Raw genomic sequence first — 55478 nt, 5'->3', positions numbered from 1 at the left:
GAGTAGATAAACGCCACGCGACCAACCTCATCAGCTTTAAGCGTGTGCTGAATTGCTGGCAGAATGCGGCTGACGCCGGTAAGCGAAATATCTTCCTGATTTGCCGGCGCGACCGGCGTCTTGCCCATAAAGGCGATATTAGCGGCTACGCGCAGATAGAAATCTTCCGCCCGGTTCAGTGGAAAAGCATTGCCCTGCGGATCGGTTATCGCCCGGTCGCCAAAGCCGGGCAGATGGAGCCGTTTTGCTACCGCAATACAAAATGCTTCCATTGAGACAGGTTGCCCGTCCGCCGTTCGGTGAGTGGCGGGGGCGACAACTGGCCAGCGGGCGGTAGTGGCTTTACTGGCTACGCCGCCCCAGGGCGCCGTAAAGCCCCAGCTCTCAAAATTGTGCGTATCCGGCACAATGTAATCCGCCAGCGCCGTCGTTTCATTCATAAAGGCGTCAATCGCGATAAAGAGCGGCAGTCGGCGAGGGTCTTTTAGCTTTTCTTCCGCCACGGCGTGTAGACCGGGAACACCGTAAAACGGGTTGCTCATATTGGAAATCCAGGCTTTAAGCGGATAAGGATAGCCTTCGAGCGCGGAGGTCAACAGTTCGGTAAGCTGGCCTGCCACAAAGGGATACCACGGCGCTTTGGCTGGATAAGGGGATTGCCCGCCGGCAATTTTGTCGCGGTATTCTTCCGATGCTTCATAAGCGGTTTTGCTACGGGCAATACTTAACCCTGACGGTTTCACTTTTCCGGCAAAACTGTTCATGTTGTAGCGGGGGCCGTCGCTAACGCCGTTGAATTTGCCGCCGCCGACAAAGACGCCGCCGGACAAGCTGAGGTTGCCGATCAGCGCGTTAAGCATCATGACCGACCAGGCGTTATAAAACCCATTGCCGGCCATCATGCCGCCGTGACTGATGACCGCAGCTTTACGTCCGTGACTGGTAAAGGTTTCCGCCAGCGCGATAATTTGCGCTTCCGGTACGCCGCACTGTTCGCTGTATTGCGCCAACGAGAGCTTTTCTGCCGCCTCTTTCAGGCGTTGCAACCCGCTCTTCACCGTGACCCGTTGGCCGTCGGCGAGCGTAACGTACTGCGTCACGAAAAGCCGTGCCTGTCGGCAAGTGGACGCATCGACCAACTCGCCGTCGGTATTCAGCACGACAGGAGTCTCTTCGGCATCGGGCGTAAGATGGCGCAGCGTCAGGTGCTGTCCGGCAAGCGTCGGCAGTTCATCCGCAATGACCAGGTGCGTGGCGTTGGTCCAACTTTGCTCGCCGGCCTGCTGCATCGCCTGTATGCCGGGAATCGCCAGATAATCAGCATTATAACGTTGATTATCCATGATCCAGCGGATCATCCCCATTGCCAGCGCCGAATCGCTGCCGGGCATGACCGGTTGCCAGCGACCGCGAGGATCGGCGAGCACCGTTGATAAGGGGAGGGCGGGGGCGACCACGACGTATTGAAAATTCTCACGCAGCCGGGCGCTCGCCAACTGACGCGCCTGGCGTTTAAAGGGATTACCGGACTGTGCCGGGGAGGTGCCCATAAAGAGCGCAAACTCCACGTTTTCCCAGTCGGGTTTGACATGCGGGTTTTTATCCAGATCGCCCATCAGCGCCCCGGAGCCGGCCCGGTAAGCCAGTCCACAGTAGGCGCCATGCGCGCCGAAATTCTTGCTGCCGAAGCTATTTAGCGCAAAACGACGCAGAAACGCATCGCGGCCTTCATCGCTGGTATTCGTGACCAGTAACTGATTGGTTTTGGGCCCGAAACTGGGATGCTTTGCGTCAATTGGCGTATCCGGCGCATGAATCGCGCGCAGTCCGTCCACATGACCTTCGCCAAACAGATCGCCGCCTTCCACGACTTCTTCAATAAGCTGCTCAAAGCTGATGCGCTGCCATTTCCCTTCGCCGCGTTTACCCACGCGTTTCATTGGTTCAAGCAGCCGCAGCGGACTGTACAGGCTTTCCAGCAGCGTGGCGCCGCGCGCGCAGGCGGTTGAGCGGGCGTCAAGACCGCTTTCTCCCGCCAGTTGCTCCATGGCTTCGCTAAAAGGCACGGACGAGTCAATCGGGTGTTCCTGCGACAAGGGGTGATAGGGATTGCCGGCGATGCGTATCACTTTGCCATCGGCATTTACCCGGGCGCGGATACCGCACTGTGTCCAACAGCCGAAGCATTGCGTCATGGCGATGGTTTGTTGTGGATTTTGCTGCCAGTGCGTTTGCGCCTGCGCCTCCGGAATTAACGCATTGCCAAAGATGCGGTCGCGCGTTACCTTGCCGGATGTCCCGTTTAACAGGCCATCAATTGCGCGTTTCGCCACATCACGGTAGCTCAGACCAAAAGTGACCATCCCACCGACGGCGAGACCGACTTTTAGCCACTGACGACGGGTTAAATTAGCCATGTTGTAATCTCCTGGTGAGTCCGTTCAGCGTTTCACGAATAATAATCAGTAGCGCTATCCACAGGCCGAAGGTGCCGAGAATAGCCAGCCAGCCATCCGTTCCGCCTGGTAACGAGTAAGGGTTAAATTGCGCGTTGAACTTGGGTACGGTTTGTACCTGAATCAACAATGTCCAGCGCATCAGCCAACATAGCGCCAGCGCGCTCAGAACCAGCAGGACGCGTCTTAGCTGTGATAACGGATGGCGTAGCGCCAGGCTACAGAACAGCAGTGTGCATACCCACAGCGCTAGCCAGCCGACAGCGTAATATTTGGCTGACAGGGCGACGGTAATCCACTGACGGATTGCCGTGCCGGAAAGCGTATCGCCGCTAACCCATATGGCCACCACCAGTCCCAGCGCCGCCAGCGTCCAGAGTTGTCCCCATAATATTTTTGGCAGCCTTACCGAGTCGCGTCGGGCGGCGACAATCATCAGCGCGAAGAACGCCTGTAAGGCGCTAAGAAACATCGCCACGGGGAAGGCGTAGCTAAACCAGATTGGGCGCGCCAGCACAACGGAGACTTCGCGGCCGGTATAAATCAACAGGCCCACCGCGCAAAGCGCGCTGGCTAACGCCAACCATTTAGTGACGTTGTAACTTTTATTGAATAATCGTTTTATCTGCTGCGCCAGGAACCACAGAGCGAGAAATCCGGTAAACAGCGGCAGGAACAACGCTCCCCAGGGCATCCACGACCAGGGCGTCGGCCAGGCATAGAAATGCCAGACGCGGGCGGTCTGGTGCAGATCCGCCGTCAGCGCCAGCGGTGCGGTAATCGCACAGGTAATGGCAATCAGTAATGCCCGATTTTCTTCTGTTGCGGCGTCTTTTTTCCGCCAGTGAAGATAACAGGCAAACAGTGCGGCGCAGGCGGCAATGCCAATAAAAAAGAAATATTGTACCGCCCACGGCAGCCAGCTAATGTCCTGCGGGTGAGCCAGCACTTCTTCAATGATGAGTGAATGCGTCATTCAGACCTCCTGCCAAAGCGCGGGCTGCGCACGGCCCATTAATGGGGTGACAAAGGCGTCGTCCAGACCCAGGTAGAAAACATGGGGCGACGTGCCGTTTTCCGGCTTTAATACCTTGATAGTGTCGCGATGTTGATGAAGCAGGGTGGAGATGCGGCTATGGGGATCTTTGATATCGCCAATAATACGCGCACCGCCGACGCAGGACTCTACGCAAGCGGGTAACAGTCCGGCTTCCAGACGATGAACGCAAAACGTGCATTTATCGGCAGTTTGCGTTTCATGATTGATAAATCGGGCGTCGTAAGGACACGCCTGGACACAATAGGCGCAGCCGACGCAGCGTTTGTTATCCACCACCACAATGCCGTCTTCCCGCTGAAAGGTGGCTTGTACCGGGCAGACCGGCACGCAGGGGGGGGTATCGCAATGGTTGCACAGACGCGGCAATAGCACATTCGTGACTTCCTGACTACCTTCACGCTGGACCTGGTATTGGTTCACGGTCGTACGAAATGCGCCCTGCGGCGTTTGGTTTTCAATAGTGCAACTTACGGTACAGGACTGACAGCCGATACAACGCCGCAGGTCGATAAGCATGGCGTAGCGGTGTCGGGGAGAGCCTTCATGCCGCTCCGGCGAAAAAGGAAATTTCGCTTCAGCCAGCGGAACCAGCGAGGCGCCAGCGGTCAGGACGCCGAGCTGCTGGAGAAATTGCCGTTTACTGCTGTCCATATTGACTCCCGTCCACATTGCCAACAATGAAACATTTGTCACGATGTTGGTTCATGTGTAATGAATAAAAAATGTTGATGATTTACAGTGTAAAAATCGAGACGGGGTGCGCTCTATTGTGGTTAACCACATACCCGGCTTGTTGTTGATCTAAAACAACATAATTGACAGGGATATTGGGGTGAGAGGTAAAACCGTAAGGCGCCTGGCGGTGTTGGCGGCAGTAGGGCTACTTTGTCATGGCGCGTGGGCAGGGACGTGGAATATCGGTATTCTGGCCATGCGCGGCGAGGCGTCTACGCGTAGCCACTGGCAACCGTTGGCAAAGACATTAAGCCAACAGCTTCCAGGCGAAACCTTTCACATCCAGCCGCTGGATCTGCATCAAATGCAGGAGGCCGTTAACCAGGGAACCGTGCAGTTTGTGATAACCAACCCGGCGCAATTTGTCCAACTGAACAGCCATGCGCCGCTCCGCTGGTTAGCTTCCCTGCGTTCCACGCGCGATGGGAAAGCGGTGAGTAATGTTATTGGCAGCGTGATTTTGACCCGGCGCGATAGCGGCATCACCACGGCGCATGATCTCATCGGTAAGACAGTCGGCGCGATTGATGCTCAGGCGTTTGGCGGCTATTTATTAGGCTATAAAGCGCTCAGCGACGCGGGCTTACGCCCGGAGCGCGATTTTCATCTTCGTTTTACCGGATTTCCTGGCGATGCCTTAGTCTATATGCTGCGCGAAAAAGCGGTGCAGGCGGCAATTGTGCCAGTGTGTCTGTTAGAAAATATGGATCAGGAAGGATTGATTAATAAAAAGGACTTTATCGCGCTGCTTTCCCGACCGACGCCCCTGCCTTGCTTAACCAGTACGCCGTTATATCCTGACTGGTCGTTCGCGGCGCTACCTGCGGTAAGCGATGCGCTGGCGGATCGCGTAACGCGAGCGCTATTCAACGCGCCCGCCGCCGCGTCATTTCACTGGGGCGCGCCAGCGTCGACCAGTCAGGTGGAAGCGTTGCTGCGTGATGTTCGTCAGCACCCTCAGCAGCGTCGACTGTGGCTGGATGTCAAAAGTTGGTTAATCCAGCACCAGCTAATGGTCGGCGGCGTGATTCTGGCGTTCCTGTTGCTCACGCTCAATTATATTTGGGTCATGCTGCTGGTGCGTCGACGCGGAAAGCAACTGGAACGTAATAGCGTAGTTCTTCATCAGCATGAGCGGGCGCTGGAAACCGCCCGGCAAATGAGCGTGTTGGGTGAAATGACCTCCGGGTTTGCCCATGAGCTTAATCAGCCGCTTTCCGCGATTCGACATTATGCCCAGGGGTGCCTGATTCGACTGCGCGCTGCAGATGAACAGCATCCCTTGCTGCCGGCGCTGGAGCAGATTGACCAGCAGGCGCAACGCGGTGCGGATACTCTGCGTAACCTGCGTCACTGGGTTAGCCAGGCGCAGGGCAACCCGGTGCTAACCGAAGCGTGGAAGGCCATAGCCATTCGCGAGGCGATTGATCATGTCTGGCAATTGTTGCGTATGGCGCAACAGTTTCCGACAGTGACTCTGCATACCGAGGTTAGCGCTGCGCTGCGCGTAACGCTGCCGTCAATGCTGCTGGAACAGGTGCTGGCGAATATCATTCTTAATGCGGCTCAGGCGGGCGCCACCCATTTATGGGTCGTTGCTGAACATACTGAAAACGGCATCAGCATCGTTTTACAGGATAACGCCGGGGGAATCGATGAGGCGCTATTACGTCAGGCGTTTCAGCCGTTTATGACCACCCGCAAAGAGGGGATGGGCTTAGGGCTGGCGATTTGCCAGCGGCTGGTGCGGTATGGGCGGGGCGATATCAGCATCAGGAACCAGACCGCGCCGGACGGTCTGTCGGGAACGGTGGTCACGATACATTTCTTACATGAACATGGGGGCAGGGATGGCGACAATTCATCTACTGGATGATGATACGGCGGTCACTAACGCGTGCGCGTTTTTACTGGAAAGTCTGGGATATGACGTAAAATGCTGGACGCAGGGGGCGGATTTTTTGGCGCAGGCCAGTCTGTATCAGGCCGGAGTCGTATTACTGGATATGCGAATGCCGGTACTGGATGGGCAGGGCGTTCATGATGCGTTGCGCCAGTGCGGAAGTACCCTGGCGGTTGTTTTTCTTACCGGGCATGGCGATGTACCGATGGCCGTGGAGCAGATGAAACGCGGCGCCGTCGATTTTCTGCAAAAACCGGTATCGGTAAAACCGCTACAGGCGGCGCTGGAGCGTGCGCTGACGGTTTCATCGGCAGCGGTGGCGCGTCGTGAGATTATACTGTGTTACCAGCAGTTGACGCCGAAAGAGCGTGAGCTGGCCAGCCTGGTGGCAAAAGGATTTATGAACCGTGAAATTGCGGAAGCGATGAATATCGCGGTGCGTACCGTAGAGGTGCACCGCGCCAGAGTCATGGAAAAAATGCAGGCCGGTAGCCTGGCGGAACTGATTAGGCGTTTCGAAAAAATGGCCTCGCCAGAGACCAGAATACGAACAACGTATGAGCCATGAATAATAAACTGCGTTATTTCTTTGATTTGCATCAAATTTTGTTTAATAGAGAAGACTGTTATATTCTGTTGGTTTGATCTGGCGACGAGTAAAACGTATGACAAAACCGACAAAAGATGACGAACTGTACCGCGAGATGTGCCGGGTGGTGGGCAAGGTCGTGCTGGAAATGCGCGATCTGGGGCAGGAGCCTAAATATATTGTTATTGCGGGCGTGTTAAGAACCGCGTTGGCGAATCAACGCATCCAACGTAGCGCGTTAGAAAAACAGGCTATGGAAACCGTGATTAACGCTCTGGCGCGGTCATAGCCGGTATCATGGTGGAAACGGCCTGTTGGCAATGACGAAATGCTAGTGGGCATCGCCTTTGAATCGTCGCGATTGTCACCATGGCGGGCTGGTTGCCCGCCGTTAGCGATGCGCAGGGTTATCAGGTGATGGCTAAGCGCAGCCCTAACGTATCAGGGTACGGCTCAAAATAATTCTGGCTGCGTAGATAGTCATCCGGATGTTCCGCCAGATAGTGCTTCAGCAGCGTTAACGGTGCCAGGATAGGTAGTCGGCCCGCCCGGTAGCCGAGAATCACCTCGCGTAATTCCGCGCGTTGCCTGCTGTTCAACGCGCGGTGAAAATAGCCCTGGATATGCATCAGCACATTGGTGTGATTTTTACGTGAAGCGGGGTGGCGCAGGATAGCCATCAGTTTTTCTCTGTATCGGACAAAGAAGGCATCCAGATCGTCCCACTCATGCAGACGCGCGACGAAAGGGCCAATTTCGCGGTAGCCGGCCTGGTGATGGGCGAGAAGCTGAAGTTTGTATCGGCTATGAAACGCGAGCAAACTGTGACGACTCAAGCCCTGCGCGCGTAGCGCATTTAATTCATGTAGCGCGAAGATACGTGCGATAAAATTCTCGCGTAGTACCGGATCGTGCAGGCGACCATCTTCCTCTATCGGCAGCCAGGGATATTTGTCCATCATCGCGGCGGTAAACAGCCCCGTGCCAGCTTTGCGGCCCCTGTTACCCTTTTCATCATACAGGCGAACGCGCTCCATTCCGCAACTGGGCGATTTTGCACACACAATAAACCCCGCCAGTTCGCCTATTGTTGGCAGAAACCGATCGGCAAGGGCATTCATTCGCTCGGTAACGTCATCGTGCGGGGCATGGCTATAGCGCATCCGAATGTCGCCACAGGTCGTCTGGATAAGACGCAGCGCAGGGCGAGGAACGGGCAGGCCGATCGCCACCTCCGGACAGATCGGTTTGTAGGTCACCCACGGCGCCAGAGAGTTCATGACAAAATCCATACGCTTATGTCCGCCATCAAAGCGTACCGCGGCGCCAGTCAGACATCCGCTAATGCCGACTACGGGTTTGTTATTCATGATTCCCCCTTATTGAAAGTACGACGACTGACGCCAATGGCGCAAAATATTATCTCACGCTGATTTAAAACTTACACAACTTTGTTTTTTTGTCTAAGTTTTCGCGGAGATTTTTTTGACGTAGTTAAATATCAATAAGATAGAATGAGGGGAAGAAATCTATTCCAGCGCTTATAGTGTGATAACCTCCAGCGAAGCGACCACGTTGCGCCACTGGGCAAGCTGTTTTTTCTGCCCGGCAGTGAGCTTGCCGGTGGTCACCAGGAACCATTTTCTCTGGGCGAACAGCTCGGGCGCCAGAACGGCTGGTGGAGAGGGAAGCACATTGAGCCGCAGCTCTTGTCCGGTACGAGTCAACGCTTCCAGCCAGATTTCACAGTGATCCGAGAGATGCCATCCGCTAATAAAGGCATTGTTGCCAGGCGCTTTTCTGTCGCCTTCAAGGCAAAAAGAGGTGTAGGCAATAATGATGCCATCCAGTATTTCGCGCAGCGTCATCACGGCGGGAAGATGCGCGGACACTTTGCTGCGCAACGGACGCAATAAATGGGTCACCAGTTCTGCGCGGGGATATTCCCGGCCACAGTCATAAATCAACTGCCGCAGCGCGTCAATTCGCCCTTCGTGGAGATGTTGAAGCATCGTCTCCTGAATCGTTATCCAGTTATCGCCCAGGCGAATGACCGGACGCGACAGTAAGGGTTTGACCTGACTTATCGGTACGCCTTTTCTCACCCAGTCGAGGATGCTAAGCGCTTGTCGAATATCGTCATCGCTGTATAAGCGATGCCCGCCATCAGTACGCTGCGGTTTCAATAAACCATAGCGTCGCTGCCATGCCCTTAGCGTGGCGGCATTGATACCGCATAGTCTGGCAAATTCGCCGATAGAATACGACATGGTAAAGCCCGTTAAATAAGGGGATTCTACTATATCATGATTAAATGAAGACTAAGGTAGTGATAAATGGTGCGGCATACCAGGGCATCCGTATGGATTTTGTCGATGATGAGCAATACTGCGTGGCGTAAGGCTCATCAAAATATGACCAATGCTTAATACCATCGGATGCCCCTGGTTAATACTCTATTAACCTCATTCTTCGGGCGCAGTTAAGTAACTCTGTCACTTTATGAACCTGTAGCTTTCTCATCATATTCATCCGATGTGTTTCGACGGTTTTTATACTGATATGTAGTTTTTCGCTGATCCCATGATTGGTATACCCCTCGTCAATAAGTTTAAGAACCTGACGCTCGCGCAAAGTAAGCAGTTGATGATTGGTCGTGTCAGCCTTTAATTCAGCCAGGATAGCTTCCCGATTCAACGTCGGGTCAATGTAACGCTTGTTTACTGCTACTGTTTGCAATGCCGCTAACAGAACTTGCTGACTACTGCTTTTTAAAACATAGCCATTAGCACCTGCGGCTAAAGTTTTAATGGTCATATACTCTTGTTGGTATGCTGTGTAAACCAGAATATTCATTGCTGGCCAACGCTGATGTAATTGAGGAATGATATCCAGGCCATTGATGCCAGGTAAGCTAAGATCAAGGATAAGTATGTCAGGCTCGTATGCGCAACAGGCATTATAAACCTCAAGACCATTTTTAACATGCTCTACAATTTTAAAATGAGGCCAGGGTAATAAGGCATTCATAATGCCGTTAATGATGATTTCATGATCGTCTACTAATAAGATCTTATATTCTTTCATTTTGCTGCCCTCGCGAAAATTAAGATAATATTAAGTAATGGTGTAGTTTTTGAAGATCATACGTATTTTCTGGCGTAAGTCGGTTAGTTCCTCCAGCGCGATGATTTTCCCCATTTTTACGCGATTCTCAATGTCTATGACATAGCATACCAATTCAGTCTGCCCTATTTGACCTAAACAGCCTTTTAATGTGTGAATTAACTGATCGATTTTTTGTCCAGCCGATACGGCATTTTCAATATCAGCCAGCAAGAGGTCCAGTGATTGGAAAATCTTGCTATTAATGACCATATCATCTGTCGCCAGTAGCGCTGAGCAGCGACTTGGATCCTGCTCCTGTAGCTCTATATTTCGTAAAAGTTGGTATTCTGCGGCAATACTGATATAGCGAGCTAAGGTAGCCAATGTCACTGGTTTGGTAATGTAATGATGAATCCCATTTTTTTTACAACGATGAATATCTTCTGTCGCTACGCTAGCGGATAGCGCCACAAACATGCAGTCAGGATCTAAATTATTCGGCTCATCGTGCCATAATTGTACACATTCAATACCATCTATTTCTGGCATTCTAATGTCAATCAGTACTAAATCGAATCGCTGCTGTTGTGATAAAGTCAGAGCCTCGTTACTACTGGCGGCAATAGTGACGTGTTGGCCCAGGCTGACAAGCATTTTGCCGATGATATCCCGATTAATATCGGCATCATCAACCAAAAGAATCTGCAACTGCCAGGGAGGTAACAAATTATTTATTACTGGTATATTTGGTGTACACAATATTAACTGTTGCGCCAGGTCGTAGAGTTTTCCGGGGAAATACAAAAGCTCAGCGTTGAGAAGCGCATTTTGCTGGTGGGGTGGTTCACCGCGTATTCCCCAGCAAGCCAGTTGCCGATGCAGGCAGAAAGGCGCTGACAGCGTCCCTTTAATTGGTTGAGGCGGCTGGTATTCTTGTAAGGGTAATACTAGCGAGACACAGGTTCCAACCCCGGGGACACTTTTTAGTGTCAGATTACCGCCCATCATTTTAGCCAGGCTTGACGCAATAGTCAGTCCAATTCCTGTACCTTGCGAATTTGTGTCTGCTTGATAAAAAGCAGTAAAGATTTGAGACTGCTGCTGTATTTCAATCCCTTTACCGCTATCGCTAACCAGAAATATTAATTGTTCCTCATGACGCTTGACCGTCAGACGTATCCCTCCGGTTTCGGTAAATTTTACCGCGTTCCCGAGTAAATTAACCAAAATTTGCCGTAAACGGATACTGTCGGTATGAAAATAGAGAGGGACATGTTGACCGACAAAAGTACGTAATGACAGTTTTTTGCTTTGCGCCGGCCCCTGGATGGTTTGCATAGCCTGGTCCAGTAACGGCAGTAACGCTGTTTCTTCCATATGTAATGTGAAATGACCAGACTCGATGCGTGAAAAATCCAGCAGATTATTAATAATAGCTAACAAAGACAGTGTACAATTCCTGGCGGTATCAGCTAATCCTTGCTGCTCTATGTTTAAAGGGGTGGTTTGTAATAATTCAATCGCACCGAGTACGCCATTCATCGGAGTACGTAACTCATGACTTATTACCGTAAGATGAATGCTTTTACGTTTGTTAGCTTGCTCAGCGCGTTTTTTTGCTTCATTTAGCGCCTGGGTGCGCTCTGCGACTTTGTTTTCCAGATTGTCGTATTGGACTTGTAGAGTATCAAGCAGTTGGTTAAAAGCACCGGCAATACTATCTAATTCATCCAGTCGTTGTGCTGGTAAACGTGTGCTCAGCGGTGAAGTTGCGGTTTTATTAATGACATCGACAAAACGCCATAACGGTTTGGCCAGTGAGCGATGTAGTAACCAGCAAAAAGCCGACGTCATCAACACCAATGCTGTTAATGTAAAGGGGATTTGTTGAAGGATAATTTTTAAGATGCGATTATGTAGATTACCGTATGGGTACAGCGTAACCAGACTCCATCCGGGGCCATGCAAGGTTGTGCGTAATATCAGAAATCCGGGAATTTGCTGCCATCCATCATGCAGCGTTACATTTTCTAACTGTGTACGTATTTTTTGCGGGATGTATGAAAACGGCAATAAGTGGTTGTTTTGATCCAGCCATACTCGAATACTATCATCTAATGGTAGGTGGCTCTTGGTAATGAGATCGGGAAGTTTAACCGTCACCCCAAAAAATACGCCTTGCTGATCGGCAACCACAACGGAAGCGTGCCATCCTTTGCCGTTTATGTATTCTGGTTCACTCCAGTAAAACCCGGCATGGGTTGGGTATAAAGGAAAGCTTTTTCGCGTTAAAGGCTGTAGAGTTGAATAATCTGAAGGGTTATCAGTAGATAATAACGAAATCTCATTTTTATGGTTAAGAATAAAACTATCGCGACGAAAGCTTTTTTCATCGATATCAGAGGACTGCAGAAAGAGACGGTGCTTCTCTCCGTTTAGCGTCGGCGTGCAATTTGAAGGACCGACAGAAAGATGCCGGCTCACCTCAGGGAAAATATCGTTATGATGAATCTCAGTCGCTAATGAGCATTGATACATTAAATTTTTAGCGTCACGTTCAGCCTCTTCAAACCGTTGATTGCTTAGTACAATATTCATCTCGGATAGAACGGATAAGTCCTCTATTATATGCTGCCGTTTCTGAACCATTGATATATAAGCTGCGGTAAGCACAGATAGCAGCCAAATAATTATTGTTGTTAATAAAAATAAAAAAGTTAGCCTGATTACTAAAGATGTTTGCAGCGTATTCTTGAGATTGAGCAAATTCATAATGCTTTCCTCCAGTTGCCTGTTGCAAAATCTTTGGCACTTGATCACTATCGCAGTACATATAGTTTCATCAGAAGATTAATCGATGGTGTTATCATTAGGAAGATAAATTTCTTCATATATAACCCAGTCGATGACTACAATTACTTTTTAATAAGGTGGCGATGTAAAAACATCGTAACAGTTTATTTAATAAATAATTTTTCAAATTGTAATTTTTTATGTCAATGCTGAAAGTGTAATTGTGAATTTATCGGAAAATCCGAATGATAGAATCGCCTGTGACAAGGTATATGTAGACAGCATCCTGATATTGTACAAGAAGAGTATAGTCGAAATAAATGTGAATCAGGCTTTTTACGGATGTGGTTGTGAGCGAATTTGATAGAAACTCCCATTTATGTCTGAGGAGGGATTCATGCTGGCAGTTTTAAAAGGCATTCCATTAATTCAGGATATCAAGGCCGAAGGTAATAGCCGATCCTGGATAATGACTATTGATGGGCATCCTGCCAGAGGAGAAATTTTCTCAGAAGCATTTTCTATTTCTTTGTTCTTAAATGACCTGGAAAGCTTACCTAAGCCTTGTCTTGCCTATGTGACACTACTGCTTGCAGCACACCCGGACGTCCATGATTATGCTATACAGCTCACAGCGGATGGGGGATGGTTAAACGGTTATTATACCACAAGTAGTAGCTCTGAGCTTATTGCTATTGAGATAGAAAAACACCTGGCTTTAACTTGCATTTTAAAAAATGTAATACGCAATCACCATAAACTTTATTCGGGTGGGGTATAAAATGGTAGTAAATAAACGTTTAATCTTAATTTTACTATTTATACTCAATACAGCAAAGAGTGATGAGTTATCATGGAAAGGTAATGACTTCACCCTTTATGCCAGACAAATGCCATTAGCAGAGGTTTTACATCTGCTCTCAGAGAACTATGATACGGCTATTACTATTAGCCCATTGATAACAGCTACATTTAGTGGAAAAATTCCGCCTGGACCACCGGTCGATATTTTGAATAACCTGGCAGCACAATATGATTTGCTTACCTGGTTTGATGGCAGCATGTTATATGTATATCCTGCATCGTTATTAAAACATCAGGTTATCACTTTCAATATTTTATCTACTGGGCGGTTCATTCATTACTTACGCAGCCAGAATATCCTTTCATCACCGGGATGCGAGGTTAAAGAAATTACCGGTACCAGAGCTGTGGAGGTGAGCGGTGTTCCCAGCTGTCTGACTCGTATTAGTCAATTAGCTTCAGTGCTGGATAATGCGTTAATCAAACGAAAAGACAGTGCGGTGAGTGTAAGTATATACACGCTTAAGTATGCCACTGCGATGGATACCCAATACCAATATCGCGATCAGTCCGTCGTGGTTCCTGGGGTCGTGAGTGTATTGCGTGAGATGAGTAAAACCAGCGTCCCGGCGTCATCGACGAACAATGGTTCACCCGCTACACAGGCATTGCCCATGTTTGCTGCCGACCCACGCCAGAATGCAGTGATCGTTCGTGATTATGCGGCCAATATGGCCGGGTATCGGAAACTCATCACAGAATTAGATCAACGCCAGCAGATGATAGAGATTTCGGTGAAAATTATCGATGTTAATGCTGGAGATATTAACCAGTTAGGCATCGACTGGGGAACGGCAGTGTCGCTGGGTGGCAAGAAAATTGCGTTCAATACAGGTTTGAATGACGGCGGTGCTAGCGGTTTTTCAACGGTAATCAGCGATACCTCAAACTTTATGGTGCGTTTGAATGCCCTGGAAAAAAGCTCTCAGGCTTATGTACTTTCCCAGCCATCTGTGGTGACTTTAAATAATATCCAGGCTGTGCTGGATAAAAATATTACTTTCTATACCAAACTGCAGGGAGAAAAAGTGGCTAAACTTGAATCCATCACTACGGGTTCTTTGTTGCGCGTTACACCTCGCTTGTTAAATGACAATGGCACGCAAAAAATAATGCTTAATCTTAATATTCAGGATGGACAACAAAGTGATACGCAAAGCGAAACAGATCCGCTACCCGAAGTGCAAAATTCTGAAATTGCTTCGCAAGCCACATTATTAGCCGGACAGAGTCTATTGCTGGGAGGATTTAAACAAGGTAAACAAATCCACTCGCAAAACAAAATCCCTTTATTGGGCGATATTCCTGTCGTAGGCCATTTGTTTCGCAATGATACGACTCAAGTACATAGTGTAATCAGGCTGTTTTTGATTAAAGCCTCAGTAGTAAATAATGGCATATCTCATGGTTAATCCAAAGAGCTCCTGGAAAATACGTTTTTTAGGTCACGTTTTACAAGGCCGGGAAGTATGGCTGAATGAAGGTAACCTGTCACTGGGGGAGAAAGGATGCGATATTTGTATTCCGCTTACTATAAATGAAAAAATTATTCTGAGAGAACAGGCAGATAGTTTATTTGTTGATGCCGGGAAAGCCAGAGTTAGAGTTAATGGCCGCAGATTTAATCCAAATAAGCCGCTACCATCCAGTGGGGTTTTGCAGGTTGCGGGAGTGGCTATCGCGTTTGGTAAACAGGATTGTGAACTTGCTGATTATCAAATACCCGTTTCCAGATCAGGGTACTGGTGGTTGGCTGGCGTATTCTTGATTTTCATCGGTGGAATGGGTGTCCTGTTAAGTATTGGCGGTCAGCCTGAAACGGTAAATGATTTACCTTTGCGGGTTAAGTTTTTATTAGACAAAAGCAATATTCATTATGTGCGGGCGCAATGGAAAGAAGATGGAAGCCTGCAGTTGTCCGGTTATTGCGCGTCAAGCGAACAGATGCAAAAGGTGAGAGCGACTCTCGAATCATGGGGGGTCATGTATCGGGATGGTGTAATCTGTGATGACTTATTGATACGAGAAGTGCAGGATGTTTTGATAAAAATGGGTTACCCGCATGCTGAAGTATCCAGCGAAGGGCCGGGAAGCGTGTTAATTCATGATGATATACAAATGGATCAGCAATGGCGTAAGGTTCAACCATTACTTGCAGATATTCCCGGGTTATTGCACTGGCAGATTAGTCATTCTCATCAGTCTCAGGGGGATGATATTATTTCTGCGATAATAGAGAACGGTTTAGTGGGCCTTGTCAATGTTACGCCAATGCGGCGCTCTTTTGTTATCAGTGGTGTACTGGATGAATCTCATCAACGCATTTTGCAAGAAACGTTAGCAGCATTAAAGAAAAAGGACCCCGCTCTTTCTTTAATTTATCAGGATATTGCGCCTTCTCATGATGAAAGCAAGTATCTGCCTGCGCCAGTGGCTGGCTTTGTACAGAGTCGCCATGGTAATTACTTATTACTGACGAATAAAGAGCGTTTACGTGTAGGGGCATTGTTACCCAATGGGGGAGAAATTGTCCATCTGAGTGCCGATGTGGTAACGATTAAACATTATGATACTTTGATTAACTATCCATTAGATTTTAAGTGAGTGGAAAATGACAACTCTGACCCGGTTAGAAGATTTGCTGCTTCATTCGCGTGAAGAGGCCAAAGGCATAATTTTACAATTAAGGGCTGCCCGGAAACAGTTAGAAGAGAACAACGGTAGGTTACAGGATCCGCAGCAATATCAGCAAAACACCTTATTGCTTGAAGCGATCGAGCAGGCCGAAAATATCATCAACATTATTTATTATCGTTACCATAACAGCGCACTTGTAGTGAGTGAGCAAGAGTAAAGTAAAAATATCTTAGAGCCTATCCCACCAGGCGTTATTGGCGCAGCCAGCCTGGACACGGACAGCGCGCAAAAACCGGAGCGTACACGTAGCACGTGAGGTTTGACTCGCTACGCTCGCCCTTCGGGCCGCCGCTAGCGGCGTTCAAAACGCTAACGCGTTTTGGCGAGCACTGCCCAGGACCAAAATGGCAAGTAAAATAGCCCTAATGGGATAGGCTCTTAGTTAGCACGTTAATTATCTATCGTGTATATGGAGGGGAATGATGATAAAGAAAAAGGCTGCGTTTAGTGAATATCGTGATTTAGAGCAAAGTTACATGCAGCTAAATCACTGTCTTAAAAAATTTCACCAAATCCGGGCTAAGGTGAGTCAACAGCTTGCTGAAAGGGCAGAGAGCCCCAAAAAGAGCAGAGAGACAGAGAGTATTCTTCATAACCTATTTCCACAAGGCGTTGCCGGGGTTAACCAGGAGGCCGAGAAGGATTTAAAGAAAATAGTAAGTTTGTTTAAACAACTTGAAGTACGACTGAAACAACTTAATGCTCAAGCCCCGGTGGAGATACCTTCAGGAAAAACAAAAAGGTAAAGCATAATGTCTTCAGGAAACATCTTATGGGGAAATCAAAACCCTATTGTGTTTAAAAATAGCTTCGGCGTCAGTAACACTGATACCGGGGGGCAGGATGACTTATCCCAGCAAAATCCGTTTGCCGAAGGGTATGGTGTTTTGCTTATTCTCCTTATGGTTATTCAGGCTATTGCAAACGATAAATTTATTGAAGTCCAGAAGAACGCTGAACGTGCCAGAAATACCCAGGAAAAGTCAAATGAGATGGATGAGGTGATTGCTAAAGCAGCCAAAGGGGATGCTAAAACCAAAGAGGAGGTACCTGAGGATGTAATTAAATACATGCGTGATAATGGTATTCTCATCGATGGTCTGACCATTGATGAATATATGGCTAAATATGGCGATCATGGGAAGCTGGATAAAGGTGGTCTACAGGCGGTCAAAGCGGCTTTGGATAACGATGCCAACCGGAATACCGATCTTATGAGTCAGGGGCAGATAATAATTCAAAAAATGTCTCAGGAGCTTAACGCTGTCCTTACCCAACTGACGGGGCTTATCAGTAAGTGGGGGGAGATTTCCAGTATGATAGCGCAGAAAACGTACTCATGAAAAAAGACCCGACCCTACAACAGGCACATGACACGATGCGGTTTTTCCGGCGTGGCGGCTCGCTGCGTATGTTGTTGGATGACGATGTTACACAGCCGCTTAATACTCTGTATCGCTATGCCATGCAGCTTATGGAGGTAAAAGAGTTCGCCGGCGCAGCGCGACTTTTTCAATTGTTGACGATATATGATGCCTGGTCATTTGACTATTGGTTTCGGTTAGGGGAATGCTGCCAGGCTCAAAAACATTGGGGGGAAGCGATATACGCTTATGGACGCGCGGCACAAATTAAGATTGATGCGCCGCAGGCGCCATGGGCCGCAGCGGAATGCTACCTCGCGTGTGATAACGTTTGTTATGCAATAAAAGCGTTAAAGGCCGTGGTGCGTATTTGCGGCGAGGTCAGTGAACATCAAATCCTCCGATTGCGTGCAGAAAAGATGTTACAGCAACTTTCTGACAGGAGCTAAAAATGAATCGAATTCACAGTAATAGCGATAGCGCCGCAGGAGTAACCGCCTTAACACATCATCACTTAAGCAATGTCAGTTGCGTTTCCTCGGGTTCGCTGGGAAAGCGCCAGCATCGTGTGAATTCTACTTTTGGCGATGGCAACGCCACGTCTCTGCTATCAGGGAAAATTAGTCTTCAGGAGGCAAGCAATGCGTTGAAGCAACTGCTTGATGCCGTACCCGGAAATCATAAGCGTCCATCATTGCCTGACTTTTTGCATATCAATCCCACTGTTTTATCAATGATGATTACGACATTAATACTCAACGTCTTTGGTAATAACGCTCAATCGTTATGCCAACAGCTTGAGCGGGCAACTGAGGTGCAAAATGCATTACGTAATAAGCAGGTAAAGGAGTATCAGGAGCAGATCCAGAAAGCGATAGAGCAGGAGGATAAAGCGCGTAAAGCGGGCATTTTTGGCGCTATTTTTGACTGGATTACCGGCATATTTGAAACCGTGATTGGCGCCTTAAAAGTTGTGGAGGGTTTTCTGTCCGGTAATCCCGCAGAAATGGCTAGCGGCGTAGCTTATATGGCCGCAGGTTGTGCAGGAATGGTTAAAGCCGGAGCCGAAACGGCAATGATGTGCGGTGCTGACCACGATACCTGTCAGGCGATTATTGACGTGGCAAGTAAAATTCAAGTTGGTTGTGAAGTCGTCGCGATGGCACTGGATGTTTTCCAGATTGGTCGTGCTTTTATGGCGACGAGAGGCTTATCTGGCGCAGCTGAAAAAGTGCTTGGCTCCAGTTTAGGCGAAGAAATGGTTGAGCGTATGGTTGGTGCAGGGGAAGCAGAAATAGAGGAGTTGGCTGAAAAATTTGGCGAAGAGGTGAGCGAAAATTTTTCCAAACAATTTGAGGCGATTGAGCGTGAAATGGTTTCGCCGGGCGAGATGGAAGAGGAGTCTGCTGAGTTTTCTCGTAAGGTAGAAAATAATATGACGCGAAGCGCGGGAAAAAGCTTTACGAAAGAGGGGGTGAAAGCCATGGCAAAAGAAGCGGCAAAAGAAGCCCTGGAAAAATATGCGCAAGAAGGGGGAAAGTTTCTGTTAAAAAATTTTCGTAATAAAGTTCTCTGGAATATGTTCAAAAAAATCCTGTATGCCTTACTGAGGGATTGTTCATTTAAAGGCTTACAGGCTATCAGATGTGCAACCGAGGGCGCCAATCAGATGAATACTGGCATGGTTAACGCAGATAAAGCGAAGCTCGAAAAGAAAATAGAGCAATTAATAACTCAGCAACGGTTTCTGGATTTCATAATGCAACAAACGGAAGACCAAAAAAAGATAGAACAAAAACGCTTAGAGGAGCTTTATAAGAGTAGTGGTGCCGCGCTTAGAGATGCATTAGATACCATTGATCACTATAGTAGCGTTCAGGCGAGAATAGCTGGCTGTCGCGCTTAATCTGAGGATAAAAATATGGAAGCGAGTAACGTAGCACTGGTATTACCAGCGCCTTCCTTGTTAACGCCTTCTTCCACTCCATCTCCCTACGGGGAGGGAATGGGTACTGAATCAATGCTTCTGTTATTTGATAATATCTGGATGAAGCTAATGGAGCTTGCCAAAAAGCTGCGCAATATCATGCGCGACTATAACGTAGAAAAACAACGACTGTCCTGGGAACTGCAAGTCAATGTTTTACAGACGCAAATGAAAACAATTGATGAAGCGTTTAGAGCATCAATGATTACTGCGGGTGGCGCAATATTGTCGGGAGTGCTGACGATAGGATTAGGGGCCGTAGGCGGGGAAAGCGGTCTTATAGCGGGTCAAGCCGTAGGACACACTGCTGGGGGAGTCATGGGCCTGGGGGCCGGTGTAGCGCAACGTCAAAGTGATCAAGATAAAGCGACTGCCGACCTGCAACAAAATGGGGCCCAATCTTATAATAAATCCCTGACGGAAATTATGGAGAAAGCAGGTGAAATTATGCAGCAAATCATCGGTGTGGGGTCGTCACTGGTCGCGGTTCTTGCTGAAATGCTCCGGGCATTAACGAGGTAAATATGGTGCAAGAAATAGAGCAATGGTTGCGTCGGCATCAGGTGTTTACTGAGCCTGCATATTTAGGGGAGACCGCCATATTACTTGGGCAACAGTTTATATTATCGCCTTACCTGGTGATCTATCGTATTGAGGCAAAAGAAATGATTATTTGTGAGTTCAGGCGCCTGACGCCCGGGCAACCTCGACCACAGCAATTGTTTCACTTACTGAGACTTTTACGCGGGATATTTGTGCATCACCCGCAGTTAACATGTTTAAAGATGTTGATAATCACCGACGTTCTGGATGAAAAAAAAGCCATGCTACGCAGGAAATTATTGCGCATCCTGACAGTAATGGGCGCGACCTTTACACAGCTTGATGGTGATAACTGGACAATTTTATCCGCCGAGCATCTTATCCAGCGACGTTTTTAAATGACCTTCCTGACGTAAATCATTATCACGTGAAAATAACAATCAATAGGTATGATGATGAAAGAAGATCAGAAAAATAAAATACCCGAAGACATTCTGAAACAGCTATTATCCGTTGATCCGGAAACCGTTTATGCCAGTGGTTACGCCTCATGGCAGGAGGGGGATTATTCGCGCGCCGTAATCGATTTTAGTTGGCTGGTGATGGCCCAGCCATGGAGTTGGCGTGCCCATATTGCATTGGCTGGCACCTGGATGATGCTTAAAGAATACACGACAGCCATTAATTTCTATGGACATGCCTTGATGCTGGATGCCAGCCATCCAGAACCGGTTTACCAAACGGGCGTCTGTCTCAAAATGATGGGGGAACCCGGGTTGGCGAGAGAGGCTTTTCAAACCGCAATCAAGATGAGTTATGCGGATGCCTCATGGAGTGAGATTCGCCAGAATGCGCAAATAATGGTTGATACTCTTATTGCTTAAATAACAGAACGAAATATGAAAATTCATATTCCGTCAGCGGCAAGCAATATAGTCGATGGTAATAGTCCTCCTTCCGATATACAAGCGAAGGAGGCATCGTTTCCTCCCCCTGAAATTCCAGCCCCTGGCACCCCCGCAGCCCCTGTGCTGCTTACGCCTGAACAAATAAGGCAGCAGAGGGATTATGCTATACATTTTATGCAATACACTATTCGTGCGCTGGGCGCGACAGTCGTGTTTGGATTATCGGTTGCTGCAGCGGTAATTTCTGGCGGGGCAGGATTACCCATTGCTATTCTTGCGGGGGCGGCGCTCGTGATTGCTATTGGGGATGCTTGCTGTGCGTATCATAATTATCAATTGATATGTCAGCAAAAGGAGCCGTTACAAACCGCCAGTGATAGCGTTGCTCTTGTGGTCAGTGCGCTGGCCTTAAAATGTGGGGCAAGTCTTAACTGCGCTAACACCCTTGCTAATTGTCTTTCTTTATTAATACGTTCAGGAATCGCTATTTCTTCGTTGGTTATACAACTACAGTTTCCACTGCCCGCCGCTGAAAATATAGCGGCCTCTTTGGACATGGGGAGTGTAATTACCTCCGTTAGCCTGACGGCGATAGGTGCGGTACTGGATTATTGCCTTGCCCGCCCCTCTGGCGACGATCAGGAAAATTCTGTTGATGAACTTTATGCCGATCCCAGTGCGTTATTGGCGGAACAAATGGCATCGCTCTGCCAATCTGCTACTACACCTGCATTAATAGACAGTTCTGGTCATACATCTCAGGGAGAACCATGAAACCTGTTAGCCCAAATGCTCAGGTAGCAGGGCAACGTCCTGTTAACGCGCCTGAGGAATCACCTCCATGTCCCTCATTGCCACATCCGGAAACCAATATGGAGAGTGGTAGAATAGGTCCTCAACAAGGAAATGAGCGGTTATTGGCCGGACTTGCGAAACGAGTGATAGAGTGTTTTCCAAAAGAAATTTTTAGTTGGCAAACGGTCATTTTGGGCGGACAGATTTTATGCTGTTCCGCTGGAATAGCATTAACAGTGCTAAGTGGTGGAGGCGCACCGCTCTTAGCCCTGGCGGGAATTGGCCTTGCTATTGCCATCGCGGATGTCGCCTGTCTTATCTACCATCATAAACATCATTTACCTATGGCTCACGACAGTATAGGCAATGCCGTTTTTTATATTGCTAATTGTTTCGCCAATCAACGCAAAAGTATGGCGATTGCTAAAGCCGTCTCCCTGGGCGGTAGATTAGTCTTAACCGCGACGGTAATGACGCATTCATACTGGAGTGGTAGTTTGGGACTACAGCCTCATTTATTAGAGCGTCTTAATGATATTACCTACGGACTAATGGGTTTTACTCGCTTCGGTATGGATGGGATGGCAATGACCGGTATGCAGGTCAGCAGCCCATTATATCGTTTGCTGGCTCAGGTGACGCCAGAACAACGTGCGCCGGAGTAATCGTTTCAGGTATATACCGGATGTTCATTGCTTTCTAAATTTTGCTATGTTGCCAGTATCCTTACGATGTATTTATTTTAAGGAAAAGCATTATGGATATTGCACAATTAGTGGATATGCTCTCCCACATGGCGCACCAGGCAGGGCAGGCTATTAATGACAAAATGAATGGTAATGATTTGCTCAACCCAGAATCGATGATTAAAGCGCAATTTGCCTTACAGCAGTATTCTACATTTATTAATTACGAAAGTTCACTGATCAAAATGATCAAGGATATGCTTAGTGGAATCATTGCTAAAATCTGAAGTTATTAGCGACGATGTTCGACGGTTGTTGCTGGAAATCATGTTTGCGGGCGTTAACCATAGCCTGATTTCCCAGGTACATGCGATGTTACCAGCGCTAACGGTTATTGTTCCGGATAAAAAATTACAGTTGGTATGTCTGGCATTATTATTGGCGGGTTTAAATGAGCCGCTAAAAGCCGCAAAAATTTTATCGGATATTGATTTGCCAGAGGCTATGGCGCTGCGCCTGTTATTTCCTGCACCAAATGAGGGATTTGAAAATTGAATATTTCTGATATGAGCGTAGTGCCTGTAAGCACTCAATCTTATGTAAAGTCCTCTGCAGAACCGAGCCAGGAGCAAATTAATTTTTTTGAACAATTGCTGAAAGATGATGCATCCACCAGTAACGCCAGTGCTTTATTACCGCAGGTTATGTTGACCAGTCAAATGGATTATATGCAGTTAACGGTAGGCGTCGATTATCTTGCCAGAATATCAGGCGCAGCATCGCAAGCGCTTAATAAGCTGGATAGCATGACATGAAGGTTCAGCGTATAGTATTTCTTACTGTCCTTACGTTCTTTCTTACGGCATGTGATGTGGATCTTTATCGCTCATTGCCAGAAGATGAGGCGAATCAAATGCTGGCATTACTTATGCAGCATCATATCGATGCGGAAAAAAAACAGGAAGAGGACGGTGTTACCTTACGTGTCGAGCAGTCGCAGTTTATTAACGCGGTTGAGCTACTTAGACTTAACGGTTATCCGCATCGGCAGTTTACAACGGCGGATAAGATGTTTCCGGCTAATCAGTTAGTGGTATCACCCCAGGAAGAACAGCAGAAGATTAATTTTTTAAAAGAACAAAGAATTGAAGGAATGCTGAGTCAGATGGAGGGCGTAATTAATGCAAAAGTGACCATTGCGCTACCGACTTATGATGAGGGAAGTAACGCTTCTCCGAGCTCAGTTGCCGTATTTATAAAATATTCACCTCAGGTCAATATGGAGGCCTTTCGGGTAAAAATTAAAGATTTAATAGAGATGTCAATCCCTGGGTTGCAATACAGTAAGATTAGTATCTTGATGCAGCCTGCTGAATTCAGAATGGTACCTGACGTACCCGCGAGACAAACATTCTGGATTATGGACGTGATCAACGCCAATAAAGGGAAGGTGGTGAAGTGGTTGATGAAATACCCTTATCAGTTGATGTTATCGTTGACAGGACTGTTATTAGGAGTGGGCATCCTGATCGGCTATTTTTGCCTGAGACGCCGTTTTTGAGTCGACCTGATCCCGAGGTGTTGCAACTTTATCGTTATTTCTGGCAACCTGCTCGTTACGCTGTACCGGAATGGCTGGATAAGCTGGGTTTTCATCCTTCAAACTGCTGGCGTTATGGCGATCGGCCCGAGTTGGATCGTCTTCTTGACAGAGCGTTAAATAGACTAAGGGGAAGCTCTGTTATTCCAGCCTGTTTAAATGACAGGCAAAAACGGCAGGTTCGTCTTGCGCCGCGTATATCGGCATTTGCCTTTGGGCTGGGATTATTCAAACTCAGGTGTAGTGACTATTTTATGCTACCAGAGTATCGGCAATTGCTTCTACAGTGGTTTAGCGAGGATGAGATCTGGCAGCTATATGGTTGGTTGGGGCAAAAAGATGGCAAATTACTTCCTCCGCAAGTGATGCAACAAACTGCATTGCAGATCGGTACCGCCATTCTTAATCGGGAAGCGCATGATGATGCGGTTTTACATGCGCTATTAGTATTATTACCCCCTCCGCAGCGTATACTTTGGCCGAAGACTTCTCTTACCGAGATTATCTTCATGGAGCATTTGCTATGAGTTTTACTTCACTTCCTCTGACGGAAATTAACCATAAGCTACCCGCTCGAAATATTATTGAGTCACCGTGGATAACATTACAATTAACTTTATTTGCACAAGAGCAACAAGCTAAGAGAGTTTCACATGCTATTGTGAGCTCCGCTTACCGTAAGGCTGAAAAAATCATCCGAGACGCCTATCGTTATCAGCGTGAACAGAAAGTTGAGCAGCAACAAGAACTAGCGTGGTTGCGTAAAAATACGCTGGAAAAAATGGAAGTGGAATGGCTGGAACAGCATGTAAAACATTTACAAGAAGATGAAAATCAATTTCGTTCATTGGTCGATCAAGCAGCGCATCATATTAAAAATAGTATAGAACAGGTTCTGTTGGCCTGGTTCGACCAACAGTCGGTAGACAGTGTTATGTGCCATCGTCTGGCACGCCAGGCCACGGCTATGGCGGAAGAGGGAGCGCTTTATTTGCGTATTCATCCTGAAAAAGAGGCATTGATGCGTGAAACTTTTGGCAAGCGGTTTACGTTGATTATCGAGCCTGGTTTCTCTCCCGATCAGGCTGAACTTTCCTCAACACGGTATGCCGTTGAGTTTTCACTTTCTCGTCATTTCAACGCGTTACTGAAATGGTTACGTAATGGTGAAGATAAAAGAGGTAGCGATGAATATTAAAATTAATGAGATAAAAATGACGCCCCCTACAGCATTTACCCCTGGTCAGGTTATAGAGGAACAAGAGGTTATTTCGCCTTCAATGTTAGCTCTCCAGGAGTTACAGGAAACGACGGGGGCAGCGCTCTATGAGACGATGGAAGAAATAGGAATGGCGCTGAGTGGTAAACTGCGCGAAAGTTATAAATTCACGGATGCTGAGAAACTGGAGCGCAGACAGCAGGCTTTGCTGCGTTTGATAAAACAAATACAGGAGGATAATGGGGCAACGTTGCGTCCGCTTACCGAAGAGAATAGTGATCCTGATTTACAGAATGCGTATCAAATTATCGCTCTTGCAATGGCGCTTACTGCCGACGGGTTGTCAAAAAAGAAAAAACGCGATTTGCAATCGCAACTGGATACGCTTACAGCGGAGGAGGGATGGGAACTTGCCGTTTTTAGTTTACTGGAACTTGGCGAAGTGGATACCGCTACGCTGTCCTCGCTGAAGCGTTTTATGCAACAGGCGATAGACAACGATGAAATGCCCTTATCGCAGTGGTTCAGACGCGTGGCAGACTGGCCGGATCGCTGTGAACGGGTCCGTATTTTGCTAAGAGCAATAGCCTTTGAACTTAGCATATGCATCGAACCCTCGGAGCAAAGTCGTTTGGCCGCAGCATTAGTACGTTTGCGTCGTTTGTTGTTATTCCTTGGCCTTGAAAAAGAGTGCCAGCGTGAGGAGTGGATTTGCCAGTTGCCGCCTAATACATTACTGCCGCTACTACTCGATATCATTTGTGAGCGTTGGCTTTTCAGTGATTGGTTGCTTGATAGACTTACCGCTATAGTTTCTTCATCGAAGATGTTCAATCGGTTACTCCAACAACTTGATGCGCAGTTTATGCTGATACCCGATAACTGTTTTAACGACGAAGATCAACGTGAACAAATTCTCGAAACGCTTCGTGAAGTAAAGGTAAATCAGGTTTTATTCTGATACCTGGCTTTCAATATTTAGGTAAATTGGCGTTCTGGCTCATCATGAGGCGGCAGGATGGATTGGGATCTCATTACTGAACGTAATATTCAGCTTTTTATTCAATTAGCAGGATTAGCTGAACGGCCTTTAGCAACCAATATGTTCTGGCGGCAAGGACAATATGAAACCTATCTAAACTATCATAACGGTCGTATTCACTTATGTCAGATACTCAAGCAAACCTTCTTAGACGAAGATCTGCTTTTTAAAGCCTTAACTCACTGGAAACCTGCAGCGTTCCAGGGTATTCCTCAGCGATTATTTTTGTTGCGCGATGGGCTTGCAATGAGCTGTTCTCCTCCTCTTTCCAGCTCCGCCGAGCTCTGGTTACGATTACATCATCGACAAATAAAATTTCTGGAGTCGCAATGCGTTCATGGTTAGGTGAGGGAATCAGGGCGCAACAGTGGCTCAGTGTATGCGCGGGTCGGCAGGATATGGTTCTGGCGACGGTGTTATTAATCGCTATTGTGATGATGCTGTTACCTTTACCGACCTGGATGGTTGATATCCTGATTACTATCAACCTTATGTTTTCAGTGATCCTGCTCTTAATTGCTATTTATCTTAGTGACCCTCTCGATTTATCGGTATTTCCGTCTTTATTACTTATTACTACATTATATCGTTTGTCACTCACAATCAGCACATCACGGCTGGTACTGTTACAACATAATGCCGGTAATATTGTGGATGCTTTCGGTAAGTTTGTCGTAGGAGGAAATCTCACCGTTGGGCTGGTCGTATTTACCATCATTACTATCGTGCAGTTTATTGTCATTACAAAAGGTATCGAGAGGGTGGCGGAAGTTAGCGCGCGTTTCTCGCTTGATGGGATGCCAGGCAAACAAATGAGTATCGATGGCGATTTGCGTGCCGGAGTTATCGATGCAGACCATGCCCGTACATTAAGACAGCACGTCCAGCAGGAAAGCCGCTTTCTCGGTGCGATGGACGGTGCGATGAAATTTGTTAAAGGCGATACGATTGCCGGTATTATTGTTGTTCTGGTGAACATTATCGGCGGTATCATTATCGCTATCGTGCAATATGATATGTCGATGAGTGAGGCTGTTCACACTTATAGCGTACTGTCAATCGGAGATGGTTTGTGTGGGCAAATTCCATCGCTGCTGATTTCCCTTAGCGCGGGAATTATTGTCACCCGTGTTCCGGGTGAGAAACGCCAGAACCTGGCGACAGAGTTGAGTTCTCAAATTGCCAGACAACCTCAGTCGCTCATATTAACCGCTGTGGTTTTAATGCTCCTCGCTTTAATTCCTGGCTTTCCTTTTATCACTCTCGCTTTCTTTTCAGCGTTGTTAGCATTGCCAATTATCCTCATTCGCCGCAAAAAGTCTGTGGTTTCCGCAAATGGCGTCGAAGCACCGGAAAAAGATAGTATGGTTCCCGGCGCATGTCCTCTAATCTTACGTCTTAGCCCGACGTTACATTCTGCCGACCTGATTCGTGATATTGACGCCATGAGATGGTTTTTATTTGAGGATACCGGCGTCCCTCTCCCTGAGGTGAATATTGAGGTTTTGCCTGAGCCCACCGAAAAATTGACGGTACTGCTATATCAGGAACCCGTATTTAGTTTATCTATTCCCGCTCAGGCGGATTATTTATTGATAGGCGCGGACGCTAGTGTGGTGGGTGACAGCCAGACGTTACCGAACGGGATGGGGCAGATCTGTTGGCTTACAAAAGAGATGGCCCATAAGGCGCAAGGTTTTGGACTGGACGTTTTCGCGGGCAGCCAACGTATCTCTGCCTTATTAAAATGTGTCCTGCTTCGGCATATGGGAGAGTTTATTGGTGTTCAGGAAACGCGTTATCTAATGAATGCGATGGAAAAAAACTACTCTGAGCTGGTGAAAGAGCTTCAACGCCAGTTACCCATTAATAAAATCGCTGAAACTTTGCAACGGCTTGTATCAGAACGGGTTTCTATTAGAGATTTACGTCTTATTTTCGGCACCTTAATTGACTGGGCGCCACGTGAAAAAGATGTCCTGATGTTGACAGAATATGTCCGTATCGCGCTTCGCCGTCATATTCTGCGTCGTCTTAATCCGGAAGGAAAACCGCTGCCGATTTTGCGGATCGGCGAAGGTATTGAGAACCTCGTGCGTGAATCCATTCGCCAGACGGCAATGGGGACCTATACTGCGCTGTCGTCTCGTCATAAGACGCAGATCCTGCAACTTATCGAGCAGGCGCTGAAGCAGTCAACCAAATTATTCATTGTCACTTCTGTCGACACCCGACGTTTCTTGCGAAAAATTACAGAAGCCACCTTGTTCGACGTACCGATTTTGTCATGGCAGGAATTAGGAGAGGAGAGCCTTATACAAGTGGTAGAAAGTATTGACCTTAGCGAAGAGGAGTTGGCGGACAATGAAGAATGAATTGATGCAACGTCTGAGGCTGAAATATCCGCCCCCCGATGGTTATTGTCGATGGGGCCGAATTCAGGATGTCAGCGCAACGTTGTTAAATGCGTGGTTGCCTGGGGTATTTATGGGCGAGTTGTGCTGTATAAAGCCTGGAGAAGAACTTGCTGAAGTCGTGGGGATTAATGGCAGCAAAGCTTTGCTATCTCCTTTTACGAGTACTATCGGACTTCACTGCGGGCAGCAAGTGATGGCCTTAAGGCGACGCCATCAGGTTCCCGTGGGCGAAGCGTTATTAGGGCGAGTCATTGATGGTTTTGGTCGTCCCCTTGATGGCCGCGAACTGCCTGACGTCTGCTGGAAAGACTATGATGCAATGCCTCCTCCCGCAATGGTTCGACAGCCTATCACTCAACCATTAATGACGGGGATTCGCGCTATTGATAGCGTTGCGACCTGTGGCGAAGGGCAACGAGTGGGTATTTTTTCTGCTCCTGGCGTGGGGAAAAGCACGCTTCTGGCGATGCTGTGTAATGCACCAGACGCAGACTGCAATGTTCTGGTGTTAATTGGTGAACGTGGACGAGAAGTCCGCGAGTTCATCGATTTTACATTGTCTGAAGAGACCCGAAAACGTTGTGTCATTGTTGTCGCAACCTCTGACAGACCCGCCTTAGAGCGAGTGAGGGCGCTGTTTGTGGCCACCACGATAGCAGAATTTTTTCGCGATAATGGAAAGCGAGTCGTCTTGCTTGCCGACTCACTGACGCGTTATGCCAGGGCCGCACGGGAAATCGCTCTGGCCGCCGGAGAGACCGCAGTTTCTGGAGAATATCCACCAGGCGTATTTAGTGCATTGCCACGACTTTTAGAACGTACAGGAATGGGAGAAAAAGGCAGTATTACCGCATTTTATACGGTACTGGTGGAAGGCGATGATATGAATGAGCCGTTGGCGGATGAAGTCCGTTCACTGCTTGACGGACATATTGTGCTATCCCGACGGCTTGCAGAGAGGGGGCATTATCCTGCCATTGACGTGTTGGCAACGCTCAGCCGCGTTTTTCCAGTCGTTACCAGCCATGAGCATCGTCAACTGGCGGCGATATTGCGACGGTGCCTGGCGCTTTACCAGGAGGTTGAACTATTAATACGCATTGGGGAATACCAGCGAGGAGTTGATACTGATACTGACAAAGCCATTGATACCTATCCGGATATTTGCACATTTTTGCGACAAAGTAAGGATGAAGTATGCGGACCCGAGCTACTCATAGAAAAATTACACCAAATCCTCACCGAGTGATCATGGAAACTTTGCTGGAGATAATCGCGCGGCGTGAAAAGCAATTACGCGGCAAACTTACCGTACTTGATCAGCAGCAACAGGCGATTATTACGGAACAGCAGATTTGCCAGACGCGCGCTTTAGCAGTGTCTACCAGACTGAAAGAATTAATGGGCTGGCAAGGTACGTTATCTTGTCATTTATTGTTGGATAAGAAACAACAAATGGCCGGGTTATTCACTCAGGCGCAGAGCTTTTTGACGCAACGGCAGCAGTTAGAGAATCAGTATCAGCAGCTTGTCTCCCGGCGAAGCGAATTACAAAAGAATTTTAATGCGCTTATGAAAAAGAAAGAAAAAATTACTATGGTATTAAGCGATGCGTATTACCAAAGTTGAGGGAAGTCTTGGGTTGCCATGCCAGTCTTATCAGGATGATAACGAGGCGGAGGCGGAACGTATGGACTTTGAACAACTCATGCACCAGGCATTACCCATTGGTGAGAATAATCCTCCTGCAGCATTGAATAAGAACGTGGTTTTCACGCAACGTTATCGTGTTAGTGGCGGTTATCTTGACGGTGTAGAGTGTGAAGTATGTGAATCAGGGGGGCTAATCCAGTTAAGAATCAATGTCCCTCATCATGAAATTTACCGTTCGATGAAAGCGCTAAAGCAGTGGCTGGAGTCTCAGTTGCTGCATATGGGGTATATAATTTCCCTGGAGATATTCTATGTTAAGAATAGCGAATGAAGAGCGTCCGTGGGTGGAGATACTTCCAACGCAAGGCGCTACCATTGGTGAGCTGACATTGAGTATGCAACAATATCCAGTACAGCAAGGGACATTATTTACCATACATTATCATAATGAGCTGGGTAGGGTGTGGATTGCAGAACAATGCTGGCAGCGCTGGTGTGAAGGGTTAATTGGCACCGCTAATCGATCGGCTATCGATCCTGAATTGCTATATGGAATAGCTGAATGGGGGCTGGCGCCGTTATTGCAAGCCAGTGATGCAACCCTCTGTCAGAACGAACCGCCAGCATCCTGCAGTAATCTACCACATCAGCTAGCGTTGCATATTAAATGGATAGTTGAAGAACATGAGTTCCATAGCATTATTTTTACATGGCCAACGGGTTTTTTGCGCAATATAGTCGGAGAGCTTTCTGCTGAGCGTCAACAGGTTTATCCTGCCCCTCCTGTCGTAGTCCCTGTATATTCAGGCTGGTGCCAGCTTACGTTAATTGAACTTGAGTCTATCGAAATCGGCATGGGCGTTCGGATTCATTGCTTCGGCGACATCAGACTCGGTTTTTTTGCTATTCAACTACCTGGGGGAATCTACGCAAGGGTGTTGCTGACAGAGGATAACACGATGAAATTTGACGAATTAGTCCAGGATATCGAAACGCTACTTGCGTCAGGGAGCCCAATGTCAAAGAGTGACGGAACGTCTTCAGTCGAACTTGAGCAGATACCACAACAGGTGCTCTTTGAGGTCGGACGTGCGAGTCTGGAAATTGGACAATTACGACAACTTAAAACGGGGGACGTTTTGCCTGTAGGGGGATCTTTTGCGCCAGAGGTGACGATAAGAGTAAATGACCGTATTATTGGGCAAGGTGAGTTGATTGCCTGTGGCAATGAATTTATGGTGCGTATTACACGTTGGTATCTTTCCAAAAATACAGCGTAAACCTGATAAGAAAAATAATATGCGAACAATATAATAGCGTTCCAGGTCGTGTCATGAGAGATACAGTATGTCTTTACCCGATTCGCCTTTGCAACTGATTGGTATATTGTTTCTGCTTTCAATACTGCCTCTCATTATCGTCATGGGAACCTCTTTCCTTAAACTGGCGGTGGTATTTTCGATTTTACGAAATGCTCTGGGTATTCAACAAGTTCCCCCAAATATCGCACTGTATGGCCTTGCGCTTGTACTTTCCTTATTCATTATGGGGCCGACGCTATTGGCTGTAAAAGAGCGCTGGCATCCGGTTCAGGTCGCTGGCGCTCCTTTCTGGACGTCTGAGTGGGACAGTAAAGCATTAGCGCCTTATCGACAGTTTTTGCAAAAAAACTCTGAAGAGAAGGAAGCCAATTATTTTCGGAATTTGATAAAACGAACCTGGCCTGAAGACATAAAAAGAAAGATAAAACCTGATTCTTTGCTCATATTAATTCCGGCATTTACGGTGAGTCAGTTGACGCAGGCATTTCGGATTGGATTACTTATTTATCTTCCCTTTCTGGCTATTGACCTGCTTATTTCAAATATACTGCTGGCTATGGGAATGATGATGGTGTCGCCGATGACCATTTCATTACCGTTTAAGCTGCTAATATTTTTACTGGCAGGCGGTTGGGATCTGACACTGGCGCAATTGGTACAGAGCTTTTCATGAATGATTCTGAATTGACGCAATTTGTAACGCAACTTTTATGGATCGTCCTGTTTACGTCTATGCCGGTGGTGTTGGTGGCATCGGTAGTTGGTGTCATCGTAAGCCTTGTTCAGGCCTTGACTCAAATACAGGACCAAACGCTACAGTTCATGATTAAATTATTGGCAATTGCAATAACCTTAATGGTCAGCTACCCATGGCTTAGCGGTATCCTGTTGAATTATACCCGGCAGATAATGTTACGAATTGGAGAGCATGGTTGAATGGCACAACAGGTAAATGAGTGGCTTATTGCATTGGCTGTGGCTTTTATTCGACCATTGAGCCTCTCTTTATTACTTCCCCTATTAAAAAGTGGCAGTTTAGGGTCCGCGCTTTTACGTAATGGCGTGCTTATGTCACTTACCTTTCCCATATTACCAATCATTTACCAGCAGAAGATTATGATGCATATTGGTAAAGATTACAGTTGGTTAGGGTTAGTCACCGGAGAGGTGATTATTGGTTTTTTAATTGGGTTTTGTGCGGCGGTTCCCTTTTGGGCCGTTGATATGGCGGGGTTTCTGCTTGATACTTTACGTGGCGCGACAATGGGTACGATATTCAATTCTACAATGGAAGCTGAAACCTCACTTTTTGGCTTGCTTTTCAGCCAGTTTTTGTGTGTTATTTTCTTTATAAGCGGCGGCATGGAGTTTATATTAAACATTCTGTATGAGTCATACCAATATTTACCACCGGGGCGTACTTTATTATTTGACCGGCAATTTTTAAAATATATCCAGGCGGAGTGGAGAACACTTTATCAATTATGCATCAGTTTTTCTGTTCCTGCCATAATATGTATGGTATTAGCCGATCTGGCTTTAGGTCTTTTAAATCGGTCGGCACAACAATTGAATGTATTTTTCTTCTCAATGCCGCTCAAAAGTATATTAGTTTTACTAACGCTCCTGATCTCATTCCCTTATGCTCTTCATCACTATTTGGTTGAAAGCGATAAATTTTATATTTATCTGAAAGACTGGTTCCCATCTGTATGAGCGAGAAAACAGAACAGCCTACAGAAAAGAAATTACGTGATGGCCGTAAGGAAGGGCAGGTCGTCAAAAGTATTGAAATAACATCATTATTTCAGCTGATTGCGCTTTATTTGTATTTTCATTTCTTTACTGAAAAGATGATTTTGATACTGATTGCGTCAATAACTTTCACATTACAATTAGTAAATAAACCATTTTCTTATGCATTAACGCAATTGAGTCATGCTTTAATAGAGTCACTGACTTCTGCACTGTTGTTTCTGGGCGCTGGGGTAATAGTTGCTACTGTGGGTAGCGTGCTTCTTCAGGTGGGGGTGGTTATTGCCAGCAAGGCCATTGGTTTTAAAAGCGAGCATATAAATCCGGTAAGTAATTTTAAGCAGATATTCTCTTTACATAGCGTAGTAGAATTATGTAAATCCAGCCTAAAAGTTATCATGTTATCTCTTATCTTTGCCTTTTTCTTTTATTATTATGCCAGTACTTTTCGGGCGCTACCGTACTGTGGGTTAGCCTGTGGCGTGCTTGTGGTTTCTTCTTTAATAAAATGGTTATGGGTAGGGGTGATGGCTTTTTATATCGTCGTTGGCATTCTGGACTATTCTTTTCAATATTATAAGATTAGAAAAGATCTAAAAATGAGTAAAGATGACGTAAAACAGGAGCATAAAGATCTGGAGGGAGACCCTCAAATGAAGACACGGCGTCGGGAAATGCAGAGTGAAATACAAAGTGGGAGTTTAGCTCAATCTGTTAAACAATCCGTTGCGGTAGTGCGTAATCCAACGCATATTGCGGTTTGTCTTGGCTATCACCCCACCGATATGCCAATACCACGCGTTCTGGAAAAAGGCAGTGATGCTCAAGCTAACTATATTGTTAACATCGCTGAACGTAACTGCATCCCCGTTGTTGAAAATGTTGAGCTGGCCCGCTCATTATTTTTTGAAGTGGAACGTGGAGATAAAATTCCTGAAACGTTATTTGAACCCGTTGCAGCCTTGTTACGTATGGTGATGAAGATAGATTATGCGCATTCTACCGAAACACCATAAATGCTTTTGGTATGCTTCTTCAGGCCACTGCGAAGGTTAAGAGGGTAATAGCGTATAGAGCAGCGCTTGACGATAAAGGTGAGGGACTGAAAATAATCGCTTTTAGCCTGGCACAAGCACCAGGTAGCGTATTATAAAATTAAACAAGATAATGGATTGGTGCGTCTGAATGGACTCGAACCATCGACCCCCACCATGTCAAGGTGGTGCTCTAACCAACTGAGCTACAGACGCATTAAAATGATGGTGCGTTCAATTGGACTCGAACCAACGACCCCCACCATGTCAAGGTGGTGCTCTAACCAACTGAGCTATGAACGCAACGTTGTAGGTGACAACGGGGACGAATATTAGCGTCACAACTGCAATGAGGCAAGAGGGAAATCGCAATTTTCTTCCTGAAATCACCTGATTGCGGTGGAAATATGCAACATGTCGAGAAAATAGCCGCCATGCGACGGCTATCGTCGTATTATCGCGCAGCGCGCTGCAAAATGATGGCGGACGGCTGACGTTGTAGATAGCGCATCCGTAGCATCATTAACACCGCCGCCGAGGTCAGGCCGATGATGAACCCCATCCAGAAGCCTGCCGGTCCCATACGATCCACCACCAAATCCGTTAACGCCAGGATATAACCGCTGGGTAAACCTAACACCCAGTAGGCAGTAAAGGTGATAAAAAAGATGGAACGCGTATCTTTATAACCGCGCAGAATACCGCTGCCAATAACCTGTATAGAGTCGGAAATCTGGTAAACCGCAGCGAGCAGCATTAATTGCGCGGCAAGCGCCACGACCTCGGGGTTGTCATTGTAGAGCAAAGCAATATGCTTACGCAGAGTCACGGTAAAGATCGCGGTAACCACAGCCATACAAATGCCGACGCCTAAACCGGTACGCGCTGCGGTTTGCGCATCCAGCGTTGAGCCCTGGCCCAGACGATAACCCACTCGAATCGTCACCGCCGCAGCCAGCGACATCGGCAGTACGAACATCAGCGAGCTAAAGTTAAGCGCAATCTGATGACCCGCGACATCCACAATACCTAATGGCGAAACCAGCAGCGCAACGACCGCAAATAACGTCACTTCAAAGAACAGCGCCAGCGCAATCGGCAACCCCAGTTGAATCAGGCGCTTCATGACGACGCTATCAGGTTTGCCAAAGCCTTTTTCATTACGAATATCACGCATTGAACGCGCGTGTTTAATGTAAGAAAGCATGGCGATAAACATCACCCAATAGACCGCCGCGGTCGCAACGCCGCAGCCGATACCGCCGAGTTCAGGCATACCAAAATGGCCATAGATAAAAATATAGTTCACCGGAATATTCACCAGCAGGCCCAAAAATCCCATCACCATACCCGGTTTGGTTTTGGCCAGACCTTCGCACTGGTTTCGCGCTACCTGGAAGAAAAGGTATCCTGGCGCGCCCCACAGTAGCGCGCGAAGATAACCCACGGCTTTATCGGCCAGCGCCGGATCAATATTATGCATAGAGCGGATAATGTATCCGGCATTCCACAGGACGATCATCACCAGCACGGAGACAAAGCCCGCCAGCCAGAACCCTTGTCGAACCTGATGCGCGATACGCTCACGACGGCCGGAGCCATTGAGTTGCGCAATCACAGGCGTCAAGGCCAGCAGTAAGCCGTGACCAAACAAAATGGCGGGAAGCCAGATAGAGGTGCCGATAGCGACGGCAGCCATGTCCGTAGCGCTATAGCCTCCTGCCATGACGGTATCGACGAATCCCATTGCGGTCTGTGCCACTTGCGCAAGGATCACCGGTATCGCTAACGCTAATAACTGACGCGCTTCACTGGTATACTTCTGCACGTATTCACCTTTTATTTTGTTGTTATATGAAAGACTAAAAAGCCGCCGTAGTGGCAGCCAAAAGAAATAGCAGGGGAAATTTCAGTCTATTGTAGCGGGGTATTACTATTTCTCCAGCGAAAAAACAGTTGTTAACGGCGCATTGCTGGCAAGCTGTTTTTCCACCTGCTATTGTGCTGAACAGTTCTGCTTTTATTTATTTCAGGAGTTGAAGATATGTTTACGGGGATCGTACAGGGTACCGCGAAACTGGTATCGATTGATGAAAAACCCAACTTTCGCACCCATGTGGTGACGTTACCGGACTACATGCTGGAGGGGCTGGAGACGGGGGCGTCGGTAGCGCATAACGGATGCTGTTTGACGGTGACTGAAATAAACGGCAACCAGATAAGCTTTGATCTGATGAAAGAAACGTTGCGCATCACCAATCTGGGCGCGTTGAGGGTGGGTGATGAGGTCAACGTAGAGCGCGCCGCCAAATTCAGCGATGAAATCGGTGGACATCTGATGTCGGGGCATATTATTACGACGGCGGAGATCGCGAAAATCCTGACCTCCGAAAATAACCATCAGGTGTGGTTTAAAGTGCAGGATGCGTCCCTGATGAAGTATATCCTGTACAAAGGCTTTATCGGCGTCGACGGCATCAGTTTGACCGTCGGCGAGGTAACGCCAACGCGCTTCTGCGTGCATCTCATTCCGGAAACGCTGGAGCGTACTACGCTTGGCAGAAAAAAACTGGGTGAGCGTGTGAATATCGAGATCGATCCGCAAACGCAGGCGGTTGTCGATACCGTAGAACGCGTACTGGCTGCGCGAGAAAATGCGGTCAGAAATCAGGCCGACATTGGCTAACGGAAAATAAGATTCCCCCGCATGAAATGCGGGGGAGATGATTAGCGAGGAACGCGCAGACCGTTTTCAACGCCGCGCGTAAATACCACCTGCCAAAGCTGGATATCACGCGCGCGAAACGCACCCGCGCAGGCGTTGAGATAATAGCTGAACATACGTTTAAAGCGCTCGTTATAATTGCCCGCAATCTCTGGCCAGGCATTGATAAAGCGCTCATGCCACGCCATCAGAGTCGTGTCATAGTCGGCGCCAAAGTTATGCCAGTCTTCCATTACAAAGTGTGATTCGCTGGCCTCGGCGATTTGACGAACAGACGGCAAGCAACCGTTGGGGAAAATATACTTATTGATCCACGGATCGACATTATGATCGGTTTTTTTAGAACCAATAGTATGGAGCAGGAAAAGACCATCCGGTTTTAAATTCCTGTCAACGACCTCAAAATAGGTGTTGTAATTTTTTGGCCCGACATGTTCGAACATGCCGACAGAGACGATTCGGTCAAACTGATCGTTAAGGTCGCGATAATCTTCCAGGAGAATGGAGACATCCAGACCTTCGCAACGCGTCTGCGCCATTTTTTGTTGTTCAGCGGAGATCGTTACGCCCACCACGCTAACGCCATAATGGGTCGCCATATATTGTGACAGGCCGCCCCAGCCGCAGCCGATATCCAGCACACGCATCCCCGGTTGTAGCTGTAGCTTTTCGCAAATTAATTTCAGCTTGGCTTGCTGTGCCGCTTCCAGCGTATCGGCATCTTTCCAGTAGGCGCAAGAATATTGCATATAGGGATCGAGCATACGGGAAAAAAGGTCATTACCAAGATCGTAATGTTCCTTGCCGACAATCCAGGCGCGTTTTTTACTTTGTAGATTAATCAGACGCGCGCCGAGGATACGGAGCGTATCTTTAACATGGTGGGGGAGTTGATTTTCAAGACCGGCACGTAAGACTTTGCTGAAGAAAATATCCAGACGCTCGCATTCCCACCAGCCATCCATGTAACTCTCACCTAACCCCAACGATCCTTCCTGAAGGACGCGTTTAAAAAAATCGGGATTCTTAACACGAATGTCAGACGGGGCGGAACCATTAATTGTAATATCCGCGCGACTTAACAATTCGTTGGCGATTCGGTACCAGTTATCATCCGGTACGCTGACTTCTTCTATACACGATGAACTCATAGTTTCTCCATCACTGGACGGTGATCAGAACCTTAAAACAGCGTAGACGCTTTTTTGGCTTTGTGAGAAATCCCACGGACAATTCCGTGAGCCAGTTATCCGACGTAGAACAGAGGAAGGGAGGAGCCCTTGCCGAAAAGGCCATCCATGGTGAATCGGGAACGCTCCGGTTCCCGTTAATGCCTAATAATTATCGTAATATAAACAACCGTGAATCAGTATAGGCCGCAATTTTTGATGATTCAACCGAAAATTGTTAGCGTGCTAATTACCAGCGGTTAACAAGCTTTTAGTGAGACTTGTCGTGGGCGACATTGGCATGAGGAAACCTGGTCTCAGCGCACTCTGCATGAGACTGCATTTTGTAACCTAACGCCGCCAGAACAACGGTAGAGAGCATTACGCTGGTGGTAGTCAGTAGCGGCGTACTGATGAGCCATGAAACCACCAGGCTTGCCAGGAAACATAACCCCAGCTGCAGCGTATTTTGTAGCGCCGCAGCGCGCCCAGTGGCTTGAGGGAAAGGGCGTAACGCTTGCGCGACGACGATAGGGTAGATGGCGCCATTAGCAATCGCCATTACGCAGAAAGGAATCAGGATCTCCACCAGTGAGGCGTTATTCAGAAGGCCCGCTCCCCATGTGGCGATAACGCTCAGCGCGTACAGCCCTAGCAGCCACGGAAGCAATTGGTAGCCCTGCCATTTTTGTAGCGCCGCGCGGCAACCATATCCGCCAATCAGAAAAGCGATGGTTTGCGGAACATAGCTCAGGCCAATCACTGCCGGGCTGTAACCCATCGCGCTGAGAATAAACGGGGACCCTGTTAGCCACGCAAAAAAGCTGGCGGAACAGGCGGCATAAATCAGCACATTACCGCGATAGGTTTTAGAGCGTAACAACGTCGCGAAAGTGAGTTTATCCTGTCCTTCGGTACGCGCTTTTACCGATGGTTTTAAGCGCAGCGCCGGCAACATCAGCAACAACGTAATCACGAACAGGGTGGCGAAAATCGCCTGCCATGAGAAATGCGTCAGTATCCAGCTTCCCAGTAAGGGCGCAAGCGCCGGGGATAATCCCACCAGTGGCATGATAGTGGCGAAGATACGGTTAATTTTTTGCGAAGGATAATAATCGGTCACCAGCGCTTGCCAGATTACCGTTGCCGCGCAAACGCCGACGGCCTGCACAAAGCGCAGCGTCAGCAGTGCTGCCGCGCTTTCTACCCACAGCATCCCCAGACTTCCGAGCGCAAAGATAGATAACCCCAGCAGTAAAATCGGTTTACGGCCATAACGATCCGATAGCGGTCCCCAGAGGAGTTGCGCGACGGCAAAGCCAGCTAAAAACAGGCTGAGGCTGGCGCTGACCGCGGCGGCAGGCGTTTGTAAATCCGCCTGTATGGCGGCAAACGCGGGCAGGTACATGTCCGTAGCCAGAAACCCCAGCACGCTAAGGCCGGCTAACCAGACTAAAAAACCTTTTCCAGGTTGCATATTTGTTTCTCTTTCTTATCAGACAGACATTGTCGCAGAGTGTAGGGAGTGAAATTACGGTTGTGAAACGTTAATATTTGTCCAGTGAATTCAAAATTTTTGTAGGCAAATTATGTGGTCGGAATACTCGCTTGAAGTGGTTGACGCCGTGGCGCGCAATGGCAGTTTTAGCGCGGCGGCGCAAGAACTGCACCGTGTGCCTTCAGCAGTCAGTTACACCGTTCGTCAGCTAGAGGAGTGGCTGGCCGTACCGCTTTTTGTACGACGTCACCGTGATGTTGAACTGACGCCTGCTGGCGTCTGGTTTTTAAAAGAAGGGCGTTCTGTTATCAAAAAAATGCAGATCACTCGCCAACAGTGTCAGCAAATTGCTAATGGCTGGCGCGGGCAGTTAGCTATTGCGGTGGACAATATCGTCAGACCAGAACGTACCCGGCAGATGATCGTCGATTTCTATCGCCATTTTGACGATGTGGAACTGCTGGTTTTTCAGGAGGTGTTTAACGGCGTCTGGGACGCGCTCTCCGACGGGCGTGTCGAACTGGCGATTGGGGCGACGCAGGCGATTCCGGTAGGGGGGCGTTACGCTTTTCGGGATATGGGGACCCTGAGCTGGAGCTGCGTAGTGGCAAGCGATCACCCGCTGGCGTCGATGCCTGGGCCGTTAAGCGATGATACCCTGCGCAACTGGCCGTCGCTGGTCAGGGAAGACACTTCGCGAACCTTACCGAAACGGATTACCTGGTTGCTGGATAACCAAAAAAGGGTCGTCGTACCGGACTGGGAGTCATCGGCAACCTGCCTGTCGGCAGGACTATGCGTGGGAATGGTGCCGACGCATTTTGCCCGACAGTGGATAGACAGCGGAAAATGGGTGGCGCTGACGTTAGAGAATCCGTTTCCCGATGCGGCCTGTTGCGTGACGTGGCAGCAAAACGAAGCCTCGCCCGCGCTGGCATGGCTGCTGGACTATTTGGGCGATAGCGAAACGTTGAATCGGGAGTGGCTGCGGGAGCCAGAAGAGGCTCCCGACAGCGGGGATTAACGCCGATAGTCGCGGAACGGGCCGTCAGCGACCGAGCGACGCTCAACCAGGCGTGGATGAACTTCAATAGACTGTGACTCTTCGCGCTTATTGACGATGCGATCCAATAGCATATTAAATGCGGTTTCGCCTAAAGAGTCTTTGGGCTGGTGAATCGTCGTCAGCGCCGGGGTAAAGAAACGGGCGTTACGCACATTATCATAACCGATCACCGAAACGTCCTGCGGTACGCGAAGCCCCATTTCGTCAGCCGCGCAAAGCGCGCCCATCGCCATAATATCGCCGCCGCAGAAAACGGCGGTAGGGCGATGTGACTGCGATAAAATTTGCTGCATCGCGTGGTAACCGGATTCCGGCTCGAAGTCGCCCTGAACAATCCAGTTGTCCGGCACGTTGATCAACGCCTCCTCCATGGCTTTCATAAAGCCTGCCAGCCGGCCCGCGCCGGTGTTGCGCTCCAGCGGGCCGGGAATAACGCCGATATCCCGGTGGCCGCGCTCAACCAGATAACGACCCGCCATATAGCCGCCTGCAAAGGCGTTATCAATCACCGTGTCGGTAAAATCGGCCTTCGCTTCACCCCAGTCCATCACCACCATCGGAATATGGCGATACTCTTCCAGCATGGAAAGCAGAGGTTCTGGATACTCAGAACACATCACCAGCAGGCCATCCACGCGCTTTTGCGCCATCATGGACAGGTAGGCGCGCTGTTTTTCCAGGTTATTCCAGGCGTTGCCTAAAATCAGCGTATAGCCTTTCTGGAAACAGTTTTTTTCAACCGCCTCGATAATTTCGGCAAAATAGGCCGCTTCGCTGCTGGTCGCCAGTAAGCCTATCGACTTGGTATGGTTAACCTTCAGGCTACGCGCGACGGCGCTGGGAGAGTAGTGCAGCTCTTTAATTGCCGCCCAGACCGCGTTACGCGTTTCTTCAGCGACAAAACGCGTTTTGTTGATTACGTGTGATACAGTTGTAGTGGAAACGTTTGCTCGTTTCGCTACATCTTTAATTGTTGCCATTACATTTCACTCCAGACCCTCGCTAAGCTCCTGAGAAACGCCAGGTAAACGTTTGCCTACACACACCCTAATCGCAACATCAGGGTTGCGGCACGCCGGAAAAACGACACGGAACGTCAGGAAGGGGTCAATGGCCGTTACGCTAATTCAGTAAGCCTGGAATTTTGTCTGATCTTGAGGAAAAGGGGAAGCGTTAAAAACAGTTATCAATATAAAACATGAGAGATTTTTGTGCGGGAATGTGCAAAAATGCGCTATATCACTTTTTGTGTGGGAATAAAAAGGAGAAAACTTGATGAGTACCGACCTGAAATTTTCGTTGATTACTACGCTGATTGTTCTGGGCGTGATTGTCGCAGGTGGATTAACGGCCGCTCTGCACTGATTTCCTCTCTTCTGAGGGTGGGCGTCTCCTCTATTCTATCCCTCTCTAAAACGCAGAAGGCGTACCTTCTGCGTACTCAGACTTATGCGGCGAGATTTTTCGCAACAAATTCCCAGTTAACCAGCGCCCAGAAATGCTCCAGATAGTTTGGACGGGCGTTGCGGTAGTCGATGTAATACGCGTGTTCCCACACATCAACCGTCAGCAACGGCGTTGCATCCGTAGTCAGCGGCGTACCGGCATTTGAGGTAGAAACGATAGCCAGTTTGCCATCAGCGCTTTTTACCAGCCATGTCCATCCGGAACCAAAGTTTTTGATAGCGGCATCGGTGAACTGCGCTTTAAATTCCGCGAAGCTGCCAAAAGATGCCGCGATAGCATCAGCCAGTTTCCCGGTCGGTTCGCCGCCAGCGTTTGGCGCCAGGCAGTTCCAGTAGAAGGTGTGGTTCCACACCTGAGCGGCGTTATTAAAGATACCACCTTCGGAAGTGCGCACGATCTCTTCCAGCGATTTGCCTTCAAACGCCGTGCCTTTGATCAAATTGTTAAGATTGGTCACGTAAGTCTGATGATGTTTGCCATAGTGATATTCCAGCGTCTCAGCAGAAATATGCGGCGCCAGAGCATCTTTGGCATACGGTAATGCAGGTAATTCGAACGACATTGCTTCTCTCCTTATTATTAATATTGCGCACGCACAATACCCCTGGTGCGCGTAAGGATAGGGTAGCAAATTGAGAGGTGGCGCAAAAGAAGAAGTTATCCTGTCGTTAAACGACAGGATAAAATATTAGCGAATTGTTTTAGGCGTCATCACCCGGCGGGCGCCGACATAATGACGTTGCCAGTACTCTTCGTTCAGTGAGGTGATCTTAATTTCCTGACCGCTGCGCGGGGACTGAATAAACTTACCGTTGCCGACATAGACGCCAACGTGATCGGCGGTGCCGCGCCCCTGCGTACGAAAGAACACCAGATCGCCGTTTTTCAACTCGCTACGCTCAATGGGCGCCGCGTCACGCAGGTGATACATCTCATTCGCCGTTCGGGGGATACGGATCTTCACTAAATCTTTATAGGCATAATAAACCAGACCGCTGCAATCAAAACCGGTGCGCGGCGATGCGCCTCCCCAGTGATACGGTTTACCAATCTGGTTCATGAGTTTGGACATCGCGGTCTTCGTCGCTTTTTGTACTTTTGCACGATGCGCATCGGCAATAGAGACCGGCAATGTTCCTTTCCCCTTCACGCAGTGCGGCTTACGGCCTTTACGCGTCGTGCATTTTTCCGTTACGTCGAGGGCGGCGATTGACGTGGGCGCGGTTCTGTTACGACGATGCGTCGTATGACGAGATTTCGTGGAGGCGGTGGTACGTTTTGGCGTAGAAGCGGAAGAAGAACGGCTGGTTTTTGAGGTTTTTTTTACGTTTTTTTTGCTGGTCTTACTGATCTTTTTCGTTGTGCTTTTCTTTTTATCTGCCGTTTTCGTGACATGAGAAACAGCAGGCGTCGCTTTGGCTTGCCTGGAAGCATGGGCCATTGGCGTAAAGGGGAGAGTAGTAAAAAGTAAAGCACAGAGCGTGATCGAGATTTTGTTTATCCGCGCCACTGAGCAATCCTCTGTTAAAGGCAGGCGATTCATGCCTGCGTATGATTTACAAAACCTGATAATTCTAATCTACAAAAGCACAGATTGGTAATTGCTTTTGGTTTCTGAAGCTGTGTTTCGTTAACAGATGTAAAAATATAGCAATTAATGCTAAACACGAACGCGTTATCTACAAATCACTGAGCGGCAACCCGCTTAAAAGATATTTTGTATACAACTTATTCCCGCAGACGGTAAAATAATAAGGCATGATGAAAATGTTATTTTCCGTTGCCAGCCTGACCCGTTACAATGACAGGCTTCAGTCGTAAAAGTAGTTTAAGGAAGCGAGACAATGAGCACCACTATCGAAAAAATTCAGCGCCAGATCGCTGAAAACCCGATTCTCCTGTATATGAAAGGTTCACCGAAACTGCCAAGCTGTGGTTTCTCTGCGCAGGCCGTTCAGGCGCTTTCAGCCTGCGGGGAACGTTTTGCCTATGTTGATATCCTGCAAAACCCGGATATTCGCGCTGAATTACCGAAATACGCCAACTGGCCGACATTCCCACAACTGTGGGTGGACGGCGAGCTGGTCGGCGGGTGTGATATTGTGATTGAAATGTATCAGCGTGGCGAGCTGCAGCAGCTTATTAAAGAAACTGCGGCAAAATATAAAACTCAGGAGCCGGACGCAGAGTAATCTGTGAAAGGGGAAAGCGACCTGTAAAGGTCGCTTTTTTACCGCCATCGTGAGCAAGAGCGGCGTTGTTAGCCTCGTTATTTGTCCGTCGGCAAAGGTAACGGCCAGCCGCCCAGGCGCTTCCAGCGATTGACAATTTCACAAAACAGCACCGCTGTCCGCTCGGTATCATACAAAGCGGAGTGGGCCTTTTCACCGTCAAACTCCATACCTGCCGCCAGGCACGCTTTTGATAACACCGTTTGTCCCAGCGCCAGTCCGCTCAATGCCGCAGTATCAAAGGTGACGAACGGATGAAACGGGTTACGTTTCAGCGAGGCGCGCTCTGCGGCGGCCATCATAAAACTGTGATCAAAAGTGGCGTTATGCGCGACCATAATGGCGCGGCTACAACCGCTGTCTTTGATACCTTTACGCACCATTTTGAAAATAGCATGTAGCGCCTCATATTCACTCACCGCGCCGCGTAGCGGGTTAGAGGGATCGATACCGTTAAACGCGAGCGCTTCCGGCTGTAAGTTGGCTCCAGCGAACGGCTCCACATGGAAATGTAGCGTCATGTCCGGCATCAGCCAGCCTTGTTCATCCATTTTCAGCGTGATGGCGGCGATTTCGAGCAGCGCATCGGTTTTAGCGTTAAATCCTGCAGTTTCAACGTCGATGACGACAGGATAAAAACCACGAAAACGGTCGCACAGACCGGAAAGTTGAGCGTTATCGGACATCTGAGTCTCTTAATACGAAAAAATGCAGTGCGTATTATGGCAAATTTTACGCCGGGATGCAGTAAAACAACGGGCGCAGTGACCTGCGCCCGGCGTGGGATCAGTTACCCAGACCGCGGCCTGCGTCTTTAGCTTCAATCAATTCGATTTTATAGCCATCCGGATCTTCAACGAAGGCGATGATGGTCGAACCGCCTTTTACCGGCCCCGCTTCACGGGTCACGTTGCCGCCGTTCTGACGAATGCGTTCACAGGCTTCAGCAGCATTGTCAACGCTCAGCGCGATATGCCCGTACGCATTGCCCATGTCGTAGCTCTCAACGCCCCAGTTATAAGTTAGTTCGATGACCGCTTCTTCCGTTTCCGGACCATATCCCACAAAGGCCAGCGAGTATTTGTATTCCGGATTCTCACTGGTACGCAGCAATTTCATGCCCAGAACGTTAGTGTAAAAAGCGATGGAACGCTGCAAATCGCCGACGCGCAGCATAGTATGCAATAAACGCATTTTCGTTGTCCTTAAAATAGTCAAGATATTCAAAGTATAGCGGCGATGTGCGGCCGCTATCAATGAAATTACAGAGTAGGGTAGTCAGTGTAGCCTTCCGCGCCGCCGCCATAAAAACTTTCGGGACGCTGTGGATTAAGTTCCGCTTTACGTTGCAGACGCGCCACCAGATCCGGGTTAGCGATGTAATCGCGACCAAACGCCACGGCGTCAATCAGCCCTTTTTCGATCAGATCTTCCGCTTTTTCTGGCGTATAGGCGCCAGCGCCGATGATGGGACCGTGGAAACGCGCGCGCACTTTTTCACGGAACGCGTCGCTGTACGGTTCGCCGCCCGCCCAGTCTGGTTCAGACATATGCAGATAAGCAATGCCGCGTTTGCCTAACGCTTCAATCAGATAAAGGGCGTCAGCTTCTTCATTCGGGCCGTTATCGACATTCTGGAAAGTGCCGACAGGAGAAAGGCGGATGCCGATACGGTCCGCGCCCCATTCCTTAATGCCGGCATCAACCACCTCCAGCACCAGACGGGCGCGATTCTCTACGCTGCCGCCGTACTGATCGGTACGGTGATTAGAAGAAGGTGAGAGGAACTGGTGTAGCAGATAACCGTGCGCGGAGTGCAGCTCCACCAGGTCGAAGCCTGCCTCTCGGGCATTGGCGATAGCCTGGCGGAAATCGTTGACGATCCCGGGGATCTCATGAGTATCCAGCGCGCGCGGCGTGGAAGTCTCTACGCGGATGGCCTGGCCGTTTTCGTCACGCAAAGAGGTGCGGGTTCCCGCATTGATAGCGGATGGCGCGACGGGCGCTTGTCCGCCTGGTTGCAGGCTGGCGTGTGAAATACGGCCCGTATGCCACAGTTGCACCGCCATATGGCCGCCCTGGGCATGGACTCCCTGAGTGATTTTTTTCCAGGCGGCGATCTGCTCATCGCTGTGTAATCCCGGTGCGCCGGCATAGCCTTTCGCCTGTGCGGAGATTTGTGTGGCTTCGCTGATGATCAATCCAGCGCTGGCGCGTTGACGGTAATATTCCGCCATTAACGGCGTAGGAATGTCGCCCGGTTCAATACTCCGCAAACGCGTCAAAGGCGCCATAAATACGCGATTTGTCGCCGTGATGGCACCCACCTTGAGGGGGGTAAACAGTTTTGCTGATGACATAGTGGCTCCTGATATAAGTAGACCGGTCGTCTTGTAATAAAGGAAATAAAAACGCCTGTTAATGCTCAGGCGTTGCAATGATGGTCTTAACATGCGCCAACGCATTTTCCAGCGGCGCGGCGCTACGGGATATTTTGGCCTGCAAATTGGCGCCCAGCCACAGGGCATAAAGTACCTGCGCCTGTGGCAACGACTGGCCGGTGAAATGTAAACAGTGGCTATTACGGCCATCTTCCAGCGCGCGTGCAAGCAGTGCCATGATCTCCTGCGCCCCTTTATCCATCGTAGAGCGCATATCCTCCGACAGATCGCAGACCTCCGCTGACAGTTTCACCGTCAGGCAACCGCTAATGGCGCCTTGCTGGCAAAACTGCTTTAACGTTTCCTGATACCAGGCGAGAAGACGATCGCGATGATTACCGGGACCGGAGGTGAAGTGCGCCGTAAGACGCTGATGATAGCAGGCGTAATGTCGCTCAAGCATGGCGACGCCGAAGGCTTCTTTCGAGCGAAAGTAGTGATAAAACGACCCTTTAGGCACCTGGGCGGTTTTGAGCAACTCGCTAAGCCCCATGCCGGTAAAACCCCGTTGCATACAAAGCTGCTCGCCGGTGGCCAGCAGATGTTCGCGGGTATCGTGTTCGGTTTGCTTATTCATGACAGGCAGTATAGTAGACCAGTCGGTCTACTGCAAGCAGAGTTGCCATAATGTCAGTTAGCGTCTTCAATAGTCATAAGCGCCAAACGTTGAGGAGGGGATGTGGCCGAGCAGTTGGAGTTTTTTCCTGTAGCAAGCCCATGTCGCGGTATCTGCCAGTCTGATGAGCGTGGCTTTTGTCGGGGATGTATGCGCAGCCGCGACGAACGGTTTAACTGGCAAAAAATGAGCGATGCCGAGAAACAAAATGTACTGCGGCTTTGTCGCCAGCGTTTCTTGCGTAAAATACGCGCAAACAAGCCTCTCCCATCGGAAGATCCTCAACAACCTTCACTCTTTTAAACGCGGAATTGCGTATACTCAACCTCATTATTCTCTATGAGGAATCTGTTATGGTTCAGCGTGTCACCATCGCTCCACAAGGCCCGGAGTTTTCGCGTTTTGTCATGGGTTACTGGCGTTTGATGGACTGGAATATGTCCGCGCGTCAGTTAGTGAGTTTTATCGAAGAACATCTGGATTTGGGCGTCACTACCGTTGACCATGCGGACATTTATGGCGGTTATCAGTGCGAAGCGGCGTTTGGCGAGGCGCTAACGCTGGCGCCGCATTTGCGGGAAAAACTGCAAATCGTTACCAAATGCGGTATTGCGACCACCGCCAGAGCGGAAAATAGGCTCGGTCATTATATTACCGATCGCCGCCATATTATTCTGAGCGCCGAACAGTCATTAAAAAATCTGGCGACAGATTATCTGGATATGTTGTTAATTCACCGTCCCGATCCGTTAATGGATGCGGATGACGTCGCCGAGGCGTTTCAACATCTGCATCAAAGCGGCAAAGTGCGCCATTTTGGCGTTTCTAATTTTACGCCAGCGCAATTTACGTTGCTGCAATCGCGCCTGCCGTTCACCCTGGCGACCAACCAGGTGGAGATCTCGCCGGTTCACCAGCCTTTGTTGCTGGACGGCACATTAGATCAATTACAGCAACTGCGTATTCGTCCGATGGCCTGGTCATGTCTTGGCGGCGGCCGGCTGTTTAATGATGAGGCTTATCAGCCGTTGCGCCAGGAACTTTCCGTTATCGCGCAAGAACTCAACGCCAGTTCTATTGAACAGGTGGTCTATGCCTGGATTTTACGTTTGCCGTCGCAGCCGCTGCCGATTATTGGCTCGGGTAAAATCGAACGCGTACGCGCCGCACTAGAAGCGGAAACGCTGTCATTGTCGCGTCAACAGTGGTTCCGAATCCGCAAGGCGGCACTGGGTTATGACGTGCCGTAATCGCCAACTCGTTGACTTTCCGTACATGTTTTCGCCAGTGGTTTACACTTAACAGGCGACCACATGTAACGGAGGTTTTATGAAGCGATTAAGTTTAGCGATGGTGACGCTGCTGGCCTGTGCGGGTGCGCAGGCTGCCAGCGAGAAAGTAGAGATGAACCTGGTGACGGCGCAAGGCGTAGGACAGTCTATCGGCACCGTCGTCATCGATGAAACCGAAGGCGGCTTAAAATTTACCCCACACCTTAAAGCGTTGCCGCCGGGCGAGCATGGTTTTCACATTCATGCCAACGGTAGCTGCCAGCCCGCGATTAAAGACGGCAAAGCGGTTGCCGCAGAAGCCGCTGGTGGTCATCTGGACCCACAAAATACCGGCAAGCATGAAGGGCCGGAAGGCCAGGGGCATCTGGGCGACCTCCCGGTGTTAGTCGTTAATAATGATGGTATCGCCAGCGAACCGGTTACTGCGCCACGTCTGAAGTCTCTTGATGAAGTGAAAGATAAAGCGCTCATGATCCATGTGGGCGGCGATAACATGTCCGATCAGCCGAAACCGCTCGGCGGCGGCGGAATGCGTTACGCCTGCGGCGTCATTAAATAACCCGGAGACAGTGTTCCCTGCGCTGGAGCCTGTTCCAGCTGCGACAGCGAACAGTGTAAACGCCAGATAATCGCCGCCAGCTCATGCGCGGCGGGTTGATGATGATGTGCGAGCGTGTCGCAGATACGCTGTAGTTCCTGTAGCGTGACGGCAAGCGGGCGTTGCTGCACGCCGCGCTCGCTCATCACATCGCGCAGCAGGGATATACAAATATCCCGCACCCGGGAAAGCGGATCGGAACGCGACTCCCAGGCGCGCAGCTGCCACACCACATGCGAGCAGTTCAGCAGTACCACTCCCCAACGTAATAACCACCGGCGCGCCAGCGCATCCTGGCTATTGCTGAGCTGACTGACGTGATGATAGGTCAGCGATTCAAACTCGCTTTCGTTATGGGAAGGGTGACGGCTAAGCTGATCGACGAAATCCCGGCGTAGCGCGCGGATATGGCGGCGGCTTTTTACGGCATCGGAACCGGGGCGCAAAATCGCAAACGCCAGCCAGGAAATCGCGACGCCGACGATCTTGGCGGTATTATCGTTAAGGAAGTCGGCGAAGTCGTACACCGGTGGATTGGTCACGGCGATGAATGAGCCCATAAAAACGATAAGCTGCCCCCACAGTCCCGCCAGCTTAGGCATCTGCAGTTTAAGCAGTTGCATCGTGACGAACAGCGGAAAAAGGAAAAGTAAGAATTGCCACAGATCGGTGATTTGCACCATCAGGCCAAATTTCACCACGAAGCTGAATAAGGACAGCAGCACTAAAGTACGCATCAATAAGGAAAGCGACTTAAACGGCGTGGCGACGATGGAGTAGAGGACGCAACTGATCGCCGCCAGGGTTAATGCGCCGGGCCCGGATTCCCATTGCGCGCCAATACTCCAGGCGCCAATCACCGTGAGCGTGCAAAAGGTACGCACGCCGCTCCAGATGGCCTCTGCGTTATCCGTATGCCGCGCAAGGCCGGGAGTGCGGCGGATATGGATTTGATCCACCGGCGCGCCGCTTTCGATCAGATATAACTGGCGGCTGCTGCGCAGATATAAGTGGCAAAAATAGCGTAATCGCTGCCAGAACGCGAGGTGACGATAATCCTGTTCATCCTCCGGGCGTAGCGGCGCAATAATCCGCGCCACGGTGTAGCTGTCCGCGCGCGGTTTTGCCAACTCAGCTAAGAGTTGTTCAATGACTTCGCGGCTGTTTTCCGGCGGCGTCGGCCAGTTTAAAAGCATTCTACGCAGACTGGAGATCACGCTGGTTAGCCGTAATTGCTGGTGTAACAATGCATTTAGCAATGCATTCTGGCGGCGAAAACGGTAATGACTCCAGAAGGCCTGAATACGCAGCAGGTTCATGGTCAGGATTTGCCCAATGACGCCCTCATGCGCGGAGCGGATGGCGTCGTTAGTCTCCGGCTGCCAAAGTAGACTGGCATGTTCCAGCAAGCGCGCATGCATGTTTTTCAACGCGGTGAGCAGGGCTGTGCCATCCGATGTGCTGGGCAGGATCATCATCATCATGCCGCCACAGAGGATGCCGACGATAACTTCACATACACGTGCCTGGGCGATATCCCACAGCTGCGTGATTTCTACAATATTAACCATCGGGAACGCGATGATCGCCGCCGTGTAGCCGGACAACTGGAAAGCATAAGCGGCATTATTAGTAAAATGCGCGCAGGCCCAGGTACAAAAACCGATCCAGGCGGCCATGCTAAATAAGAACAACCAGGGTTCATTCAGCGTATGGCCGGCAATAATCAGCGCGGCGGTCGCGCCGAGTAAACTCCCGGCAATACGCCCCAGACTTTTACTGATTACGCCGCCTACGGTCGGAAAGCTCACCACTGCGGCCGAAGTCATCGCCCAGTAGGGCTCATCCAGATTGAGATAATAAGCGAATGTCAGCGCGAGACACATGGCAATGGTATTGCGCAACGCGTAACGCCACTGGCCGGAGGTCGCTTTAAACCAGGGCGTATTTCGCAGGGCCGGCAGGGAGAGTTTCATTACCGCTGTCCAATGGCTACGCTGCAGGTAGTGCCGGAGACGAGCGTGATATCCTGCGGCAAAGCGTCAAATTCGATACGTACCGGTACGCGTTGCGCCAGACGTACCCACGGTACGTTGGGTTTGATATCGGGCACTAAACCGGAGTCACTTTCCACGCTTTGGTCGTAAATAGCGCGCCCGATACTGCCAACGTGACCCTGTAACTTAATATTGCCACTATACAGTGTTATTAATGCAGGCTCACCTTCGCGGATATGGCGTAGTTTGGTTTCTTCGAAATATCCCATTACATAAAATGAATGGCTATCTACCAGGGCGAAAAGCGGCTTACCGGTACTGGCATAATCACCGGTACGTGTGGAAAGGTTAGTCACCCAGCCGGATACCGGCGCTTTTACTTCCGTCTGGCTAAGTTGCCACTGCGCCTGTTTTAACGTTGCCAGTGCGACATCTACGTTGGCCTGCATCGCTTTAACATTCAGATTGGCGCTATCCAGATCTTCAGCAGAGATGTAGTTACGCGATAAATGTCGACGTCGATCGGCTTCATTATTCGCTTTTGCCAGATCGGACTGCGCTTTGGCCAACTGCGCCTGCGCGTTAAGTTCTGCAATATGGAAGGGCGTTTTATCAATGACAAAGAGAACGTCCCCGGCGTTGACGAACTGATTATCTTTGATATTGAGTTGGGTAATGCTGCCAGAAACCTGCGGCGTTACGCTGACCTGTTCCGCGCGGATTTTACCATCGCGTGTCCACGGTGACTGCATATAGTAATTCCATAACCACCACGCGGCCAGAACGGCGACGACGGCGACAATGAGAGTAGAAAAATATTTTATTGTTTTTAACGACATATTTACCACGCGATCAGTAAAACGAGGCCCAGACATACGCAAAGCGTAAAGAGGGAGAGATCCATTAACAGGGGATGCCAGATTTCATCAGAGTATATCCGGTCACGCAGGAGTCGGTGAATAAACAACCAGATAACGAACCCAAGCGCAAAGGCTTTAAAGAATGGCGGAAAGTAAACAGATGCTCCCAACATGAGATCTTGTAAGGGCAATCCTGTGGCGTTGAGTATACACTTCACAAGCAATGTTCCTTTGCGTCAGACATCGATGCTTTAGTTTTAGTCAAAACTGAAGCTACAGGTGCCAGGTGCGCACTATGTCTGAAAAAATGTCTATTGGTAAGCAAATTTAGCAATACATTTGTTTTGAGAATACAAATACTGCACACTATTCTAAAATCAGCATAATAACTTAGCAAGCTAATTATAAGGAGATGAAATTGGAATCGCCACTAGGTTCTGATCTGGCACGGTTGGTGCGCATTTGGCGTGCTCTGATTGACCATCGCCTCAAGCCTCTGGAATTGACGCAGACACATTGGGTCACGTTGCACAATATTCATCAATTGCCGCCTGACCAGTCGCAGATTCAATTGGCTAAAGCGATAGGCATTGAGCAGCCATCGCTGGTACGCACGTTGGATCAACTTGAAGACAAGGGGCTAATTTCGCGGCAAACCTGCGCCAGCGATCGTCGCGCTAAGCGCATTAAACTGACCGAGAAAGCGGAGCCGCTGATCGCTGAGATGGAAGCGGTCATTCATAAAACGCGCGGTGAAATTTTGGCTGGGATTTCTTCAGAGGAGATTGAGCTTCTGATTAAACTTGTTGCTAAACTTGAACACAACATTATGGAATTGCACTCTCACGATTGAGGTGCAGGGGCATACGTGTGGCCATGTGACCACACGTAAAGCCTGGTTTAGCGTGGAGAGACAGTAACCTGGCTGCCGTTGCTGGCCAGCACGACACGCTGACCTGCCGAGAAACGCGTATTTCCTTGTTTCTGCACAACCATAATGGTGTTGCCATCGTCTTTACGAATTTCCAGTTCCACACCCTGGGTTTTATTCATTGCGCTCTGGACGCCCTGGCCCGCTACGCCGCCAGCCACCGCGCCTGCCGCGGTCGCCAGTGAACGACCCGTACCGCCGCCGATAGTGTTGCCGAGGAATCCGCCCAACACCGCGCCGCCGATAGCGCCAATCACGTTAGAATCATCACCGCCCTGAATTTGAACCGGACGAACGTTAACGATAGTACCGTACGTTACATTCTGAACTTGTTTAGCCTCGGATGCGGTATAAACATCACCCGAAAGGCTATCATTGTTAACACACCCAGCTAAGGATAACCCCATCAGTGAAACGGCCAGTACACGTTTAATCATTTACCCATCTCCTGTTCTTCACGAAACGCTATTTCAGCATCCCTATAGCTAAATTATATGGCATTTATGCAGTTAAGGTCATATCTTCTGCCGAAAGAATGTAAAAATCATAATCAGAAGTTAATTAACTAATCTTAAACGAAGTGGGAAGCAAGAAAAGATAGGTTATTGATATCCGTGGACAGCACGGCAAAAAACGTGACGCGGGCATCGCATTGCAAAATACGTTATGCCGAGTGTTAAGGCTTAACCCAGCTTAATAAGGAAGAGGTATGAAATCGGGCCGTTTTATTGGCGTTATGTCCGGGACCAGCCTTGATGGTGTGGATGTTGTACTGGCGGCAATTGATGAAACCATGGTTGCGCAACAGGCAAGTCTCACCTGGCCCATTCCCGTTCATCTGAAAAAAGGCATTCTCGATATTTGCCAGGGACAACCGCTTACGCTCTCGCAACTCGGCCAGCTGGATACCCAGTTAGGCCGGCTTTTTGCACAGGCGGTTAATGCGCTGTTAGCGCAACAACGTTTGCAGCCGCGGGATATCGTCGCCATTGGTTGTCATGGGCAAACGGTCTGGCATGAGCCGACCGGCGAGGCCCCGCATACGCTGCAAATTGGCGATAATAATCACATCGTCGCCCATACGGGGATTACAGTGGTCGGCGATTTTCGGCGGCGGGATATTGCGCTGGGCGGACAAGGCGCGCCGCTGGTGCCCGCTTTCCATCACGCGCTGTTGGGACATCCGACGGAAAAACGTATGGTCCTGAATATCGGCGGCATCGCCAATTTATCTCTGCTTTTCCCCGGACAGGCGGTGCGCGGGTACGACACGGGGCCGGGTAATATGTTGATGGATGCGTGGATTTGGCGACAATGCGCGCAGCCCTACGACAAAGACGCGGCATGGGCGAAAGAAGGTCAGGTTATTCTTCCCTTGCTGCAAAAGATGTTGCGCGATCCGTACTTTGCTGCGTCGGCGCCCAAAAGTACAGGACGCGAATATTTCAACTATGGCTGGTTAGAGCGTCATCTTACGGCTTTCCCTGGCGCAGACGCGCGCGATGTACAGGCCACGTTGGCGGAGCTGACGGCGGTCTCCATCGCCCAACAGGTGCTGCTCAATGGCGGCTGCGAGCGGCTGATGGTCTGTGGCGGCGGAAGTCGGAATCCGTTAGTGATGGCCCGTCTGGCGGCGCTGTTGCCCGGTATCGAGGTTTCGACCACCGATAAGGCGGGGATCAGCGGCGATGATATGGAAGCGCTGGCCTTTGCATGGCTTGCCTGGCGAACGCTCGCGGGCCTGCCGGGAAATTTACCTTCCGTGACGGGGGCTACAGAAGCCAGTGTTTTAGGCGCTATTTACCCGGCTAACCCAATAACTCAGAGTTAACTGAATTTTTCCCGGACCCTATATCGGTAAACTAGCAAGGTCAGGAAGGGGCGTTTGCCCTTCCAGAAGCAGGAGAGCTTTCGGGATATGCCTATGAAAAAGATCGCAATAATGTGTTTACCTGTGCTGCTGACCGGCTGTAGCGTTTATCAACAATTTGTTGAACGTATGCAAACGGATACGCTGGAATACCAGTGTGATGAGAAGCCGCTTACCGTTAAAGTCA

Annotated in this window: 64 protein-coding genes and 2 tRNA genes (2 of these 66 cut by a window edge); 43 read left to right on the top strand and 23 right to left on the bottom strand. The window is 49.1% G+C overall.

Annotated features, from left to right (window positions below):
• The 3 genes in view from ttrA to ttrB are tightly spaced (each overlapping or abutting the next) and all read right to left on the bottom strand, a layout consistent with a single transcriptional unit that may run on beyond the window.
• Positions 1-2417 carry the 5' portion of a tetrathionate reductase subunit TtrA gene (gene ttrA / locus ABVM99_RS01965; protein WP_023195776.1) on the bottom strand. It extends 646 nt beyond the left edge of the window, so 2417 of the gene's 3063 nt are visible here — the first part of the coding sequence; the start codon lies at positions 2415-2417; its stop codon lies beyond the left edge, outside the window.
• Positions 2410-3432, bottom strand: coding sequence for a tetrathionate reductase subunit TtrC (gene ttrC / locus ABVM99_RS01960; RefSeq protein WP_023195777.1), 1023 nt, complete (start codon positions 3430-3432; stop codon positions 2410-2412). The genes ttrA and ttrC overlap by 8 nt, the downstream gene beginning before the upstream one ends.
• A complete protein-coding gene (gene ttrB, locus ABVM99_RS01955; protein WP_023195778.1) occupies positions 3433-4167 on the bottom strand; it encodes a tetrathionate reductase subunit TtrB in 735 nt (244 codons plus the stop codon).
• Between the two features lie 181 nt (positions 4168-4348).
• Here ttrB and ttrS point away from each other — a divergent pair, with 181 nt between their 5' ends.
• The 3 genes from ttrS to fumD all read left to right on the top strand — a co-directional run bounded on the left by ttrS (position 4349) and on the right by fumD (position 7032).
• Positions 4349-6127 (top strand): tetrathionate respiration histidine kinase TtrS, encoded by a 1779-nt coding sequence (ttrS, locus tag ABVM99_RS01950; RefSeq protein WP_023195779.1) that lies wholly within the window; start codon positions 4349-4351, stop codon positions 6125-6127.
• Positions 6102-6722: a tetrathionate respiration response regulator TtrR gene (gene ttrR / locus ABVM99_RS01945; RefSeq protein ID WP_000190927.1), complete on the top strand. Its 621-nt coding sequence runs from the start codon at positions 6102-6104 to the stop codon at positions 6720-6722. The genes ttrS and ttrR overlap by 26 nt, the downstream gene beginning before the upstream one ends.
• Before the next feature lie 97 nt (positions 6723-6819).
• Positions 6820-7032 carry a fumarate hydratase FumD gene (fumD, locus tag ABVM99_RS01940; protein WP_000165779.1) on the top strand — a complete coding sequence of 71 codons (213 nt, stop codon included), beginning with the start codon at positions 6820-6822 and terminating at the stop codon, positions 7030-7032.
• 121 nt (positions 7033-7153) lie between these two features.
• On the opposite strand, the gene mlrB is transcribed toward fumD, so the two are convergent.
• From mlrB to ABVM99_RS01920, 4 genes are all read right to left on the bottom strand, one after another.
• A complete protein-coding gene (mlrB, locus tag ABVM99_RS01935; protein ID WP_023195243.1) occupies positions 7154-8113 on the bottom strand; it encodes a transcriptional regulator MlrB in 960 nt (319 codons plus the stop codon).
• A 171-nt stretch (positions 8114-8284) separates the two neighbouring features.
• Positions 8285-9013 (bottom strand): MerR family transcriptional regulator, encoded by a 729-nt coding sequence (locus ABVM99_RS01930; protein WP_000122320.1) that lies wholly within the window; start codon positions 9011-9013, stop codon positions 8285-8287.
• Positions 9014-9191: 178 nt separating this feature from the next.
• Positions 9192-9830 (bottom strand): two component system response regulator, encoded by a 639-nt coding sequence (locus ABVM99_RS01925; RefSeq protein ID WP_000666334.1) that lies wholly within the window; start codon positions 9828-9830, stop codon positions 9192-9194.
• Between the two features lie 30 nt (positions 9831-9860).
• Complete coding sequence (locus tag ABVM99_RS01920; RefSeq protein ID WP_023195244.1) at positions 9861-12623, bottom strand: two component system sensor kinase; 2763 nt, start codon at positions 12621-12623, stop codon at positions 9861-9863.
• A gap of 400 nt (positions 12624-13023) precedes the next feature.
• On the opposite strand from ABVM99_RS01920, the gene spiC reads away from it, so the two are divergent.
• The 30 genes from spiC to ssaU all read left to right on the top strand — a co-directional run bounded on the left by spiC (position 13024) and on the right by ssaU (position 34512).
• Entirely contained in the window at positions 13024-13425 is a 402-nt protein-coding gene (spiC, locus tag ABVM99_RS01915; RefSeq protein ID WP_001562740.1) for an SPI-2 type III secretion system protein SpiC, read from the top strand.
• 1 nt (position 13426) lies between these two features.
• The gene (gene spiA / locus ABVM99_RS01910) at positions 13427-14920 is read left to right on the top strand and encodes an SPI-2 type III secretion system protein SpiA (RefSeq protein WP_000261286.1); all 1494 of its coding nucleotides are present in this window, start codon (positions 13427-13429) and stop codon (positions 14918-14920) included.
• A complete protein-coding gene (ssaD, locus tag ABVM99_RS01905; protein WP_000323799.1) occupies positions 14901-16112 on the top strand; it encodes a SctD family type III secretion system inner membrane ring subunit SsaD in 1212 nt (403 codons plus the stop codon). Before spiA ends, ssaD begins: the two co-directional genes overlap by 20 nt.
• 7 nt (positions 16113-16119) lie before the next feature.
• Positions 16120-16362: a YscE family type III secretion system co-chaperone SsaE gene (gene ssaE, locus ABVM99_RS01900; RefSeq protein WP_000210204.1), complete on the top strand. Its 243-nt coding sequence runs from the start codon at positions 16120-16122 to the stop codon at positions 16360-16362.
• Positions 16363-16624: 262 nt separating this feature from the next.
• Positions 16625-16951, top strand: coding sequence for an SPI-2 type III secretion system chaperone SseA (sseA, locus tag ABVM99_RS01895; protein WP_000972855.1), 327 nt, complete (start codon positions 16625-16627; stop codon positions 16949-16951).
• Positions 16952-16957: 6 nt separating this feature from the next.
• Positions 16958-17548 carry an SPI-2 type III secretion system translocon protein SseB gene (gene sseB / locus ABVM99_RS01890; protein WP_001649641.1) on the top strand — a complete coding sequence of 197 codons (591 nt, stop codon included), beginning with the start codon at positions 16958-16960 and terminating at the stop codon, positions 17546-17548.
• Complete coding sequence (gene sscA, locus ABVM99_RS01885) at positions 17545-18018, top strand: SycD/LcrH family type III secretion system chaperone SscA (RefSeq protein WP_000711023.1); 474 nt, start codon at positions 17545-17547, stop codon at positions 18016-18018. Before sseB ends, sscA begins: the two co-directional genes overlap by 4 nt.
• Positions 18019-18020: 2 nt before the next feature.
• On the top strand, positions 18021-19475 hold the full coding sequence (locus ABVM99_RS01880) for a type III secretion system translocon protein (RefSeq protein WP_052938195.1): 1455 nt from the start codon (positions 18021-18023) through the stop codon (positions 19473-19475).
• Positions 19476-19490: 15 nt separating this feature from the next.
• Positions 19491-20078 carry an SPI-2 type III secretion system translocon protein SseD gene (gene sseD / locus ABVM99_RS01875; RefSeq protein WP_023194621.1) on the top strand — a complete coding sequence of 196 codons (588 nt, stop codon included), beginning with the start codon at positions 19491-19493 and terminating at the stop codon, positions 20076-20078.
• A gap of 2 nt (positions 20079-20080) precedes the next feature.
• The gene (gene sseE / locus ABVM99_RS01870; protein ID WP_000249608.1) at positions 20081-20497 is read left to right on the top strand and encodes an LcrR family type III secretion system chaperone SseE; all 417 of its coding nucleotides are present in this window, start codon (positions 20081-20083) and stop codon (positions 20495-20497) included.
• Positions 20498-20548: 51 nt separating this feature from the next.
• On the top strand, positions 20549-20983 hold the full coding sequence (gene sscB, locus ABVM99_RS01865) for a SycD/LcrH family type III secretion system chaperone SscB (protein ID WP_000979963.1): 435 nt from the start codon (positions 20549-20551) through the stop codon (positions 20981-20983).
• A gap of 15 nt (positions 20984-20998) precedes the next feature.
• On the top strand, positions 20999-21781 hold the full coding sequence (gene sseF / locus ABVM99_RS01860; RefSeq protein ID WP_023194622.1) for a type III secretion systems effector SseF: 783 nt from the start codon (positions 20999-21001) through the stop codon (positions 21779-21781).
• Entirely contained in the window at positions 21778-22467 is a 690-nt protein-coding gene (gene sseG / locus ABVM99_RS01855) for a pathogenicity island 2 effector protein SseG (RefSeq protein ID WP_000805837.1), read from the top strand. The genes sseF and sseG overlap by 4 nt, the downstream gene beginning before the upstream one ends.
• Before the next feature lie 92 nt (positions 22468-22559).
• A complete protein-coding gene (ssaG, locus tag ABVM99_RS01850; RefSeq protein WP_000350226.1) occupies positions 22560-22775 on the top strand; it encodes a type III secretion system needle filament protein SsaG in 216 nt (71 codons plus the stop codon).
• Entirely contained in the window at positions 22753-23043 is a 291-nt protein-coding gene (locus tag ABVM99_RS01845) for an EscG/YscG/SsaH family type III secretion system needle protein co-chaperone (RefSeq protein ID WP_000444713.1), read from the top strand. Before ssaG ends, ABVM99_RS01845 begins: the two co-directional genes overlap by 23 nt.
• A gap of 11 nt (positions 23044-23054) precedes the next feature.
• Positions 23055-23303, top strand: coding sequence for a SctI family type III secretion system inner rod subunit SsaI (gene ssaI / locus ABVM99_RS01840; RefSeq protein WP_023194623.1), 249 nt, complete (start codon positions 23055-23057; stop codon positions 23301-23303).
• On the top strand, positions 23300-24049 hold the full coding sequence (gene ssaJ / locus ABVM99_RS01835) for an SPI-2 type III secretion system apparatus lipoprotein SsaJ (RefSeq protein WP_000868145.1): 750 nt from the start codon (positions 23300-23302) through the stop codon (positions 24047-24049). Before ssaI ends, ssaJ begins: the two co-directional genes overlap by 4 nt.
• A gap of 17 nt (positions 24050-24066) precedes the next feature.
• Positions 24067-24615 (top strand): type III secretion system domain-containing protein, encoded by a 549-nt coding sequence (locus ABVM99_RS01830; RefSeq protein WP_023194624.1) that lies wholly within the window; start codon positions 24067-24069, stop codon positions 24613-24615.
• Positions 24612-25286, top strand: a complete 675-nt coding sequence (gene ssaK, locus ABVM99_RS01825; protein WP_000011191.1) for an SPI-2 type III secretion system apparatus protein SsaK — start codon at positions 24612-24614, stop codon at positions 25284-25286. The genes ABVM99_RS01830 and ssaK overlap by 4 nt, the downstream gene beginning before the upstream one ends.
• Positions 25252-26268 carry an SPI-2 type III secretion system apparatus protein SsaL gene (gene ssaL / locus ABVM99_RS01820; RefSeq protein WP_017441020.1) on the top strand — a complete coding sequence of 339 codons (1017 nt, stop codon included), beginning with the start codon at positions 25252-25254 and terminating at the stop codon, positions 26266-26268. Before ssaK ends, ssaL begins: the two co-directional genes overlap by 35 nt.
• A 57-nt stretch (positions 26269-26325) precedes the next feature.
• The gene (ssaM, locus tag ABVM99_RS01815; RefSeq protein WP_000383700.1) at positions 26326-26694 is read left to right on the top strand and encodes an SPI-2 type III secretion system apparatus protein SsaM; all 369 of its coding nucleotides are present in this window, start codon (positions 26326-26328) and stop codon (positions 26692-26694) included.
• Positions 26679-28724 (top strand): SPI-2 type III secretion system apparatus protein SsaV, encoded by a 2046-nt coding sequence (gene ssaV / locus ABVM99_RS01810; RefSeq protein WP_023194625.1) that lies wholly within the window; start codon positions 26679-26681, stop codon positions 28722-28724. Before ssaM ends, ssaV begins: the two co-directional genes overlap by 16 nt.
• Positions 28714-30015, top strand: a complete 1302-nt coding sequence (ssaN, locus tag ABVM99_RS01805; RefSeq protein ID WP_000787210.1) for a SctN family type III secretion system ATPase SsaN — start codon at positions 28714-28716, stop codon at positions 30013-30015. Before ssaV ends, ssaN begins: the two co-directional genes overlap by 11 nt.
• A gap of 2 nt (positions 30016-30017) precedes the next feature.
• The gene (ssaO, locus tag ABVM99_RS01800; protein ID WP_000449089.1) at positions 30018-30395 is read left to right on the top strand and encodes an SPI-2 type III secretion system apparatus protein SsaO; all 378 of its coding nucleotides are present in this window, start codon (positions 30018-30020) and stop codon (positions 30393-30395) included.
• On the top strand, positions 30376-30750 hold the full coding sequence (gene ssaP, locus ABVM99_RS01795) for an SPI-2 type III secretion system apparatus protein SsaP (protein ID WP_001223304.1): 375 nt from the start codon (positions 30376-30378) through the stop codon (positions 30748-30750). The genes ssaO and ssaP overlap by 20 nt, the downstream gene beginning before the upstream one ends.
• Positions 30731-31699, top strand: coding sequence for an SPI-2 type III secretion system cytoplasmic ring protein SsaQ (gene ssaQ / locus ABVM99_RS01790; RefSeq protein ID WP_023195123.1), 969 nt, complete (start codon positions 30731-30733; stop codon positions 31697-31699). The genes ssaP and ssaQ overlap by 20 nt, the downstream gene beginning before the upstream one ends.
• A gap of 67 nt (positions 31700-31766) precedes the next feature.
• Positions 31767-32414, top strand: coding sequence for an SPI-2 type III secretion system export apparatus protein SsaR (gene ssaR / locus ABVM99_RS01785; protein ID WP_000056367.1), 648 nt, complete (start codon positions 31767-31769; stop codon positions 32412-32414).
• On the top strand, positions 32411-32677 hold the full coding sequence (ssas, locus tag ABVM99_RS01780) for an SPI-2 type III secretion system apparatus protein SsaS (RefSeq protein WP_000999982.1): 267 nt from the start codon (positions 32411-32413) through the stop codon (positions 32675-32677). Before ssaR ends, ssas begins: the two co-directional genes overlap by 4 nt.
• Positions 32678-33457, top strand: a complete 780-nt coding sequence (gene ssaT, locus ABVM99_RS01775) for an SPI-2 type III secretion system apparatus protein SsaT (protein ID WP_000068770.1) — start codon at positions 32678-32680, stop codon at positions 33455-33457.
• Positions 33454-34512 carry an SPI-2 type III secretion system apparatus protein SsaU gene (ssaU, locus tag ABVM99_RS01770; protein WP_023195122.1) on the top strand — a complete coding sequence of 353 codons (1059 nt, stop codon included), beginning with the start codon at positions 33454-33456 and terminating at the stop codon, positions 34510-34512. Before ssaT ends, ssaU begins: the two co-directional genes overlap by 4 nt.
• A 157-nt stretch (positions 34513-34669) precedes the next feature.
• On the opposite strand, the gene ABVM99_RS01765 is transcribed toward ssaU, so the two are convergent.
• The 3 genes from ABVM99_RS01765 to mdtK form a co-directional block, all read right to left on the bottom strand.
• Positions 34670-34746 (bottom strand) — tRNA-Val (locus ABVM99_RS01765).
• Between the two features lie 10 nt (positions 34747-34756).
• A tRNA-Val gene (locus ABVM99_RS01760) sits at positions 34757-34833 on the bottom strand.
• A 151-nt stretch (positions 34834-34984) separates the two neighbouring features.
• A complete protein-coding gene (mdtK, locus tag ABVM99_RS01755; RefSeq protein WP_001175077.1) occupies positions 34985-36358 on the bottom strand; it encodes a multidrug efflux MATE transporter MdtK in 1374 nt (457 codons plus the stop codon).
• Between the two features lie 216 nt (positions 36359-36574).
• On the opposite strand from mdtK, the gene ABVM99_RS01750 reads away from it, so the two are divergent.
• The gene (locus ABVM99_RS01750) at positions 36575-37216 is read left to right on the top strand and encodes a riboflavin synthase (protein ID WP_000493971.1); all 642 of its coding nucleotides are present in this window, start codon (positions 36575-36577) and stop codon (positions 37214-37216) included.
• A 41-nt stretch (positions 37217-37257) separates the two neighbouring features.
• Here ABVM99_RS01750 and cfa read toward each other — a convergent pair whose 3' ends face one another.
• Positions 37258-38406: a cyclopropane fatty acyl phospholipid synthase gene (cfa, locus tag ABVM99_RS01745; RefSeq protein ID WP_000098879.1), complete on the bottom strand. Its 1149-nt coding sequence runs from the start codon at positions 38404-38406 to the stop codon at positions 37258-37260.
• A 289-nt stretch (positions 38407-38695) separates the two neighbouring features.
• A complete protein-coding gene (punC, locus tag ABVM99_RS01740) occupies positions 38696-39901 on the bottom strand; it encodes a purine nucleoside transporter PunC (protein WP_023195121.1) in 1206 nt (401 codons plus the stop codon).
• A gap of 112 nt (positions 39902-40013) precedes the next feature.
• On the opposite strand from punC, the gene punR reads away from it, so the two are divergent.
• On the top strand, positions 40014-40946 hold the full coding sequence (gene punR / locus ABVM99_RS01735) for a DNA-binding transcriptional activator PunR (protein ID WP_000269523.1): 933 nt from the start codon (positions 40014-40016) through the stop codon (positions 40944-40946).
• Here punR and purR read toward each other — a convergent pair.
• Positions 40943-41968 carry an HTH-type transcriptional repressor PurR gene (gene purR / locus ABVM99_RS01730; RefSeq protein WP_000190992.1) on the bottom strand — a complete coding sequence of 342 codons (1026 nt, stop codon included), beginning with the start codon at positions 41966-41968 and terminating at the stop codon, positions 40943-40945. The two genes, punR and purR, sit on opposite strands and share 4 nt — an antisense overlap.
• A gap of 295 nt (positions 41969-42263) precedes the next feature.
• Here purR and ABVM99_RS01725 point away from each other — a divergent pair, with 295 nt between their 5' ends.
• Complete coding sequence (locus ABVM99_RS01725) at positions 42264-42353, top strand: YnhF family membrane protein (protein ID WP_000102277.1); 90 nt, start codon at positions 42264-42266, stop codon at positions 42351-42353.
• An 82-nt stretch (positions 42354-42435) separates the two neighbouring features.
• Here ABVM99_RS01725 and sodB read toward each other — a convergent pair whose 3' ends face one another.
• Both sodB and ABVM99_RS01715 read right to left on the bottom strand, forming a co-directional pair.
• Positions 42436-43017, bottom strand: a complete 582-nt coding sequence (gene sodB, locus ABVM99_RS01720) for a superoxide dismutase [Fe] (protein ID WP_000007299.1) — start codon at positions 43015-43017, stop codon at positions 42436-42438.
• 126 nt (positions 43018-43143) lie between these two features.
• Positions 43144-43965 (bottom strand): C40 family peptidase, encoded by an 822-nt coding sequence (locus tag ABVM99_RS01715; protein WP_001520344.1) that lies wholly within the window; start codon positions 43963-43965, stop codon positions 43144-43146.
• Positions 43966-44299: 334 nt separating this feature from the next.
• On the opposite strand from ABVM99_RS01715, the gene grxD reads away from it, so the two are divergent.
• Positions 44300-44647: a monothiol glutaredoxin 4 gene (gene grxD / locus ABVM99_RS01710; RefSeq protein ID WP_000108176.1), complete on the top strand. Its 348-nt coding sequence runs from the start codon at positions 44300-44302 to the stop codon at positions 44645-44647.
• A 77-nt stretch (positions 44648-44724) separates the two neighbouring features.
• Here the strand turns inward: grxD and rnt are convergent, their stop codons facing one another.
• The 4 genes from rnt to ABVM99_RS01690 all read right to left on the bottom strand — a co-directional run bounded on the left by rnt (position 44725) and on the right by ABVM99_RS01690 (position 47704).
• Positions 44725-45372 (bottom strand): ribonuclease T, encoded by a 648-nt coding sequence (gene rnt, locus ABVM99_RS01705; protein ID WP_001282267.1) that lies wholly within the window; start codon positions 45370-45372, stop codon positions 44725-44727.
• A 100-nt stretch (positions 45373-45472) separates the two neighbouring features.
• Positions 45473-45880, bottom strand: a complete 408-nt coding sequence (gene gloA, locus ABVM99_RS01700; RefSeq protein ID WP_001237787.1) for a lactoylglutathione lyase — start codon at positions 45878-45880, stop codon at positions 45473-45475.
• Between the two features lie 68 nt (positions 45881-45948).
• Positions 45949-47046: an alkene reductase gene (locus tag ABVM99_RS01695; protein WP_000092928.1), complete on the bottom strand. Its 1098-nt coding sequence runs from the start codon at positions 47044-47046 to the stop codon at positions 45949-45951.
• A gap of 58 nt (positions 47047-47104) precedes the next feature.
• Positions 47105-47704 carry a TetR/AcrR family transcriptional regulator gene (locus tag ABVM99_RS01690; RefSeq protein ID WP_001649614.1) on the bottom strand — a complete coding sequence of 200 codons (600 nt, stop codon included), beginning with the start codon at positions 47702-47704 and terminating at the stop codon, positions 47105-47107.
• A 102-nt stretch (positions 47705-47806) separates the two neighbouring features.
• On the opposite strand from ABVM99_RS01690, the gene ABVM99_RS01685 reads away from it, so the two are divergent.
• The 3 genes from ABVM99_RS01685 (at position 47807) to sodC2 (ending at position 49594) form a co-directional block, all read left to right on the top strand.
• Positions 47807-48046, top strand: coding sequence for a DUF1289 domain-containing protein (locus ABVM99_RS01685; protein ID WP_001538148.1), 240 nt, complete (start codon positions 47807-47809; stop codon positions 48044-48046).
• Positions 48047-48096: 50 nt separating this feature from the next.
• Positions 48097-48993 carry an aldo/keto reductase family oxidoreductase gene (locus ABVM99_RS01680; RefSeq protein WP_000250721.1) on the top strand — a complete coding sequence of 299 codons (897 nt, stop codon included), beginning with the start codon at positions 48097-48099 and terminating at the stop codon, positions 48991-48993.
• A 79-nt stretch (positions 48994-49072) separates the two neighbouring features.
• Positions 49073-49594, top strand: coding sequence for a superoxide dismutase [Cu-Zn] SodC2 (gene sodC2, locus ABVM99_RS01675; protein ID WP_000826819.1), 522 nt, complete (start codon positions 49073-49075; stop codon positions 49592-49594).
• Here the strand turns inward: sodC2 and ABVM99_RS01670 are convergent.
• Genes ABVM99_RS01670 through ABVM99_RS01660 form a run of 3 tightly spaced genes read right to left on the bottom strand, consistent with a single transcriptional unit; the run spans position 49570 to position 52708 of the window.
• A complete protein-coding gene (locus tag ABVM99_RS01670) occupies positions 49570-51609 on the bottom strand; it encodes an FUSC family protein (protein WP_023195729.1) in 2040 nt (679 codons plus the stop codon). The two genes, sodC2 and ABVM99_RS01670, sit on opposite strands and share 25 nt — an antisense overlap.
• On the bottom strand, positions 51609-52469 hold the full coding sequence (locus ABVM99_RS01665; protein ID WP_001527784.1) for an HlyD family secretion protein: 861 nt from the start codon (positions 52467-52469) through the stop codon (positions 51609-51611). Before ABVM99_RS01665 ends, ABVM99_RS01670 begins: the two co-directional genes overlap by 1 nt.
• Before the next feature lie 2 nt (positions 52470-52471).
• The gene (locus ABVM99_RS01660) at positions 52472-52708 is read right to left on the bottom strand and encodes a DUF1656 domain-containing protein (RefSeq protein WP_000649755.1); all 237 of its coding nucleotides are present in this window, start codon (positions 52706-52708) and stop codon (positions 52472-52474) included.
• A gap of 194 nt (positions 52709-52902) precedes the next feature.
• Between ABVM99_RS01660 and slyA the strand changes: the two genes are divergently transcribed.
• The gene (slyA, locus tag ABVM99_RS01655; RefSeq protein ID WP_000764552.1) at positions 52903-53343 is read left to right on the top strand and encodes a transcriptional regulator SlyA; all 441 of its coding nucleotides are present in this window, start codon (positions 52903-52905) and stop codon (positions 53341-53343) included.
• Positions 53344-53390: 47 nt separating this feature from the next.
• Here slyA and slyB read toward each other — a convergent pair whose 3' ends face one another.
• Entirely contained in the window at positions 53391-53858 is a 468-nt protein-coding gene (gene slyB, locus ABVM99_RS01650; protein ID WP_000597179.1) for an outer membrane lipoprotein SlyB, read from the bottom strand.
• A gap of 272 nt (positions 53859-54130) precedes the next feature.
• Between slyB and anmK the strand changes: the two genes are divergently transcribed.
• Together anmK and mliC are read left to right on the top strand one after the other, a co-directional pair.
• Positions 54131-55252 carry an anhydro-N-acetylmuramic acid kinase gene (anmK, locus tag ABVM99_RS01645; protein WP_000835021.1) on the top strand — a complete coding sequence of 374 codons (1122 nt, stop codon included), beginning with the start codon at positions 54131-54133 and terminating at the stop codon, positions 55250-55252.
• Positions 55253-55339: 87 nt separating this feature from the next.
• Positions 55340-55478: the 5' end (the start) of a C-type lysozyme inhibitor gene (gene mliC, locus ABVM99_RS01640; RefSeq protein ID WP_001132086.1), read on the top strand. Its footprint extends 191 nt past the window's final position; 139 of the gene's 330 nt are visible here — the first part of the coding sequence; the start codon lies at positions 55340-55342; its stop codon lies beyond the right edge, outside the window.

The organism is Salmonella sp. SJTUF15591 (genome assembly GCF_043356435.1).
GTDB classification, from domain to species: Bacteria; Pseudomonadota; Gammaproteobacteria; order Enterobacterales; family Enterobacteriaceae; genus Salmonella; species Salmonella enterica.
Note: the sequence above shows the minus strand (reverse complement) of the source record. Positions and strands in the feature narration are given on the sequence as shown.

Bases quoted from the DNA above. Each gene is read 5' to 3' on its own strand.
- ttrC (WP_023195777.1), bottom strand. From the start codon at position 3,432: ATGACGCATTCACTCATCATTGAAGAAGTGCTGGCTCACCCGCAGGAC.
- ttrB (WP_023195778.1), bottom strand. From the start codon at position 4,167: ATGGACAGCAGTAAACGGCAATTTCTCCAGCAGCTCGGCGTCCTGACC.
- ttrR (WP_000190927.1), top strand. From the start codon at position 6,102: ATGGCGACAATTCATCTACTGGATGATGATACGGCGGTCACTAACGCG.
- fumD (WP_000165779.1), top strand. From the start codon at position 6,820: ATGACAAAACCGACAAAAGATGACGAACTGTACCGCGAGATGTGCCGG.
- mlrB (WP_023195243.1), bottom strand. From the start codon at position 8,113: ATGAATAACAAACCCGTAGTCGGCATTAGCGGATGTCTGACTGGCGCC.
- ABVM99_RS01930 (WP_000122320.1), bottom strand. From the start codon at position 9,013: ATGTCGTATTCTATCGGCGAATTTGCCAGACTATGCGGTATCAATGCC.
- ABVM99_RS01925 (WP_000666334.1), bottom strand. From the start codon at position 9,830: ATGAAAGAATATAAGATCTTATTAGTAGACGATCATGAAATCATCATT.
- ABVM99_RS01920 (WP_023195244.1), bottom strand. From the start codon at position 12,623: ATGAATTTGCTCAATCTCAAGAATACGCTGCAAACATCTTTAGTAATC.
- spiC (WP_001562740.1), top strand. From the start codon at position 13,024: ATGTCTGAGGAGGGATTCATGCTGGCAGTTTTAAAAGGCATTCCATTA.
- spiA (WP_000261286.1), top strand. From the start codon at position 13,427: ATGGTAGTAAATAAACGTTTAATCTTAATTTTACTATTTATACTCAAT.
- ssaD (WP_000323799.1), top strand. From the start codon at position 14,901: ATGGCATATCTCATGGTTAATCCAAAGAGCTCCTGGAAAATACGTTTT.
- ssaE (WP_000210204.1), top strand. From the start codon at position 16,120: ATGACAACTCTGACCCGGTTAGAAGATTTGCTGCTTCATTCGCGTGAA.
- sseA (WP_000972855.1), top strand. From the start codon at position 16,625: ATGATGATAAAGAAAAAGGCTGCGTTTAGTGAATATCGTGATTTAGAG.
- sseB (WP_001649641.1), top strand. From the start codon at position 16,958: ATGTCTTCAGGAAACATCTTATGGGGAAATCAAAACCCTATTGTGTTT.
- sscA (WP_000711023.1), top strand. From the start codon at position 17,545: ATGAAAAAAGACCCGACCCTACAACAGGCACATGACACGATGCGGTTT.
- ABVM99_RS01880 (WP_052938195.1), top strand. From the start codon at position 18,021: ATGAATCGAATTCACAGTAATAGCGATAGCGCCGCAGGAGTAACCGCC.
- sseD (WP_023194621.1), top strand. From the start codon at position 19,491: ATGGAAGCGAGTAACGTAGCACTGGTATTACCAGCGCCTTCCTTGTTA.
- sseE (WP_000249608.1), top strand. From the start codon at position 20,081: ATGGTGCAAGAAATAGAGCAATGGTTGCGTCGGCATCAGGTGTTTACT.
- sscB (WP_000979963.1), top strand. From the start codon at position 20,549: ATGATGATGAAAGAAGATCAGAAAAATAAAATACCCGAAGACATTCTG.
- sseF (WP_023194622.1), top strand. From the start codon at position 20,999: ATGAAAATTCATATTCCGTCAGCGGCAAGCAATATAGTCGATGGTAAT.
- sseG (WP_000805837.1), top strand. From the start codon at position 21,778: ATGAAACCTGTTAGCCCAAATGCTCAGGTAGCAGGGCAACGTCCTGTT.
- ssaG (WP_000350226.1), top strand. From the start codon at position 22,560: ATGGATATTGCACAATTAGTGGATATGCTCTCCCACATGGCGCACCAG.
- ssaI (WP_023194623.1), top strand. From the start codon at position 23,055: ATGAGCGTAGTGCCTGTAAGCACTCAATCTTATGTAAAGTCCTCTGCA.
- ssaJ (WP_000868145.1), top strand. From the start codon at position 23,300: ATGAAGGTTCAGCGTATAGTATTTCTTACTGTCCTTACGTTCTTTCTT.
- ssaK (WP_000011191.1), top strand. From the start codon at position 24,612: ATGAGTTTTACTTCACTTCCTCTGACGGAAATTAACCATAAGCTACCC.
- ssaL (WP_017441020.1), top strand. From the start codon at position 25,252: ATGGTGAAGATAAAAGAGGTAGCGATGAATATTAAAATTAATGAGATA.
- ssaM (WP_000383700.1), top strand. From the start codon at position 26,326: ATGGATTGGGATCTCATTACTGAACGTAATATTCAGCTTTTTATTCAA.
- ssaV (WP_023194625.1), top strand. From the start codon at position 26,679: ATGCGTTCATGGTTAGGTGAGGGAATCAGGGCGCAACAGTGGCTCAGT.
- ssaN (WP_000787210.1), top strand. From the start codon at position 28,714: ATGAAGAATGAATTGATGCAACGTCTGAGGCTGAAATATCCGCCCCCC.
- ssaO (WP_000449089.1), top strand. From the start codon at position 30,018: ATGGAAACTTTGCTGGAGATAATCGCGCGGCGTGAAAAGCAATTACGC.
- ssaP (WP_001223304.1), top strand. From the start codon at position 30,376: ATGCGTATTACCAAAGTTGAGGGAAGTCTTGGGTTGCCATGCCAGTCT.
- ssaQ (WP_023195123.1), top strand. From the start codon at position 30,731: ATGTTAAGAATAGCGAATGAAGAGCGTCCGTGGGTGGAGATACTTCCA.
- ssaR (WP_000056367.1), top strand. From the start codon at position 31,767: ATGTCTTTACCCGATTCGCCTTTGCAACTGATTGGTATATTGTTTCTG.
- ssas (WP_000999982.1), top strand. From the start codon at position 32,411: ATGAATGATTCTGAATTGACGCAATTTGTAACGCAACTTTTATGGATC.
- ssaT (WP_000068770.1), top strand. From the start codon at position 32,678: ATGGCACAACAGGTAAATGAGTGGCTTATTGCATTGGCTGTGGCTTTT.
- ssaU (WP_023195122.1), top strand. From the start codon at position 33,454: ATGAGCGAGAAAACAGAACAGCCTACAGAAAAGAAATTACGTGATGGC.
- ABVM99_RS01750 (WP_000493971.1), top strand. From the start codon at position 36,575: ATGTTTACGGGGATCGTACAGGGTACCGCGAAACTGGTATCGATTGAT.
- cfa (WP_000098879.1), bottom strand. From the start codon at position 38,406: ATGAGTTCATCGTGTATAGAAGAAGTCAGCGTACCGGATGATAACTGG.
- punC (WP_023195121.1), bottom strand. From the start codon at position 39,901: ATGCAACCTGGAAAAGGTTTTTTAGTCTGGTTAGCCGGCCTTAGCGTG.
- punR (WP_000269523.1), top strand. From the start codon at position 40,014: ATGTGGTCGGAATACTCGCTTGAAGTGGTTGACGCCGTGGCGCGCAAT.
- purR (WP_000190992.1), bottom strand. From the start codon at position 41,968: ATGGCAACAATTAAAGATGTAGCGAAACGAGCAAACGTTTCCACTACA.
- ABVM99_RS01725 (WP_000102277.1), top strand. From the start codon at position 42,264: ATGAGTACCGACCTGAAATTTTCGTTGATTACTACGCTGATTGTTCTG.
- sodB (WP_000007299.1), bottom strand. From the start codon at position 43,017: ATGTCGTTCGAATTACCTGCATTACCGTATGCCAAAGATGCTCTGGCG.
- grxD (WP_000108176.1), top strand. From the start codon at position 44,300: ATGAGCACCACTATCGAAAAAATTCAGCGCCAGATCGCTGAAAACCCG.
- rnt (WP_001282267.1), bottom strand. From the start codon at position 45,372: ATGTCCGATAACGCTCAACTTTCCGGTCTGTGCGACCGTTTTCGTGGT.
- gloA (WP_001237787.1), bottom strand. From the start codon at position 45,880: ATGCGTTTATTGCATACTATGCTGCGCGTCGGCGATTTGCAGCGTTCC.
- ABVM99_RS01695 (WP_000092928.1), bottom strand. From the start codon at position 47,046: ATGTCATCAGCAAAACTGTTTACCCCCCTCAAGGTGGGTGCCATCACG.
- ABVM99_RS01690 (WP_001649614.1), bottom strand. From the start codon at position 47,704: ATGAATAAGCAAACCGAACACGATACCCGCGAACATCTGCTGGCCACC.
- ABVM99_RS01680 (WP_000250721.1), top strand. From the start codon at position 48,097: ATGGTTCAGCGTGTCACCATCGCTCCACAAGGCCCGGAGTTTTCGCGT.
- sodC2 (WP_000826819.1), top strand. From the start codon at position 49,073: ATGAAGCGATTAAGTTTAGCGATGGTGACGCTGCTGGCCTGTGCGGGT.
- ABVM99_RS01670 (WP_023195729.1), bottom strand. From the start codon at position 51,609: ATGAAACTCTCCCTGCCGGCCCTGCGAAATACGCCCTGGTTTAAAGCG.
- ABVM99_RS01665 (WP_001527784.1), bottom strand. From the start codon at position 52,469: ATGTCGTTAAAAACAATAAAATATTTTTCTACTCTCATTGTCGCCGTC.
- slyA (WP_000764552.1), top strand. From the start codon at position 52,903: ATGAAATTGGAATCGCCACTAGGTTCTGATCTGGCACGGTTGGTGCGC.
- slyB (WP_000597179.1), bottom strand. From the start codon at position 53,858: ATGATTAAACGTGTACTGGCCGTTTCACTGATGGGGTTATCCTTAGCT.
- anmK (WP_000835021.1), top strand. From the start codon at position 54,131: ATGAAATCGGGCCGTTTTATTGGCGTTATGTCCGGGACCAGCCTTGAT.